Origin of the sequence: Planococcus faecalis (assembly GCF_002009235.1) — a bacterium.
Classification (GTDB): Bacteria; Bacillota; Bacilli; order Bacillales_A; family Planococcaceae; genus Planococcus; species Planococcus kocurii.
Genome location: NZ_CP019401.1, coordinates 1,921,101 through 1,978,771, shown reverse-complemented (window position 1 = coordinate 1,978,771; position 57,671 = coordinate 1,921,101). Strand labels below are relative to the sequence as shown.

General features: G+C 36.9%; 56 protein-coding genes, 3 pseudogenes, 1 riboswitch and 2 other annotated features (2 of these 62 cut by a window edge). Of the genes and pseudogenes, 40 read left to right on the top strand and 19 right to left on the bottom strand.

Annotated features, from left to right (window positions below):
• On the bottom strand, nucleotides 1-188 hold the 5' end (the start) of the coding sequence (locus tag AJGP001_RS09895) for a LytR/AlgR family response regulator transcription factor (RefSeq protein WP_078080484.1). Its footprint begins 532 nt before the window's first position; 188 of the gene's 720 nt are visible here — the first part of the coding sequence; it begins with the start codon at nucleotides 186-188; its stop codon lies off the left edge, out of view.
• 367 nt (nucleotides 189-555) lie between these two features.
• On the opposite strand from AJGP001_RS09895, the gene AJGP001_RS09890 reads away from it, so the two are divergent.
• The 6 genes from AJGP001_RS09890 to AJGP001_RS09865 all read left to right on the top strand — a co-directional run bounded on the left by AJGP001_RS09890 (nucleotide 556) and on the right by AJGP001_RS09865 (nucleotide 4,647).
• Nucleotides 556-1,449 (top strand): aminoglycoside phosphotransferase family protein, encoded by an 894-nt coding sequence (locus AJGP001_RS09890; RefSeq protein WP_071153751.1) that lies wholly within the window; start codon nucleotides 556-558, stop codon nucleotides 1,447-1,449.
• Between the two features lie 555 nt (nucleotides 1,450-2,004).
• A complete protein-coding gene (locus tag AJGP001_RS09885) occupies nucleotides 2,005-2,502 on the top strand; it encodes a type III toxin-antitoxin system ToxN/AbiQ family toxin (protein WP_078080483.1) in 498 nt (165 codons plus the stop codon).
• A gap of 386 nt (nucleotides 2,503-2,888) precedes the next feature.
• Nucleotides 2,889-3,104 carry a hypothetical protein gene (locus AJGP001_RS17390; protein ID WP_151897512.1) on the top strand — a complete coding sequence of 72 codons (216 nt, stop codon included), beginning with the start codon at nucleotides 2,889-2,891 and terminating at the stop codon, nucleotides 3,102-3,104.
• Between the two features lie 100 nt (nucleotides 3,105-3,204).
• Nucleotides 3,205-3,678, top strand: coding sequence for a hypothetical protein (locus tag AJGP001_RS09875; protein ID WP_071153748.1), 474 nt, complete (start codon nucleotides 3,205-3,207; stop codon nucleotides 3,676-3,678).
• Nucleotides 3,679-3,734: 56 nt separating this feature from the next.
• Complete coding sequence (locus AJGP001_RS09870) at nucleotides 3,735-4,097, top strand: hypothetical protein (protein WP_078080482.1); 363 nt, start codon at nucleotides 3,735-3,737, stop codon at nucleotides 4,095-4,097.
• Between the two features lie 85 nt (nucleotides 4,098-4,182).
• Nucleotides 4,183-4,647, top strand: coding sequence for a hypothetical protein (locus AJGP001_RS09865; RefSeq protein ID WP_078080481.1), 465 nt, complete (start codon nucleotides 4,183-4,185; stop codon nucleotides 4,645-4,647).
• Nucleotides 4,648-4,719: 72 nt separating this feature from the next.
• Here AJGP001_RS09865 and AJGP001_RS09860 read toward each other — a convergent pair whose 3' ends face one another.
• Nucleotides 4,720-5,151 carry a membrane lipoprotein lipid attachment site-containing protein gene (locus AJGP001_RS09860; protein ID WP_078080480.1) on the bottom strand — a complete coding sequence of 144 codons (432 nt, stop codon included), beginning with the start codon at nucleotides 5,149-5,151 and terminating at the stop codon, nucleotides 4,720-4,722.
• Between the two features lie 508 nt (nucleotides 5,152-5,659).
• Between AJGP001_RS09860 and AJGP001_RS09850 the strand changes: the two genes are divergently transcribed.
• The 3 genes from AJGP001_RS09850 (at nucleotide 5,660) to AJGP001_RS09840 (ending at nucleotide 7,809) form a co-directional block, all read left to right on the top strand.
• Nucleotides 5,660-6,223 (top strand): hypothetical protein, encoded by a 564-nt coding sequence (locus AJGP001_RS09850; protein ID WP_071153746.1) that lies wholly within the window; start codon nucleotides 5,660-5,662, stop codon nucleotides 6,221-6,223.
• Between the two features lie 295 nt (nucleotides 6,224-6,518).
• Nucleotides 6,519-7,127: a hypothetical protein gene (locus tag AJGP001_RS09845; RefSeq protein WP_071153745.1), complete on the top strand. Its 609-nt coding sequence runs from the start codon at nucleotides 6,519-6,521 to the stop codon at nucleotides 7,125-7,127.
• Between the two features lie 379 nt (nucleotides 7,128-7,506).
• Entirely contained in the window at nucleotides 7,507-7,809 is a 303-nt protein-coding gene (locus AJGP001_RS09840) for a DUF3784 domain-containing protein (RefSeq protein WP_071153744.1), read from the top strand.
• 179 nt (nucleotides 7,810-7,988) lie between these two features.
• Here the strand turns inward: AJGP001_RS09840 and AJGP001_RS09835 are convergent, their stop codons facing one another.
• Nucleotides 7,989-8,270 carry a GNAT family N-acetyltransferase gene (locus AJGP001_RS09835; RefSeq protein WP_071153743.1) on the bottom strand — a complete coding sequence of 94 codons (282 nt, stop codon included), beginning with the start codon at nucleotides 8,268-8,270 and terminating at the stop codon, nucleotides 7,989-7,991.
• Nucleotides 8,271-8,583: 313 nt separating this feature from the next.
• Between AJGP001_RS09835 and AJGP001_RS09830 the strand changes: the two genes are divergently transcribed.
• Nucleotides 8,584-9,876 carry an APC family permease gene (locus AJGP001_RS09830; protein ID WP_071153742.1) on the top strand — a complete coding sequence of 431 codons (1,293 nt, stop codon included), beginning with the start codon at nucleotides 8,584-8,586 and terminating at the stop codon, nucleotides 9,874-9,876.
• An 87-nt stretch (nucleotides 9,877-9,963) separates the two neighbouring features.
• On the opposite strand, the gene AJGP001_RS09825 is transcribed toward AJGP001_RS09830, so the two are convergent.
• Entirely contained in the window at nucleotides 9,964-11,472 is a 1,509-nt protein-coding gene (locus tag AJGP001_RS09825; protein WP_071153741.1) for a multicopper oxidase family protein, read from the bottom strand.
• Between the two features lie 201 nt (nucleotides 11,473-11,673).
• On the opposite strand from AJGP001_RS09825, the gene AJGP001_RS09820 reads away from it, so the two are divergent.
• From AJGP001_RS09820 to gap, 3 genes are all read left to right on the top strand, one after another.
• A complete protein-coding gene (locus AJGP001_RS09820) occupies nucleotides 11,674-12,582 on the top strand; it encodes a F510_1955 family glycosylhydrolase (protein ID WP_071153740.1) in 909 nt (302 codons plus the stop codon).
• Between the two features lie 66 nt (nucleotides 12,583-12,648).
• Entirely contained in the window at nucleotides 12,649-14,727 is a 2,079-nt protein-coding gene (locus AJGP001_RS09815) for a heavy metal translocating P-type ATPase (RefSeq protein WP_425439662.1), read from the top strand.
• A gap of 20 nt (nucleotides 14,728-14,747) precedes the next feature.
• Nucleotides 14,748-15,752 (top strand): type I glyceraldehyde-3-phosphate dehydrogenase, encoded by a 1,005-nt coding sequence (gap, locus tag AJGP001_RS09810; protein ID WP_078080478.1) that lies wholly within the window; start codon nucleotides 14,748-14,750, stop codon nucleotides 15,750-15,752.
• 364 nt (nucleotides 15,753-16,116) lie between these two features.
• Here the strand turns inward: gap and AJGP001_RS09805 are convergent, their stop codons facing one another.
• A complete protein-coding gene (locus tag AJGP001_RS09805) occupies nucleotides 16,117-17,061 on the bottom strand; it encodes a nucleotidyl transferase AbiEii/AbiGii toxin family protein (protein WP_071153739.1) in 945 nt (314 codons plus the stop codon).
• Complete coding sequence (locus AJGP001_RS09800) at nucleotides 17,027-17,677, bottom strand: DUF6088 family protein (protein WP_078080477.1); 651 nt, start codon at nucleotides 17,675-17,677, stop codon at nucleotides 17,027-17,029. Before AJGP001_RS09800 ends, AJGP001_RS09805 begins: the two co-directional genes overlap by 35 nt.
• A 253-nt stretch (nucleotides 17,678-17,930) precedes the next feature.
• Here AJGP001_RS09800 and AJGP001_RS09795 point away from each other — a divergent pair, with 253 nt between their 5' ends.
• A complete protein-coding gene (locus AJGP001_RS09795; RefSeq protein ID WP_071153737.1) occupies nucleotides 17,931-18,452 on the top strand; it encodes a DUF2199 domain-containing protein in 522 nt (173 codons plus the stop codon).
• A gap of 47 nt (nucleotides 18,453-18,499) precedes the next feature.
• Here the strand turns inward: AJGP001_RS09795 and AJGP001_RS09790 are convergent.
• Together AJGP001_RS09790 and AJGP001_RS09785 are read right to left on the bottom strand one after the other, a co-directional pair.
• Nucleotides 18,500-19,458, bottom strand: a pseudogene (locus AJGP001_RS09790) (IS30 family transposase).
• 529 nt (nucleotides 19,459-19,987) lie between these two features.
• A complete protein-coding gene (locus tag AJGP001_RS09785) occupies nucleotides 19,988-20,425 on the bottom strand; it encodes a hypothetical protein (protein ID WP_071153735.1) in 438 nt (145 codons plus the stop codon).
• A gap of 393 nt (nucleotides 20,426-20,818) precedes the next feature.
• A riboswitch (TPP riboswitch) is annotated at nucleotides 20,819-20,919 on the top strand.
• A gap of 148 nt (nucleotides 20,920-21,067) precedes the next feature.
• On the opposite strand from AJGP001_RS09785, the gene AJGP001_RS09780 reads away from it, so the two are divergent.
• The 4 genes from AJGP001_RS09780 to AJGP001_RS09765 all read left to right on the top strand — a co-directional run bounded on the left by AJGP001_RS09780 (nucleotide 21,068) and on the right by AJGP001_RS09765 (nucleotide 25,120).
• Nucleotides 21,068-21,820, top strand: a complete 753-nt coding sequence (locus AJGP001_RS09780) for a 3-oxoacyl-ACP reductase (protein ID WP_071153734.1) — start codon at nucleotides 21,068-21,070, stop codon at nucleotides 21,818-21,820.
• 78 nt (nucleotides 21,821-21,898) lie between these two features.
• Nucleotides 21,899-23,206, top strand: a complete 1,308-nt coding sequence (locus AJGP001_RS09775) for an LLM class flavin-dependent oxidoreductase (RefSeq protein ID WP_078080476.1) — start codon at nucleotides 21,899-21,901, stop codon at nucleotides 23,204-23,206.
• A gap of 429 nt (nucleotides 23,207-23,635) precedes the next feature.
• Nucleotides 23,636-24,079 (top strand): hypothetical protein, encoded by a 444-nt coding sequence (locus AJGP001_RS09770; protein ID WP_151897511.1) that lies wholly within the window; start codon nucleotides 23,636-23,638, stop codon nucleotides 24,077-24,079.
• Nucleotides 24,080-24,565: 486 nt separating this feature from the next.
• Nucleotides 24,566-25,120 (top strand): hypothetical protein, encoded by a 555-nt coding sequence (locus AJGP001_RS09765; protein WP_078080474.1) that lies wholly within the window; start codon nucleotides 24,566-24,568, stop codon nucleotides 25,118-25,120.
• A gap of 79 nt (nucleotides 25,121-25,199) precedes the next feature.
• Here AJGP001_RS09765 and AJGP001_RS09760 read toward each other — a convergent pair whose 3' ends face one another.
• Nucleotides 25,200-26,159, bottom strand: a complete 960-nt coding sequence (locus AJGP001_RS09760) for an IS30 family transposase (RefSeq protein ID WP_071152936.1) — start codon at nucleotides 26,157-26,159, stop codon at nucleotides 25,200-25,202.
• Between the two features lie 612 nt (nucleotides 26,160-26,771).
• Here AJGP001_RS09760 and AJGP001_RS09755 point away from each other — a divergent pair.
• The 5 genes from AJGP001_RS09755 to AJGP001_RS09735 all read left to right on the top strand — a co-directional run bounded on the left by AJGP001_RS09755 (nucleotide 26,772) and on the right by AJGP001_RS09735 (nucleotide 33,501).
• Nucleotides 26,772-27,689 (top strand): Nif3-like dinuclear metal center hexameric protein, encoded by a 918-nt coding sequence (locus tag AJGP001_RS09755; RefSeq protein WP_078080473.1) that lies wholly within the window; start codon nucleotides 26,772-26,774, stop codon nucleotides 27,687-27,689.
• Nucleotides 27,690-28,073: 384 nt separating this feature from the next.
• The gene (locus AJGP001_RS09750) at nucleotides 28,074-28,625 is read left to right on the top strand and encodes a GNAT family N-acetyltransferase (RefSeq protein WP_078080472.1); all 552 of its coding nucleotides are present in this window, start codon (nucleotides 28,074-28,076) and stop codon (nucleotides 28,623-28,625) included.
• Between the two features lie 386 nt (nucleotides 28,626-29,011).
• The gene (locus AJGP001_RS09745) at nucleotides 29,012-29,551 is read left to right on the top strand and encodes a sigma-70 family RNA polymerase sigma factor (protein ID WP_071154265.1); all 540 of its coding nucleotides are present in this window, start codon (nucleotides 29,012-29,014) and stop codon (nucleotides 29,549-29,551) included.
• Between the two features lie 4 nt (nucleotides 29,552-29,555).
• Nucleotides 29,556-30,530: a DUF4179 domain-containing protein gene (locus AJGP001_RS09740; protein ID WP_071154266.1), complete on the top strand. Its 975-nt coding sequence runs from the start codon at nucleotides 29,556-29,558 to the stop codon at nucleotides 30,528-30,530.
• 496 nt (nucleotides 30,531-31,026) lie between these two features.
• Nucleotides 31,027-33,501, top strand: a complete 2,475-nt coding sequence (locus AJGP001_RS09735; protein ID WP_071154267.1) for a heavy metal translocating P-type ATPase — start codon at nucleotides 31,027-31,029, stop codon at nucleotides 33,499-33,501.
• 251 nt (nucleotides 33,502-33,752) lie between these two features.
• Here AJGP001_RS09735 and AJGP001_RS09730 read toward each other — a convergent pair whose 3' ends face one another.
• Entirely contained in the window at nucleotides 33,753-34,124 is a 372-nt protein-coding gene (locus AJGP001_RS09730; RefSeq protein ID WP_071154268.1) for an ArsR/SmtB family transcription factor, read from the bottom strand.
• 159 nt (nucleotides 34,125-34,283) lie between these two features.
• On the opposite strand from AJGP001_RS09730, the gene AJGP001_RS09725 reads away from it, so the two are divergent.
• The 4 genes and pseudogenes from AJGP001_RS09725 (at nucleotide 34,284) to resA (ending at nucleotide 36,761) form a co-directional block, all read left to right on the top strand.
• Nucleotides 34,284-34,961, top strand: a complete 678-nt coding sequence (locus tag AJGP001_RS09725; protein ID WP_071154269.1) for a DsbA family protein — start codon at nucleotides 34,284-34,286, stop codon at nucleotides 34,959-34,961.
• Nucleotides 34,961-35,395, top strand: a complete 435-nt coding sequence (locus AJGP001_RS09720) for a disulfide oxidoreductase (protein ID WP_071154270.1) — start codon at nucleotides 34,961-34,963, stop codon at nucleotides 35,393-35,395. Before AJGP001_RS09725 ends, AJGP001_RS09720 begins: the two co-directional genes overlap by 1 nt.
• A gap of 95 nt (nucleotides 35,396-35,490) precedes the next feature.
• Nucleotides 35,491-36,169: pseudogene (locus tag AJGP001_RS09715) on the top strand (cytochrome c biogenesis CcdA family protein).
• 86 nt (nucleotides 36,170-36,255) lie between these two features.
• A pseudogene (resA, locus tag AJGP001_RS09710) lies at nucleotides 36,256-36,761 on the top strand (thiol-disulfide oxidoreductase ResA).
• A gap of 312 nt (nucleotides 36,762-37,073) precedes the next feature.
• On the opposite strand, the gene AJGP001_RS09705 reads toward resA, so the two are convergent.
• Complete coding sequence (locus AJGP001_RS09705; RefSeq protein WP_071154271.1) at nucleotides 37,074-37,868, bottom strand: hypothetical protein; 795 nt, start codon at nucleotides 37,866-37,868, stop codon at nucleotides 37,074-37,076.
• Entirely contained in the window at nucleotides 37,855-38,379 is a 525-nt protein-coding gene (locus AJGP001_RS09700) for an RNA polymerase sigma factor (RefSeq protein ID WP_143039547.1), read from the bottom strand. The genes AJGP001_RS09705 and AJGP001_RS09700 overlap by 14 nt, the downstream gene beginning before the upstream one ends.
• Before the next feature lie 126 nt (nucleotides 38,380-38,505).
• Here AJGP001_RS09700 and AJGP001_RS17525 point away from each other — a divergent pair, with 126 nt between their 5' ends.
• The 3 genes from AJGP001_RS17525 to AJGP001_RS09690 all read left to right on the top strand — a co-directional run bounded on the left by AJGP001_RS17525 (nucleotide 38,506) and on the right by AJGP001_RS09690 (nucleotide 40,348).
• Nucleotides 38,506-38,646 carry a hypothetical protein gene (locus AJGP001_RS17525; RefSeq protein ID WP_169835268.1) on the top strand — a complete coding sequence of 47 codons (141 nt, stop codon included), beginning with the start codon at nucleotides 38,506-38,508 and terminating at the stop codon, nucleotides 38,644-38,646.
• A 118-nt stretch (nucleotides 38,647-38,764) separates the two neighbouring features.
• Nucleotides 38,765-39,229 carry a sigma-70 family RNA polymerase sigma factor gene (locus AJGP001_RS09695; protein ID WP_245830161.1) on the top strand — a complete coding sequence of 155 codons (465 nt, stop codon included), beginning with the start codon at nucleotides 38,765-38,767 and terminating at the stop codon, nucleotides 39,227-39,229.
• Nucleotides 39,230-39,244: 15 nt separating this feature from the next.
• Nucleotides 39,245-40,348, top strand: a complete 1,104-nt coding sequence (locus AJGP001_RS09690; RefSeq protein ID WP_078080470.1) for a DUF4179 domain-containing protein — start codon at nucleotides 39,245-39,247, stop codon at nucleotides 40,346-40,348.
• Between the two features lie 248 nt (nucleotides 40,349-40,596).
• Here the strand turns inward: AJGP001_RS09690 and AJGP001_RS09685 are convergent, their stop codons facing one another.
• The 3 genes from AJGP001_RS09685 to AJGP001_RS09675 form a co-directional block, all read right to left on the bottom strand.
• Nucleotides 40,597-41,007: a GNAT family N-acetyltransferase gene (locus tag AJGP001_RS09685; protein WP_071154274.1), complete on the bottom strand. Its 411-nt coding sequence runs from the start codon at nucleotides 41,005-41,007 to the stop codon at nucleotides 40,597-40,599.
• A gap of 269 nt (nucleotides 41,008-41,276) precedes the next feature.
• Entirely contained in the window at nucleotides 41,277-42,104 is an 828-nt protein-coding gene (locus AJGP001_RS09680) for a DUF2268 domain-containing putative Zn-dependent protease (protein WP_078080469.1), read from the bottom strand.
• 427 nt (nucleotides 42,105-42,531) lie between these two features.
• Nucleotides 42,532-42,966, bottom strand: a complete 435-nt coding sequence (locus AJGP001_RS09675) for a hypothetical protein (protein ID WP_071154275.1) — start codon at nucleotides 42,964-42,966, stop codon at nucleotides 42,532-42,534.
• Between the two features lie 620 nt (nucleotides 42,967-43,586).
• Between AJGP001_RS09675 and AJGP001_RS09670 the strand changes: the two genes are divergently transcribed.
• Together AJGP001_RS09670 and AJGP001_RS09665 are read left to right on the top strand one after the other, a co-directional pair.
• Nucleotides 43,587-43,958 (top strand): GNAT family N-acetyltransferase, encoded by a 372-nt coding sequence (locus tag AJGP001_RS09670; RefSeq protein WP_078080468.1) that lies wholly within the window; start codon nucleotides 43,587-43,589, stop codon nucleotides 43,956-43,958.
• A gap of 47 nt (nucleotides 43,959-44,005) precedes the next feature.
• On the top strand, nucleotides 44,006-44,179 hold the full coding sequence (locus AJGP001_RS09665; protein ID WP_071154277.1) for an ABC transporter permease: 174 nt from the start codon (nucleotides 44,006-44,008) through the stop codon (nucleotides 44,177-44,179).
• A gap of 80 nt (nucleotides 44,180-44,259) precedes the next feature.
• Here AJGP001_RS09665 and AJGP001_RS09660 read toward each other — a convergent pair whose 3' ends face one another.
• Nucleotides 44,260-44,526 carry a SunI/YnzG family protein gene (locus tag AJGP001_RS09660; protein WP_071154278.1) on the bottom strand — a complete coding sequence of 89 codons (267 nt, stop codon included), beginning with the start codon at nucleotides 44,524-44,526 and terminating at the stop codon, nucleotides 44,260-44,262.
• Nucleotides 44,527-45,859: 1,333 nt separating this feature from the next.
• On the opposite strand from AJGP001_RS09660, the gene AJGP001_RS09655 reads away from it, so the two are divergent.
• Nucleotides 45,860-46,510, top strand: a complete 651-nt coding sequence (locus tag AJGP001_RS09655; protein ID WP_071154279.1) for a hypothetical protein — start codon at nucleotides 45,860-45,862, stop codon at nucleotides 46,508-46,510.
• 657 nt (nucleotides 46,511-47,167) lie between these two features.
• Here AJGP001_RS09655 and AJGP001_RS09650 read toward each other — a convergent pair.
• Nucleotides 47,168-48,538 carry an amino acid permease gene (locus AJGP001_RS09650; protein ID WP_071154280.1) on the bottom strand — a complete coding sequence of 457 codons (1,371 nt, stop codon included), beginning with the start codon at nucleotides 48,536-48,538 and terminating at the stop codon, nucleotides 47,168-47,170.
• 57 nt (nucleotides 48,539-48,595) lie between these two features.
• Nucleotides 48,596-48,821, bottom strand: a binding site (T-box leader).
• 124 nt (nucleotides 48,822-48,945) lie between these two features.
• Nucleotides 48,946-49,171: a binding site (T-box leader), on the bottom strand.
• Between the two features lie 447 nt (nucleotides 49,172-49,618).
• On the opposite strand from AJGP001_RS09650, the gene solA reads away from it, so the two are divergent.
• From solA to AJGP001_RS09630, 4 genes are all read left to right on the top strand, one after another.
• Nucleotides 49,619-50,746: an N-methyl-L-tryptophan oxidase gene (gene solA, locus AJGP001_RS09645; protein ID WP_071154281.1), complete on the top strand. Its 1,128-nt coding sequence runs from the start codon at nucleotides 49,619-49,621 to the stop codon at nucleotides 50,744-50,746.
• Nucleotides 50,747-51,270: 524 nt separating this feature from the next.
• On the top strand, nucleotides 51,271-51,750 hold the full coding sequence (locus AJGP001_RS09640; RefSeq protein ID WP_071154282.1) for a hypothetical protein: 480 nt from the start codon (nucleotides 51,271-51,273) through the stop codon (nucleotides 51,748-51,750).
• A 532-nt stretch (nucleotides 51,751-52,282) separates the two neighbouring features.
• Nucleotides 52,283-53,221 carry a magnesium transporter CorA family protein gene (locus AJGP001_RS09635; RefSeq protein WP_058385157.1) on the top strand — a complete coding sequence of 313 codons (939 nt, stop codon included), beginning with the start codon at nucleotides 52,283-52,285 and terminating at the stop codon, nucleotides 53,219-53,221.
• Nucleotides 53,222-53,475: 254 nt separating this feature from the next.
• Entirely contained in the window at nucleotides 53,476-53,781 is a 306-nt protein-coding gene (locus tag AJGP001_RS09630) for a hypothetical protein (protein ID WP_058385158.1), read from the top strand.
• A 307-nt stretch (nucleotides 53,782-54,088) separates the two neighbouring features.
• Here the strand turns inward: AJGP001_RS09630 and AJGP001_RS09625 are convergent, their stop codons facing one another.
• Nucleotides 54,089-54,412: a hypothetical protein gene (locus tag AJGP001_RS09625; RefSeq protein WP_058385159.1), complete on the bottom strand. Its 324-nt coding sequence runs from the start codon at nucleotides 54,410-54,412 to the stop codon at nucleotides 54,089-54,091.
• Between the two features lie 153 nt (nucleotides 54,413-54,565).
• On the opposite strand from AJGP001_RS09625, the gene AJGP001_RS09620 reads away from it, so the two are divergent.
• The 3 genes from AJGP001_RS09620 (at nucleotide 54,566) to AJGP001_RS09610 (ending at nucleotide 57,000) form a co-directional block, all read left to right on the top strand.
• The gene (locus AJGP001_RS09620) at nucleotides 54,566-55,654 is read left to right on the top strand and encodes a hypothetical protein (RefSeq protein ID WP_071154283.1); all 1,089 of its coding nucleotides are present in this window, start codon (nucleotides 54,566-54,568) and stop codon (nucleotides 55,652-55,654) included.
• Nucleotides 55,655-55,738: 84 nt separating this feature from the next.
• Nucleotides 55,739-56,458, top strand: coding sequence for a nucleotidyltransferase domain-containing protein (locus tag AJGP001_RS09615; protein WP_071154284.1), 720 nt, complete (start codon nucleotides 55,739-55,741; stop codon nucleotides 56,456-56,458).
• A gap of 23 nt (nucleotides 56,459-56,481) precedes the next feature.
• A complete protein-coding gene (locus tag AJGP001_RS09610) occupies nucleotides 56,482-57,000 on the top strand; it encodes a GNAT family N-acetyltransferase (RefSeq protein ID WP_071154288.1) in 519 nt (172 codons plus the stop codon).
• Between the two features lie 486 nt (nucleotides 57,001-57,486).
• Here the strand turns inward: AJGP001_RS09610 and AJGP001_RS09605 are convergent, their stop codons facing one another.
• A protein-coding gene (locus AJGP001_RS09605; protein ID WP_058385162.1) for a peroxiredoxin family protein crosses the window boundary here: on the bottom strand, nucleotides 57,487-57,671 show its final stretch. 364 nt of this gene lie beyond the right edge of the window; the window shows 185 of its 549 coding nt (coding positions 365-549); the start codon falls outside the window, past its right edge; its stop codon occupies nucleotides 57,487-57,489.

The window sequence follows — 57,671 nt, the reverse complement described above, 5'->3', positions numbered from 1 at the left end:
GTTCCTTTATAGTCCGTTAATTGGATATCAATGAAAAAGAGGGAAATCTCATGGGTATTCGCAATTTCAAGCGCTTGTGCAGCGCTTGGCGATACATGCAAATAAAAACTGTTATCGATTTCCGTTAAAATAGAGTGCAGAAACTGCTGGATTTTTTCATCGTCTTCTATGATTAAAATATGCTTCATATTTTTGCTCCTCAATTTCCTGATTCTCCAAGTGCATTCTTGATGCGCTGAATTATAAGAATGGTTAATATTGTAATCATTTTACTACAGTTTTAAATCATATGTATTTAAAATGTTGCTAATGGAGATGCAGGAGTAGGGGATTTTAGTTTACATATGACACATTATCGGAAGAAGGAACTTTATTGAAGTTCCTTCTCCTTTTCGTTTGTGAACATGTACTTTTACGAACGCTTTACTAAACGGTTTTCTATGTTCTATCGGCTATACTCGTAAAGGAAATCCTAATGGATATAAATGTTGAAATATGAATAGATGCAGTTTAATTTTATATTAGGTTTTGTGTTCTAAACAGGAGGAGATACTTATGACCGAGGAAGAAATGTTAGTTTTCGCAAAAAACAATTCCCCTGACTTATTTATAAATAGTGTACAAACAAACAGCGATGGTTGGGATAATGATATTTTAATTTTGAATGAAAAACTCGTTTTTCGATTTCCCAAATCGAATGCTGTATTATCTAAAATTGAGGACGAAGGAAAAATATTAGAAAACTTGAAAGGAAAAAAACCCTTGTTACTTATTCCAAATTATGAGTACTTGTATGAAGGTAGGGAGTTGAGAGGAGTAAAATATGGTTTCTTGGAAGGCATTTCTCTAAGTGAACTTCCGGTTAATAATCTCAGAGGTAATCCATACAATGCTCGGGGAATTGGTGATTTTTTATCTAAATTGCATCGTATAGACATAACGGATCTCAATCATTCTAATATAGGAACTATACACTCATTAAAGTACTGGGAAAGCCTACACAAGAAAGTGGAAATTAAACTATTCCCGTTTCTAACCAGTAAGCAGCAAAAAGAAATCAATGAAGTGTTTAATCGTTTTCTTAATGAATTTTCTAATTTCACAAATGAAAAAACAATTATACATGGAGATTTAACAGCCTCAAATATTATTTATAGTCAAGAAAAGGAAAGTATTAATGGAATTATTGATTTCACAGATGCGCAAATAGGAGATCCAGCTTTTGATTTTGCAGGATTATATTGGGCTTTTGGAATGGATTTTACAAAGGATGTTTTGGGATGGTACACCAACATTGAAAATAAGGAGTTCTTATTAGATAGGGTAAAAAAATTCTATGGATTACAGCCAGTTTTTCATGAACTGCTTTACGCCATTGAAAACGATCAAAAAATCAACTGGAAAACCGCTTTGAACAAATTCTCTGCTTTAAATCAACTTGCTAAATAAATAGTCACTTTAAGCAATGTTGAGAACTTTAATGAATTGATTTATATTGATCCTCTTGAGCTAAAAGAGAAAACTTAAGGACAATAGGTTTACATAGTCAGGATTATCGGAAGTTTAAAAAATCTTACAACCTCTGCAATATTTAAAAATTTACAGGTGGTTTAAATCTTTATAAAAAATAACACTTAGAACTGGTGAAAGTAACATCTGAATTAATGACATTACTAGGCTGTTCTTTTTATCAAAATTGCGACCCAAAAACGAAAGTAAATTTGCTCGCGAAAAAAGACCAAAAACGGGTAACAGAAAATGCCCAATTCCTAACTGGGCGTTTGCCTTTGACAATAGTCAATCCTAATACTATAATTAAGGTAATAAGTAATATTGGTGTCTCACTACCATAAAACGTGACCGATAAAATTGGCGTTTCACCGCCATTAAGTGTGACCGATAAAATTGGCGTTTCGCTGCCAGATAATGCGACCTATAAAATTTTGAAGGAGACAGTGATTTGATCACTGTCTCCTTCTCTTTATAGAAAGAGAAGGGGACATAATGACAGCTGATAAATTAAGGTTCTTTAGAGTAAGTGATGATTACATTAATTTTTTAAAAACTATTGATCCAAGGATTCTTAACAACAGTAATGAAAATAGAGCCAGACCCTATGTTGGTGTTATTCTTATTATTGGTATTTTTCAATATTACGCACCTATTTCATCCTACAAACCTGAAAAGCACGATAAAATCAGAAACAATTCAGTTATTAAGATCAATGGTAAAGATCAGACAGAAAAATTAGCAGTTCTCCATATAAATAATATGTTTCCTATCATTCCTACTGAAATCGAGGAAATGGATTTTAGTAAAGAGGAAAGACATTATGAAAGGCTGTTACAAAAAGAATACAGTTACATAATTAGAAATCAAGAAGACGTCCAACAAAAAGCTAGAAAATGGTATGAAGATGTAATCAAGGGTGGTAATTTCCCTGCTAAAATTTCTTGCGACTATAAACAGTTAGAAAAAGAATACATAAATTTTAAGAAGTAACTTTCATGGATACCTTTAGGGTTCAGTTCAGATTAGCAAAAACTCTCCCCTATAGACTGAAGTCTATTGACTCCTTATCGGAAGAAACTTATAAATGAGTTTCTTCTTTTTTTGTTCGTAAAAGTGTACTTTTACGAACGCTTATTTTCTGATGAAATTTCTTTGAATATAATTCCAATATGATATTATTGGTGAAACATAAAAATCATAAACATAAAAATCATAAAAAGACATCTCTGTTGAACGATAATTAAGAGGAGGATTACATTGTGGAATGGAATTGGAATAAAACGAGCATCACGCTTCCCTATTCCTATGAAAATCTTAAGAGTCTTTTAGACACCGTATGCAAGCAAGAAAACCAATTCCCTCAGGTGGATTTTTGTATGTGGTGTGATAATTTAACAACGGCTTGGTTGGATGAAGATTTAAGCGGTCAGGACGAAGAGGCCTATTATGTGGCCCAAAGCATTGAATGTCAATGGGATTTGCATTGGTACGAATTTTATTCCCATGAACAATTGATGAAGATGGATCTTTCGAAATTGGAATTACCATCCGATTGGTTTAAGCGATGGGCAGCTGAATTGGCCGAGAAATAACCAATAAAATCAGGGTTTTGAATGTAACTTATGTGCAGATAAGTTACATTCAACATTAGTAACAAGAGGAATGAATAACTGAGAAAGGAATTATTGGAGGATGAAATATTTAGTAGACGAAGATCATTGGGATTTAGAAGGTTATACCGAAGAAAAAGAAAAACTTTTAAATAGATTCAATAAAGGCACAGCTATCTTTCTAAAAAGTAATTCATTTCATGATGGCAAAGTAGTTTCGATTAATATTTTGAACCAAGAAAATGGTCAAACCAAAGACCCTACAGTGGTTAAAATGTTGATTGAGCAGTATAATGGCGAACTCTATGAAATCCAATGGATTAACGTCCGTAAATTTTTCATGGATTATGATATTACTCGTAATGTTTATTCGAACACACCTTATAAAATTGTAGATGGAGGCAAAAGAGGGCTTGATGAATGGGGATATGATGAAATTCTTCCACTGAGTAAAAAGAAGCTCCAACATGAAATTCTTCTTTTTTCACAAACAACCGTTATAATTCATTGTTCAACTATTAAAATCAGAAAAGTAAAAGGTTTGAATGTAACTTAATGTGAATTAAGTTACATTCAAATATGAGGAAAACAGGGGAAATAGGAAGTGAAGATATGGGGCATTTAAAAAAGTTTGTGCATAAATTGTTCTTTGAAAAATACGATCAATTTGCGAAGGAATTAGGCTATCTGGATTGGAATATTGCTTCGGAAAATACTTTTGGTATCTATGAAATGGAAGGCGATACTTGGTACCATGCTACTCAGCTTCCTAATAAAAAATGGGCTGTATGGAATGATAATGAGACAGAACCACCATACGCTTTTGAAGTATTTTCGTCTTGGGATGAAGCCATTAAAAAGCTTCGAAAATTGTTTAAAGAGAGTGGATTGCTGGAAGATCATTGGAGACCTGAAGGTTTTGATGAAGGTGAAGATGCTTTTTTAAAAGAACCTGACAGAGAGAAAATGTTGTAATCAACCGAGATTTTGAATGTAACTTAATAGCAATTAAGTTACATTCGAAACCTTGGAAACTAAAAGCTTAAGGGAGGGACGAAGTATGAGCTTAGAACACGAATTTTCCTTAGTAACCAAGACAGTTGCTTATAAAGATTTGATGAGGCGAAATGAGAAAAATCTAGACATTATTGACTCCATAGATATCCCCGACGATTTGATTCAATACATAGCAGATTCTTTAAACTGGATTCCGTGCAAAAATCCAGCAATATCGATGACAAGAGAAGAAACAGGAATAAATTATTATGGGGTTACCCTTTTTGATCAAACGTCGGCAGCCACTATGAAAAGTATTTTTAGTGCCTGGCACTCTTTGTTTACAAACTCCCCTGAAAAACTGGAGCTGACTGGAGAATTTGTGCTTTCTTCCAAAAAAAATATACTAGGGACGCATGAACGTTTAATTTTTAGTAGAGACGATGTTCTTGAGTTACTGGAAAGATTGCTCTCTATGATTGAAAGGCTGGATGAAGGAAATCTCTATCTCTACCATCTCGGAATATAAAAAACTGAATGTAACTTATGTGCAGTTAAGTTACATTCAAGTTCAATAAAAAATATCTACCTGCTGAGCAAATCATTCATTAGAATTTAATATTATTTTTTCTGTATTTCCATCCCATATAATCTCTAACTCAAGTTCCTCATCAGCTTCCATAGGAACGCAATTTCCACAACTGCCTTGCGCAAAACTTCCGACCTCATCGTATATTGGTACGCCAGTTCCTTCATTACTGTTTACACCACTGCCGGTTTTCAGTTTATAATCTACCATTTTGGGAGCTTCGTCTTCACCAATAAATGTAAGTGTACCGTTTTCATCAACTTGATTCTCCCCCTGATCTTTGTTAACAACATCTACTTCGAATAATACTTCCCAATTTTCATTGCTGCCTGTAAAGCTATAAGTTTCTTCAGGAGTAATATTATCTGAAGAAACAGTTCCATCTCCAGTATTACAACCACTTAATATAAGTGCTGTAACGAATAATAGAATTATCTTTTTCATTTCCAACCTCCTAATATCCTAATAAGTATTTTGTTTTTTCTGTTATTTTATCATAACAGTTAAGTGTTGAATGGAAAATTTTCAATAGAAAATATTTTTATTAGTAGAAATGAATGTAACTTATTACCAATTAAGTTACATTCAGTTTCAATGTTTATAAGCCAAGTATTGCTATGAAAATTAACGTGAATACGAGACTTGCAACGATAGACATAACCCAATGAGTCTTGTTCGTTATTCTTAAAAGTTTATTCACGATATAATTAATGATTAAAATGGCTAAAAAGACGACAACGAACGTTACTAGAAAATAAACGAACAATTGATTTCTCCACCTTTCATACATACGCTAAATAAATAATAATGCACTTTGTTATACCTATTTACTTCCAGTAAGGTTTCATTTTTTCTAAAAAAGAACTTTAAATTGATTTTTTTACTCAATCTGAATGTAACTTAAGTGTAATTAAGTTACATTCGCTTATAAGTCTAAGTAGGAGGGAAGCAATTGAAAAAGCAATATTTTGTTCAATATTCAGATGCCAGTTTGATCAATGATTTTGTTCTTCCGAAAGGTAAGTTTGAATCAATTGCAGTCGGAATTAGGGACATGGAAACTGATTTTCTTTTTACGCTGATCCAAAATATCAGTAGCTTCCCTGTTTTTTTCGTACTGGAATCTGTGATTTTTGAACATATAGAAACGAGTATTTCAGAGAAGAATATCTCTCACTATAAATTTTCTTCGGACGGTTATATCATCAAAATTGATTCGACTGACATATTAGAATGGGTTTGCACTAATGCGGTTGAATTAGTTTTAAATGGATTGGAAGTTTTTATTTTCTTTGGGGAAGATATTTCTGAAGTGGATCTAGTCCCAACAAGAAATTGGGATAGCCCGACTGAATTTAAAAACCTTGATTTTGATAAAGTCGAGACATTCATTGATGTATATGAGGTCGGCCTTACGATATTTACGAAGAATGAAAAATTCAACTCACCTAAAAAAGTCACACCATACATATCGGCAGATTACTTGTTTGATTTAGAGAATAGTGACACTGAATAGTAAAAGATTTCTAGCATTAGCAGCACTTGTTTTATTCAAAAACTTGATTCTACTGGCTTCCCCAGAAAATCATTCGGAACTAATTTCATTAGAAAAAATGATACATTCAGAATGCAGTTCTGTAAGCTTTTAAAGCATGAATCTCAAAAGAAATGGGATTATATATCCGAACGCATTTGGTATCTTTTAATATACATGGCATAAAATTAAATGATAACTTACCGAACCTATTGAAAAGTAGAACAGAGCTTTGTATGGTTCAAGGGCATTAGAAAATCTAAAGGGGTGATAGACTTTGGCCAAGATTTATATAAGTCGGGAAGATTGGGAATCGGAAGAAGAGTTCATTATATTTAATGATTCCCAGAAGGTTTCGAAATGGTATATCGGAACTTCAGATTATGAAGACTATCCTGATAGAACCCGTGAATTCTTGTCTGAATTTATTTGCACGCAGGATTCGTTCCCTGTTTTTCTTACCTTTGAACCTTACAGTGATCAAGCAATAAAACTTGAAAAGTTGCTTAACGACAATGCGATTTCTTATACTTCTCGTGTAGAAGGTATTGAAAGCAGAATGTTTCCCGTTTTCACGATCACGCTGAAGGGTGCACAAGATTTGCAGCTTGTCTTAGAAGAGACGTTTTGGATGGCAGCTGCCAATCAATTTTTCGCCTTTTCCTTTACCGATAACTGCACGTACAAATTGGCTATGAAAAAAACAATAATGAGAAAAGAGAAGCCTTATATGTTGCCTTACTTTCAAATGGAGGAAAATTCTACAGTTATAATAATTTGGCATGATGGGCAAGGGTTTAATCTTTATACGAGTAATGAACGATACAAAACATTGGAAAGACTCATTAGCCATTTGCCTACAAGTACAATAGTAGAAAATGAATAGTCGGAGGGAAGGGGTTCTTCTCGCATAGGGTAAGTTTAAGAAGATATTTTTGACTGAGCTATTAGTTTACATATCGCAGCTTATCGGAAGTTTATAAAAGCAAACTGGAGAAGATGCCGGTCCTAAGCATCTTCTCCAGTTTGTTCATGTAGGTGTACTTTTACGAACGGTTATTTCTTAGAACATTGAAATGTAAAATATAAATAACATGCCAATGCATAATTTCATTTATGAGTTTCTATTAACAGAGATATAAATAGCGATGGAAAATCTCAAGTTCTTCATCAACTATCAACATAGCGATGTAGCGAAAATATTGAGTTAGTTGAAACTTTATCTTTTAAAAACCGTAATCCTTAACTAGAGGAGGAGTTAAAGTATGCCCTTAGGTGGTTTTATTGTTTGTCTATTTGTCAGTATTATTTGTTTTTTGTTTGGTTTTATGATCTGGAAGAAAAAAGAATTATCTTTAATAGCTGGATATGATGAAAAAACGTTCAAGGGAGATAAAAAAAAATTAGCCTTTGCAGTTGGACTATTATTATACGGAATTGGTCTCTTAACACTTTTACTTCCGTTAGGATTAGAGTTTATAGGTTCTATTATAGGTACACTCTATGGAATCATTGTAGTCTTTAGCATTGTAGTGTGTGTTGGTTATATCAAATATATTAGTAAATAAAGTTGTAAGACTTTTTTTGCGTTAGAGTTATTCTAGTTTACATATCATGAGTTATCGGAAGAAAGAGCTTCATTTGAAGCTCTTTCTTTATGGATGAGAGTTTGGATTAATTATTTCTCTGCCCAACATTTAGTAAGGAAATCTTAGGTTTCTTCGGTGGAGGTCATGACTTTTTATTCTTAAAGGTGTTGTGCTTTTGCAATCATTGCATGACTAATACCTTCATTTCGAAAAGAGGGATTAATCGCAATATGATGCACAATCAAAACAGGATCACGTATTTTAATTCCCGTGAGTCCAATAATTTTTTCTTTTTCCTTCCAAAAATACAGATGATAATTGTCGCGTTCCTCATATTTGCGTATAGTTTCTTTCGAAACTTGTAAATCATTCTCAATGGACATACTATTTAATAAACCCATTGCGATTTTTTGAAAGGTTTTACTATATTTAATCAACATGTGTCCTAACCCTTTCTATAATTAATTGCGAAACGATGTGTGGGTTCATAAACTCTTCTTCTAAATAAGACTATCCATATTCGGTGTAATAATCGATAATATTTTTCAGTTTTTAGCGAATAAATTAGATAAAAAATTTCAGTCAGCTACTTTTTATAAGTAGCTAAATATGCACTTTATGTGGAGTTCTCTGGTTTGAGTTTACTTATAGATTGTCTAGGGAAAACTCAAGTACTCGCAACACGGATAACTGGTAGCAACAGTTCAGCCATATTTATGTTGGGGTACTATTATCCAAACGGGAGGCGTAAGAATGGCAGATTATAAAAAGAACAGTCTTTCCTTAACTGGCGCTGTCGGTTTGGGGACTGGAGTAATGATTAGCGCGGGTATCTTTGCTTTGCTTGGACAAGTCGCACAACTTGCAGGAATTTGGTTTCCATTAATATTTATTGCAGGGGGAATAGTTACAGCATTTAGTGCCTACTCTTATATTAAACTGAGTAATGAATATCCATCTGCTGGTGGCATTGGGATGTTTTTAGTGAAAGCTTATGGGAAAGGAACAATTACTGCTTCTGCGGCTTTATTAATGGCGATTTCAATGGTTATCAACCAGAGTTTAGTAGCAAGAACTTTTGGAACGTACACGTTGCAACTTTTTGATGTTGACCAAACTAGCTATCTTGTCCCATTACTAGGAGTGGTGTTGCTAACTTTTGCGTTTCTAGTAAATATTTCTGGAAATCGCTTTATTCAATCGTTTACATCGATTGCTTCTTTACTAAAAATTGCAGGCTTAGCTGTCTTTGGCATCGGCGGATTAAAGGTTGCTGGATTTTCTTTTACTCCTGCAGAAAATGCCGGAAATTCGGTAGATCCAACAATTGCTAGTTATATTGCTGCTGTAGCGTTAACCATTTTAGCGTTTAAAGGATTTACGACAATTACGAATAGTGGATCTGAAATCACTAAGCCAAATAAAAATGTGGGTAGAGCCATTATGATTTCCATCTCTATCAGTTTGCTTGTGTATTTATTAATTGCATGGGCAGTGTCAAGTAATTTACCTTTAGAACAAATTATTAAATCAAAAGACTATGCGCTTGCAGAAGCTGCAAGACCTGCCTTTGGGGATTACGGGCTTTGGTTTACTGTAGGCATTGCAATCATTGCTACAATTTCAGGAATTATTGCCAGTGTATTTGCTGTCTCAAGAATGTTAGCCATGTTAACCGAAATGAAACTCATTCCTCATAAACATTTCGGCATGCCTGGAGGGATTCAAAAACATACACTAGTATATACGATTATATTGGCTATGATTCTGACTATCTTTTTTGATTTGAGTCGAATTGCTTCAATGGGTGCCATCCTATACTTAGTGATGGATATGATTATTCATTGGGGAGTGTTCAAACACTTACGTAAAAAAATCGGAGCTAATTCGGTTATCGTACTAACTGCTCTACTATTAGATGCTGTTATACTAACTGCGTTCGTTTGGGTGAAGATAAACTCTGACTTATTTGTTGTCGGTGTATCTTTTGTTTTTATTCTGTTAATTTTTGCAGGCGAGCGTTTCTTTTTAAAGCGCACGGCTTAAAATAGAAATAGTCAGTTTTAAAAAAGTGCAAAAATGCCCCGGAAAGTAAAGAAGCCATTTTACTTTTCGGAGCATTTTTTTGATTGGTTAATAAATTTCGATTTGTCCCATCATGCCACTATCTTCATGTTCTAAAATGTGGCAATGAAAAACGTAGACACCTTTTTCAGGAAAAGTGACGAGCAATTTCACTTTTTCTCCGGGATTAACTAATACACTGTCTTTCAACCCTTGTTCACGTGGAGTCACTTCTTTGCCATCACGAGAGATCACTTTAAATTGCGTCCCATGAACGTGGAACGGATGAATCATCCCACCCATCATATCCTTTTTATTGTACACTTCCCACACTTCAGTAACACCTTGTTCTTGGCGTAAGTCAATGCGATTTGGATCGAATTTCTTACCGTTAATCGTTACCATGTCCATCATGCCAAATAATTCAATATTTTTTTCAACAGGCATTTCTTTTTCTTCTTGCGATAGAAATGGCTCTTCCGTTGTCCACATTTCAGTTGAATCTACGGTAGAAGTGTCAAGCTCAACATCAAATGGCAACAATTCAACACCTTCATCATTAATGATAGCAAGAGATTCCTCAGACGTTAGTTTTGAAAAATCAATCAGAATTTCTGCACGCTCTGAAGCCGCGAGTGTTAATTCTTCAACTTCTACGGGTTCATCGAGCAAACTTCCATCAGAAGCAATTTGGGTAAAGCTAGCACCATTACTCAAACTGAATGTGTAGTTTCGTGCGTTCGATCCATTTAATAATCGAAAACGCATAATCGGTTCTGTAATGGTCAGTTTTGAGTTTAGCGTTCCGTTAATCATCGAGATATCACCGAGAGTTCCATCTTCATCCATCAGGTTGTCATAATCTAGTTGCTTATCTTCGTCAAACAGGCGATCTTGAAAGATAAGTGGGATATCGTTAACGCCATATTCGTTCGGAATAGTTGAATCTTCACTGTTTGAGCTATCAATGAGCAACATTCCAGAAAGCCCTCTATATACTTGTTCGGCAGTCATTTCATGAACGTGCGGATGATACCACAGTGTTGCAGCTGGTTGATCGGCTTGTAACGTAACAATTCGGCTTTCTCCTGGCGGAATTTCATCACTGGGTCCGCCATCTATTTCACTAGCAACTTCAAGGCCATGCCAGTGAAAGGTGGTGGGTTCATTCAATTCATTTGTAATTTTAACATCAACACTTTTTCCTTCTTCGATCTTAAGTGTAGGACCAAGTAAGTCCCCGTTATATCCATACGTTTCAGTTGAGATACCCTCAAAAAAATCAGTAGTTCCTTCCTGAGCTATTACTTCATAATCATATTCTTGTCCTTGTTGCTTTTCCAGTAAGGGAGGAATTGCGAGTTCATTTATTCCTTCAGAGGATACAAGGGAAGGGACATTTCCATGATTCATCATACTCCCCATTCCGCCTTGATTGGTGTCTTCCATACCGGGTTCCATATTGTCCTCGTTCTGCATCATGTTTGAGTTCATTCCTTCACCCATATTCGTACATGCAGCTAAGATTAATACCGCTAAAAGTGAAAAGAGTCCGAGTAAAAATCTCTTTTGTATCATATTTGTGCCTTCTTTCTGTTGTGATTTATTTTACTTTATCAAAGAGTTATGCATATCGAGTGCAGAGATGATGGCGTTTATTTGTACATAAGTTTAACCAGTTAAAGAAATAAAGAAATCTGCACAAAAAGTCGCAATGATTCAGCTAAACTTATGATTAACTATACAAATAAACAGAGCGAAATGATGGAGGCATAGAAAATGAATAGAAAAAAACGATTTCTGAGCGCAATTTTAAGTGGAATGATTCTAACAGGGTGCAGCAATACTGGAGATGAAAATAGGGAAATCCCTTTTGAAGGTGAATTAAATCACGTTCACGGGATGGGGTATGCGGGAAATGATGGAGGCGTATATTTTGCTTCGCATACAGGTCCCAAGATTTATAGAGAAGGGGAGTGGCTTGCCATCTCCGATAACTTTTTTGATTATATGGGATTTAATGCTGTAGAAGAAGGTTTTTATACATCAGGACATCCGAGTGCGGATTCTGATATGCTGAATCCACTTGGGATTCAAAAAAGTACGGACGGAGGAAAGTCGTTAAAACACATCGCTTTTGAGGGTGAAACGGACTTTCACGCAATGGCTGTAGGCTATACGAGCCAAGATATCTTTCTCTTAAATCCAGAAGAGAATTCATTATTAAAACCAGGTTTTTACAAGAGTAATGACAAAGGAGAGACATGGGAGGCCGTAAATGTGAATGGGTTAGAAGGTGAAGTTTCTGGACTTGCCCTTCATCCAAATGATTCTAGCTTGGTTGCGGCAGCTACTTCTACAGGGATATATGTGTCAGAAGACGGCGGGGAAAATTTTGGTCGTGTAACAGATGAAACCGATCAAGGAACAGCTGTTTTTTATAGTGAAGATTCCTTGTTTTATGCAAGTTACGGTACCAGCGCTTCATTGATTAAATATACAATTGAAACCAAAAAAGAAGAGATTGTCACTTTACCAGAACTTCCGCAAGATGGTGTTGCTTTTATCTTTCAAAATCCAAATGATAGTGAAGAAATTGCGCTGTACACCTTACAAGGGGAAGCTTTTCTAACAAAAGATAATGCAAAAACGTGGTTACCCTTGCTCAATAAAGGAAATGTTCAATAACAACGGAGCCAGTTTTTAAGATTTAACAGATTTAAATTCAAGTCACTAAAATAAGGAGAGTGCTACATGAAGACCGATAACAATAATCATGAAAAACATTCAACTGAACACCATCCGCACAAACAAGAAATGAACACGGAGAAAAAACATTCGACTGATAATCACCAAGGTCATCAAGGTCATCAAGGTCATCAAGGTCATCAAGGTCATCACGATATGGTAGAAGATTTTAAAAAACGTTTTTTTGTATCATTGATTTTAACGATCCCTATCTTGGCATTATCCCCCATGATTCAACAATTTTTAGGAGTCGATTGGCGTTTTGATAATGATATGTATCTCTTATTTGCGTTATCGACCCTAGTGTTCTTTTATGGAGGATGGCCGTTTTTAACAGGTGGCATTCACGAGCTCAAAGAAAAGAACCCGGGCATGATGACGTTAATCGCTTTAGCTATTACAATTGCCTATGGATACAGCACAATGGTGGTATTTGGATGGAACGGCAATCAATTATACTGGGAGCTAGCCACTTTAGTTGTTATTATGCTACTTGGTCATTGGATCGAGATGCGTTCTATCATGGGCGCATCTAACGCACTCGAGCAACTCATCCAATTGATGCCAAACGAAGCTCATAGGATAGACAGAAATAACGAAGTTCAGGATGTACCGTTATCTGAAATCAAAAACAAAGACTGGGTACTCGTAAAGCCAGGCGAAAAAATTCCAGTAGATGGTCAGATTGTAGAAGGTAATTCGACCATTGATGAATCCATGTTGACAGGAGAATCGTTGCCCATTGATAAAGTGGAAGGCGATCAAGTTATTGGCGGTTCAGTGAATAAAGAAGGGTCATTAACTATAGAGGTAGAAAAGACCGGGGAAGCGTCTTATTTATCACAAGTAGTTAAAATGGTTAAGGAAGCTCAAGAATCGAAATCTAGAACACAAGATTTAACCAATCGGGCAGCTAAATGGCTATTTTATTTAGCAATAGTCGCAGGTCTAGCAACATTTACTATTTGGCTGATGCTGGGCTACTCTGTAGATGTTGCAGTAGAACGCATGGTAACGGTCATGGTTATTACATGTCCTCATGCATTAGGGTTAGCAGCACCACTTGTTGTGGCGGTTTCGACTTCTCTATCGGCAAAAAAAGGCTTATTGATTCGAAATCGTACCGGTTTTGAAGATGCACGTAATTTAAATGCGATTGTTTTTGATAAAACAGGAACTTTAACAAAAGGAGAATTCGGAGTTACAAATATTGTGCCGAGTAACGACTTCAAGAAAGAAGACGTGCTAGGTCTTGCGGCTGCAATTGAACAAAATTCGGAACATCCAATCGCAGCAGGAATTGTGAATTCTGCAAAAGAACAAAAACTGACACTAAAACGAGTGAGTGATTTTGAATCGATCACAGGGAAAGGAATACAGGGTCAAGTAGATGGCCAGAAAGTCAATGTAGTCAGTCCAAGGTATGTGAATGACAACAAACTTGTCTACGATCAACACCAGTTCAATGAGTTATCTGCAGAAGGTAAGACCGTTGTATTTGTCTTAGTGAATGACCGACTTGCTGGAATGGTAGCACTAGCCGATATAGTTCGTGAAACTGCAAAAGAAGCCGTATCTGTCTTGAAAGAGCAAGGAATCCACACCATTATGCTGACAGGCGATAATCAGAAAGTGGCAGATTGGGTTGCGAAACAAGTCGGTATCGATGAAGTTTATGCAGAAGTATTGCCAGATGACAAAGCTAATCAAATCAAAAAAATTAAAGAAAAAGGTTGGAAAGTGGCAATGACTGGAGATGGCGTGAATGATGCACCTGCACTTGCAACCGCTAATTTAGGAATTGCGATAGGGGCTGGAACTGACATTGCAATGGAGACCGCAGATGTCATACTTGTCCGAAGCAACCCAAATGATGTCGTTGCATTAATCGATCTATCTAAAAAAACGTATCGGAAAATGATACAGAATTTATGGTGGGCGACCGGGTACAACATTTTTGCCATTCCACTGGCTGCAGGTGTTCTGGCACCATGGGGAATTGTGGTCAGTCCGGCGATTGGTGCCGTATTTATGAGCTTAAGCACGATCATTGTCGCGATTAATGCGAAACTTTTAAAAGCATAAAACTAATGAGGAGGAAAAAAATGACTACAAGAATAGCAATCAATGGATTTGGGCGTGTAGGAAGAACGACATTCAGAAGGTTATTAGATACCCATTCAGAACTAGAACTAGTTGCTGTTAACGATTTGGCCACTGTTGAAAACTTAGCTTATTTATTGGAATTTGACACAACTTATGGTCGATTAAAACACGATGTTAAGGTACATGAGAATGCCTTGATTATTGATAATAAGAAAATTAACTTTTACCAAGAAGCTGATGCTGCAAATCTTCCGTGGGATGAATTGCAAATTGATATCGTGTTAGAAGCAACAGGGATTTATAAAACTGCTGATAAGGCTCAGGTACATCTTGATGCAGGTGCTAAAAGAGTAATTATAACTGCCCCAGCAGATGAAGAAACAAAAATGGTCGTTTATGGTGTGAATCAGGACATTGTTACAAAGGAGGACTTGATACTTTCTTCAGCTTCTTGTACAACCAATGACCTAGCTCCAGTTGCGAAAGTGTTGCATGATAATTTTGGGATTGTGACGGGTTATATGACGACAATTAAAGCTTATACACCTTCACAAAAATTACATGATAGCCCGCATTCGGATATGAGACGCGGACGTGCTGGAGCAATGAATGCAATTCCAACTTCTACAGGTGCAGCGAAAGCTGTCGGAAGAGTCATTCCTGAATTAAATGGAATTATTGATGGAACAGCGGTGAGAGTACCACTTTTAGGTGGGGCAATCGTAGAGTTTTATACAAACTTAGAAAGAAAAGTAACAATTGAAGAAGTAAATAAAGCTATGAAAGAAGCTTCAAATCCATCTTTTGAATACTCCGAAAAACTAATTGTGTCCTCCGATGTCATTGGAACTTCAGCGGGTGCAGTTTTTGATGCAACATTAACGGATATCGTTGAAAATGGAGATAAGCAGCTTGTCAAAACCGTTTCTTGGTACGACAGCGAATATGGATTTGTATCCAACCTAGTTCGTTTAACTGAACATTTAGCTAAAATTATTAAATAAGTATCAAACGCATGATGCACCAGAAGGTTAGTTTAGAGGCATTAAAAAAACGTGTTCTTTATTAATGAAAGTTGCACGAATAGTTAAAGAATATAGGCGTATCTTTCTAGTAAGAAAGATACGCCTATATTTGTAGAAAAGTAGCGTTCATTTCTCTATTTAGCCTAGAGATAATAAGGTATTGAAATTTCAGTTTACATATTCCGGATTATCGGAAGCAGAACCACTTATTAATTAAGCTGAACAATTCACTGAAGCTTGATAGGAAGGAGTAACTCCGGTCTTTTCGATTACAAATTAAAAACCATAGCTTTCATATTTTCGATGAAAAACGCCCAACCAGCTAACTGGTTGGACGTTATATTTAGATGATAGTTGGCAGAAAGTCACTGTCGATTATTTTTTTCAAGCTATCGATGGTTTCTATATAAGACACGTCTTCTGACAAGAATGTTTTCGTATTGCGATTAAAGTCTTGCTTATAAAAATCCGTCCGAATGATTTCGTTCAGTGTTTTTTTTAGTTCGTAGCCAGACCGACAGGAAGCCGTATCCCGACCGTCTCTTCGAATCTCGATCACTTCAGGAACCAACCTTTTTAATCCTTCTGTATCAACGAATCCACTTCTCACAATCATATGAAGATCATACAGGTGTCTCGAATAACGAGTACTTTCTTTTTTCTCGTAATAATCACAGATGGCAAAGATTTTATCCAGAAACGTTCGATCAATAGTCTGCACATTAGCCGCGAAAGGTTTCATCCCGTATTCATCCAGAAACCGTTCTTTTTCTGCTTCGTCTCCCTCTGCCGATAGGACAAACTTTGTGATGTAATTACTGACCTCAAGCTGTTCGAATGGAAAAGGTTGATAAGCAACATTCGTTTCCACAAGAATATGAGGTGACATCTCGCTGTCACCTTCAAATGCTTTTCGATAGCCAATTTCATACTCATTGAATTCTCGACCAGATCGAATATTTTCCGGGTTAAGCAATGCAAAGCCGAGGTCCTGAATGACAGATTCAATCGCCGTCTTCAGCTTCTTTTTTTCGCTTCTCGGCAGCTTATTGCTTTCTCCCAGCGGAACGCTAAGATCTAAATCCTCTGAGAAACGCTTGATAACATCGTAACATTTAGAAAGCGAGGTGCCGCCCTTAAATACAATGCCAGGAAAGGTGGAGACCAGCTGCTTCAGAAATAGCGATACATAATAATCCTTTTCAATCTGGAAATTCTGTAATCCAGAAGCGGCAGCTGCCGACCGGATCAACTCAATGAATAACTCGTTCTCTTCGTGCAATCGCATCAAATAACCCCAATTCGTAGACTCTCAGTTTTGTTTTGGTCGGGTAAGCACTCAGATATTCTTTTACTTCCCTCACACTCATTGAAACATCTCCTAGATATGCCAGGATATTCTCTTCTACTGCTTCAAGCGGTTTTTCGCTGTACTGCTCGTAATTAGTCAATAGGTCAAGCACTTGAAGAAGCTTATAGTTGGATTTATTCACACTTACTCTCGATTTTCGAATGATAAACCGTTTTTTGTAGATGTTCACTTCCCGCTTTGCAGCGGAAGCATTATTTGTCACGATGGTTGCCACCGCTGCTGTTTGGGAAGTCAGGCCCAAAGCATTGGCGAAATTAGTGCCTGACTTGTAACCGATAATACGATCCCGGTCCTCCAAAAATTTCTTTCGAATAACTAGGTCTGTATCTAACACAGCCGAGCCAAACATCGGCTTCTTTTTTGGAATGAAATAGATGCCGTTCTGGACTTTCGTAAGCAGACCTTTGTCAGAAAGTCGCTTAATATATTGTCTAAGTGTATTTGGATTCAGATTGAGCTCCTCTTTTAGTTGCTCCGTTAGAATGGGTTCATCGTATCCATATTTATTTACTAGATATTGATAGAGCTCCATTGGTTTTCACCTCTTTTTTATATTGTAACATATTTATTATTAAAATATAAAAAAACGTTACAAAGTGTGTTCTTGAAACTTAAAGATGAATGACTATTTCCCCTAAGTGTTCGGAAAAGTGTACTTTTACGAACACTTTCTATTTCCAAAATTAACTAGCTATCTCTAGTCTGATTCAGTATATTTGAAATAAAGAAAAAATCTTACCAAATGAATTTTTTTAAAAGAACCAGTTGAAAAGGAGTAGTAAACGATGAGTGAAATTGAACAAGGATATTTCTGCAAGATTTGTGGAGAACACCACGAGGAGCTTCCTATGAGTTATGGAAGCCCAGTGCCCGATTACTGCGAGGACATTCCAGAAGAGGAATGGGAAAGCCGGATTGAGATGAATGAAGATTTGTGCATTGTGGATGATGAACATTTCTTCATCCGAGGAGCAATTGAAATTCCCGTAACTGATGACGAAGGGCCATTTATCTGGGATATATGGGTTTCCTTGAGTGAATCCAATTTTGAGTTAACAACGGAGTACTGGGCAACGGAAGGACGAGAACGAAAATTGGATCCCATGTTCGGCTGGTTATCAACCTCCATTCCGTGTTATCCCGAAACGCTGGAATTGAAAACGATGGTCCACACACGTTCGGTCGGAATGCGTCCCTTCATTGAATTGGAACCGACGAGCCATCCAATGGCCATTGAGCAAAGAAACGGCATCACCATGGATCGGATCAAGAAAATTGCAGAAGAATTATGCCAACCGGATGAGTAATTCATAGGTTCAGCATCGAAGGAAAAGTTTTTAGAAAATTCCGTTTGTCAATTTAAGCTAGACAGGCCCATTCCATTCAGGTGACTCAAAAATGCCTCCAAGGGTGTGCGATAATCCAGCGACTTCCGTGGGATGTTATTCCGTTTGTCAGCCACTGAGGAAATGAACGTTTGGTCCACCTGGTTGAAGTCCATTTCCTTTGGCAGGCCGTCTTTTCGCAAGAGGCCGTTGGAGTTTTCATTCAAGGCACGCTGGGAAGGCGTGCCGGGATCCGCAAAGTAAATCGAGACGTCGTGCTGGTTGCACAGCGGTTTCCAATTGGAGAATTCCTTCCCACAATCAAACGTGATGGATTTGAACAGATTTTTTGGGATTCCTTGAAACCACTGGTTCAAAGCGGTTTCGATATCGCACGCCTTGCGTCCTGCAGGCTTGATGGCGATGATGACTTTCGTCAGCCGTTCTACCAGTGTGATCACTGCACTTTTGTGGCGGACGCCCACAATGGTGTCGCCCTCGATGTGCCCGAACTCTTCTTTGAACGAAGGATAATCGGTTTCCCGGTCGGAAATATGCCGTTTGAACGCCTGTTTTCCGCGGCGTTCCTCGTGACCATTGGGTTTCCGTTTGCCTTTCATGGGCAGTGTGGCAACATCAAAGACCCGATTTTTGAACATGCGGTAGATGGTGCGCACGGAACAGTCGATCGCTGTCTCGGCGCGTCCCACAATGACATCAGGCGTCCAGCCCTGCGCCACCTTGTCTTGAATATAGGTCATTTGTTTCTTCGGCAAAACGATTTTTTGGCGTCCGCAGCGTTTCTTGTTTTTCTTGTATTGTGTGTAAAAGTCGAGGCTGTATGTCCCAATTTCAGGAAATTGATGACCTTGTAAATTGGCTGCCTGGAACGTTTCATTTGATTTGCGATAATCGCCACGGGTATGTTTTGGCGGTGATAGGATTCTATCATCACCAGTTCATCCGTGGTAAGATGGGTGTAGGTCATTCGTGGTCACTCCTCTGTTTTTCTTTGGTCGGAAAATACATGTAGAGTGTACCATGAATGACTTTTTTAGTTGTCTAGCTTAATTTTACAATCGGCGCAACTAAAAAAGAATTGCCTTGTTTGGAGACAATCACTAGAATAAACGGAAAATCGGACTGGTTGGACATTTCCATTCCACAAGCTGCACTTGAGAAGGCATTTCCATATCGTTATCCTCTGACAACTGATAAAAATAAACAATCAATGAAGCATATGAACGGTTAGCAGAGACCGTCTACAGCAGGTCTCCCTTCAACATGGCGATAATTGGCGAAGAAATTTCGGGGGAAACAAATCAAAAAGAACTGACTCTGGGCCTTATGCAAAATAAAGACTACATGACCTTTATACTTCCGAATTCATTGCTAGATAGGCTCGGACTGAATGCGAGGGAAACAGTGCTGTCTAATCAACTAAGGATATTTTAATAACTTCAGAACGAATGTAACTTAATGTGAATTAAGTTACATTCGTTTCTTTAACGTCATTGCTATTCAATGTGTTGGGGATCTATCCCATTTTCCAATAGAACTTCAGCATTATCTCCATTTTCCTTACCCCAGAAACTTAATTGTTTGATAGCTGATTCAGTTACTTTATACTCGTAGACTATCATCGGCTCGTTATTAAAAATTACATGCAAAAATTTAATTTTCTTTATTTCGTAATCATCTGTATCGAAAATCTCCCAAGACTCGCCATTAAATGTATTAGTTAAGTGAGTATCTAATTGCTGAATAGCCTCGTTTGTTTGATTCTCCACTATAATCAGGCGGGTGGAGTAAAAAATGATTGAGCCTATTAAAATAAAACCTGCTGCTATTAAAATAAGGATTTTTAACGGTTTTCTCAAAAAAAGGGCTACTACACTTAGTAACGCCGTCACAACTAGAATAAAGCTTATTTCGATTATTGTGGTTGGCTGCATCTATTTCTCCTCATTCCAATTCTATTATTTAATTAAATATAACAGCTAAATTGTTTATTAGTTATAATAATTCGAAAACATAAACTCAAAAAAATTTTAGCGATCGAATGTAACTTAATCCTAATTAAGTTATATTCATTTCCTTGATTCTACTGGCTTTACGAGGAAATCATTCCGAACTAATTTCATAAGAAAAAATGATACATTCAGAATACTGTTCTGTAAGGTTTAAAACTTGAATCTCAAAAGATGTAGGTTTACATATCGCAGCTTATCGGAAAAAGAGAAGCTGCATCAAAAGCTTATCGTCGGAAATATGATGAGTTATTCTACTTGACGGTTGCAGCTTGACATAAAATTCTAAAGACTATACATTGTTGAAGACAACTTAAATATATTCACTAGGGGTGTTATTTAACTGAGATGAGTGTTTACTCAAACCCTTTGAACCTGAACTAGTTAACACTAGCGTAGGAAAGTGTAGGCTCTAATACATACTAGAAGACTGATGATGTCTTATTTTTACTATGTAGTTATCTGTATTTACGCAACTTTCCTATTAGGAAGGTTGCGTATTTTTTTGTTTTTCTATCATTTTATTATTTGAGTTTCAGCAAGATTAAAAATATAGGAGTGGATATGATGAGTAGAACAGTATTGGTAACAGGCAGTAGTAGAGGTTTAGGAGCTTCTATTGTAAAGGTATTGGCACAACAAGGATTTAAAGTAGTTATCAACTACTATAAAAGCGAAAGCGCTGCTGCTGAGCTCGTTTCTGAGATCGGTAAAGAGAATGCTATTGCAATTCGTGCAGATGTCACGAATCGTAAAGAAGTAGACGTATTGGTAAAGAAAGCGACGGAGTATTTTGGTCGAATAGATGTCGTAGTTAACAACGCATTAGTAGACTTTAAATTTGATCCAACCAAACAGAAGTCCTTTACAGAACTAACTTGGGATGATTATCAAAAACAGCTAAATGGTACGTTAAAGGCTGCATTCAATGTAGTTCAAAGTGTTATACCTCAATTTATTGAACGACAAAATGGAGGCATCATAAGTATTGGTACGAATTTATACCAGAATCCTGTCGTGCCTTACCACGAATATACAACAGCTAAGGCAGGGTTAATTGGTTTTACCCGTAATATCGCTTCCGAATTAGGACAATATGGTATAAGGGCGAATGTGGTTTCGGGTGGATTATTAAAAACGACGGATGCCAGTGCTGTTACAACGCCAGAAGTATTCGATTTCATCGCTCAATCGACGCCATTGAAAAAGGTGACGACACCTGAAGATGTAGCCAATATGGTCGCATATTTATGTTCAAAAAATGCGGATGGTATTACGGGTCAGAATTTCATAGTAGATGGCGGTTTGACAATGAATTAACAATTCAAATTGCCAAAGAAAATTTAAAAAAACGGAGATGCAAAACCGTTCATTATGATGTATTTTGAGGTGAAATAAATGGCGAAAACTAAAGGTAAACAACTTCACTTAGGTGTTTTGCTGTATGGATGTGGACATCATCAAGCTGCTTGGTTAATGCCTGACTCAAGCGTCGAGCGCATTGGTGATATTTCCTATTATCAATCCTTAGCACAGGTAGCTGAAAAAGGTTACTTTGATGCTGTGTTTTTTGCTGACAATCAATCATTTCCAGCTAACGATTCTAATGAAATGCCGGCATTTTGGTTTGATCCCATAGTCAATTTGACAGCAATTTCTCAAGTGACAAATCATGTGGGATTAGTCACAACCATTTCAAGTACTTTTTCTAATCCTTTCACAGCTTCACGACAGCTATTAAGTTTAGACCACATTACCAAAGGTCGTGTTGGTTGGAATCTTGTTACGTCAATGAGGGATTGGGAAGCACTAAATCATAGTATGGAAGAGTTACCTGCTCGTGATAAACGTTATGAGAAGGCTGATGAATTCGCTACTTTAATGAATAAGCTATTTCTATCATGGGATAGTAATGAGTTTCTTCATGATCGAGCAGAAAAACAGTTAATCAACCCTTTAAACATACAACCTGTCAATCATAAAGGTACCTATTTTAAAGTGGCAGGTCCTTCCACTACGCCAAAAAGTCCGCAAGGCAAACCAGTAGCCATGCAAGCTGGGGCCTCTAAACAAGGCATTGAGTTAGCTGCGAAATATGCGGATGCAGTCTACTCAGTGTCTTGGAATTTAAACCAAGCGAAAAAGTTCCGTGACAAATTGGCTGAACAAGCTAAAAGAAATGAAGACGGCAATCGACACATTAAAATATTCCCAGGCTTAGTAACGTATGTTGGCCGTACTCATGAAGAAGCGCTAGCCAAAAAAGCAGCATTGGATGAAAAATTACCTATTGAAACTGCTTTAAAACAATTGAGTCTCTTTATTCAACAAGATTGTTCTAGTTGGGAAATCGATAAAAAAGTACCTCAATTACCCCCGGTAGAAGAATTTACGGGTCCAGTTGGACGTTACGAAACAATACTGGAAATTATTAATGATACTCAACCTACAGTGAAAGAACTATTAGGATATCTCAATGCAGGCGGTGGTCATTTCACGCTGATTGGCACCCCAAAAGAAATCGTAGACCAGATGGCGGTCTGGCTTGAAGCGGGTATGGCAGATGGATTTAATCTCATGCCACCTACATTACCCGGTAGTTTAGAAGACTTCGTTGAACTAATTGTCCCTGAAATGCAAAAAAGAGAAATCTTCAGAAAGCAATATGATGGGCATACTTTCCGTGAACATCTAGGATTAGAATAATGAATTATTATAAAATGAAGGGACTAGTGAAGGAGGTAAGATATCGGAGAGCGTAAAGTATCTTGTGTAAATAAATTAAGAAGAGAGTTTTCATCAAATACTCAATTTACATATCATGAATTATCGGAAGTAGCAACAGATCTTAGGTAAACGAAGCTGGGCATTAGCAGGCTCCGTCGCTTAGACATCGAGCAGCAGTTTTGCAAAAGTAGGACCGAGATGGAAATTTTCTGAAGTGGGGAATTACTAAACATGCAGATCCAAACAAAAGGTACTCGAAAAAGCAGAGAAATGGTGGTAACGTTTTAACAGTAAAACGAGGTCCAAGGAATAAAATGATTAGACTTGAAAGAAGATTAGTTGAAAGGTATCCCGGACCTGAGAACAAAGAAAGAAGGGCAGGTAAAAGGAAAAGGAAGATGTAAAAAAATGAATAATAAACCAGATTATTATTTGACAATGGGTTCAGAATTGGGCGATCCTACTTTAGGCAAAGTTTTACTACCTCATGTTATTGAATTAAATCGATTGTTAGGTATGTACTGCAACAAAATTTATTGCTCAGAACTTGAGGAGATAGCTCTTACTCTAAGAGTAGGAGGAGAAATATGGATTATTGATTTTGAAGGTTGCAAAAATATGTGGTTAAGTAAGAAAAAGAAATATATCGCTTTGGAAATCGGCATGCCACCTGAAAAATGGAGGAACAAATCCAGTGAAGAATTGCGAGAATTTATCATGTTTTACTTCTCAGAGGCACTAGAGATGATCGTTAAAAGAATCCGCAAGGAAAAATGGGATATCAAAGAGATAGAATTAAAGCATGACTTCAGTATAGTAAGAAAGATGTTTCTTAATAAAAGCATAGAATAATTGGTAGATAAACCATGGTTGAGGGGAATTATAAAGGAACTCATCCATGGTTTTTCTTTTCTTCTAAACTTCAAACTCTACCGGAAAATATTACGTTAAAAATAAAGTTCTCAATTAAAAGGATTTTTAGGCATAAAAAGTTGGCAAATCCAAAAGATATAAGACTCTGCCAAAGCAATTTCAGATGTCATTAAACAATTTTATATGTTTGCAAAATATCAATTTAACGAATAAAGATGAATTTAATTTAGTTTACATATCGCAGCTTATCGGAAGTTTATAAAAGCAAACTGGAGAAGATACTGGTTCTAAGCATCTTCTTTTTTCATTCATGTAGGTGTACTTTTAAGGACGGTTAATAAAATATATGGCAAAGAAGAAAGACTAAACTGGATTGTAAGAATTTCCTGTTTTTTGAATGGGTTTATATGGTATGTTGAGGAGAAAAAGAGTTGCTGAAATACGAAGCTCTAAAGGAGAGATGCTATGAAAAAGAGATTATTTATTTTCTTTTCGTCACTTATTGCTTTAATTACTACAGGTTACCTCATATTCCTGTTCATGTTTTATTATGAACCCACTCCTAGTAAAGACAATGTTGAAGAAATGGTAAGCGCAAAAGATCTTGCGGAATTCGGGGAGGTTGAGGGATCATATCTACTAACTCCAAGAAACTATGGTTTTTACAATAAAGATAGCATTTATATCGTAGAACAGTACTTAGAAAAAAGTGAGGAGTATGATCAGCAATATGTATTAATAGAAGAGGGTTTGGAATTAACGGAGGATGATAAGCAGACTATCAACCAACTCCATGCCAAAGATGAATTGCAAGCTGGTTACGTAGATGATCTAAAAGTAATATCAAAGCATCGAATGTCTGTCTATAAAAATAATGAAAAAGTTGAAGAAAATTGGCTTTTTAAAATTACCTATAAAAATGATGAAGATTACTTTTTGACTTTTATTCATTCCGAAAATATAAAAGAAGGAAAATTTAATTTTTTTACCGAAGGATATGAACAGTTTCTACAGTTTTAGTGTATTGACATTTTACTGATTTGAAAATTAGCTCTGCGTAAAGAATATTGGAAATTTCCTTTTCATATAATTCCGTTTGTCAATTTAAGCTAGACAGACCCATTCCATTCAGGTGACTCAAAAATGCCTCCAAGGGTGTGCGATAATCCAGCGACTTCCGTGGGATGTTATTCCGTTTGTCAGCCACTGAGGAAATGAACGTTTGGTCTACCTGGTTGAAGTCCATTTCCTTTGGCAGGCCGTCTTTTCGCAAGAGGCCGTTGGAGTTTTCATTCAAGGCGCGCTGGGATGGCGTGCCGGGATCCGCAAAGTAAATCGAGACGTCGTGCTGGTTGCACAGCGATTTCCAATTGGAGAATTCCTTCCCACAATCAAACGTGATGGATTTGAACAGATTTTTTGGGATTCCTTGAAACCACTGGTTCAAAGCGGTTTCGATATCGCACGCCTTGCGTCCTGCAGGCTTGATGGCGATGATGACTTTCGTCAGCCGTTCTACCAGTGTGATCACTGCACTTTTGTGGCGGACGCCCACAATGGTGTCGCCCTCGATGTGCCCGAACTCTTCTTTGAACGAAGGATAATCGTTTTCCCGGTCGGAAATATGCCGTTTGAACGCCTGTTTTCCGCGGCGTTCCTCGTGACCATTGGGTTTCCGTTTGCCTTTCATCGGCAGTGTGGCAACATCAAAGACCCGATTTTTGAACATGCGGTAGATGGTGCGCACGGAACAGTCGATCGCTGTCTCGGCGCGTCCCACAATGACATCAGGCGTCCAGCCCTGCGCCACCTTGTCTTGAATATAGGTCATTTGTTTCTTCGGCAAAACGATTTTTTGGCGTCCGCAGCGTTTCTTGTTTTTCTTGTATTGTGTGTAAAAGTCGAGGGCTGTATGTCCCAATTTCAGGAAATTGATGACCTTGTAAATTGGCTGCCTGGAACGTTTCATTTGATTTGCGATAATCGCCACGGGTATGTTTTGGCGGTGATAGGATTCTATCATCACCAGTTCATCCGTGGTAAGATGGGTGTAGGTCATTCGTGGTCACTCCTCTGTTTTTCTTTGGTCGGAAAATACATGTAGAGTGTACCATGAATGACTTTTTTAGTTGTCTAGCTTAATTTTACAATCGGCGTAACGATAAAATTTTTAATTAGTGCCGGCAGTCAGTATACCTAATAACATAGGTTTACATATCAGAATTTATCAGAAGTTTTAAAATGATTTTAAATAGCGATCCCATAAATCTCGAAATTAAACAGTCAAAAGAATTTACAGAAACTCTTTTTAAAATATTCTCTGGGATGAATTGACAAAAAAAGAAACGAACTATATGCTAATTGAAAGATAATTTCCGAATGCAATGATGAGGACACAAATTTTTCTGACCGGTTTACAGAAAGGGAAGTAACGCTGAGAACTTCCTAACGCTGCAGAAAGATTTACCACCTTTGAGTAGTACCTGTGAAAAAAGAGTAATAGGTACCGCAGAAGCTGCGATAAAGCTGAAACAGAGCCGCCAACTTGTTTGTTTGAGTTGATGGGAAGCTGGGTGGAACCACGAGACCAAAACACACTCGTCCCTTTTAGAGGGATGCGTGTGTTTTTTTATTTCATTTTATAGATCATGCAAAAAGGAGGAGAAACTTAGTGAAATTACAACAAATCGTACAGAAATTAAATGCTGAACTTCAAATAGCAGCATTTGGACCAGATCCGGCTTTTAGCCGTCTTATTCCCGCTGTGTATGACCAAGTAAATTTTGAATGGAAGTCGGCTTTTGAGGAAGAGTTCAGTAAACTATTTAATGGCTTAATGATTAAAGGCGCTCCTGAGACAAAACGAGTTTTCCTAGCCGTTTTTCCGACAGATTATGTATTAGAACAATTTATCGCTCAGAGCAGCGAAGGAGACTTGCTGTTTATGCACCATCCTTTATTGATGGAATGTGGAGATCCACAGGGCAGGTGGGGAGAAGGCTTCGTCCCAATTAAAGAGATGTATATTAAACTAATGAAAGAGAAACAATTATCTTGCTATACATGCCATATTCCGCTGGATTATCATCCCAATTTGGGGATAAGCATGGCAATTGCCAATCAACTAAACGCAAAAGTGGTGGACGGTATTCTACCAGGGAGCGTCAATAACCAGGATCTTGTCCTCATTTGTACCATTGAGAACTTAAATTCAAATGAATTGATAGAAAGATTGAAAAAGATTTTTGATCTTCCATATATTGATTTTGAAGGGCAAGCCCTAGAAGAAATATCAAAAATAGCGATTGTAGCAGGCTGTGGAGATAAAGTGCATTGGATGCAAGAAGCGGAAAAGAAGGGCGTACAGGCATACATCTCGGGCGAAATCCATTGTCATATCAATAATGAATATGGGAGAGAACGGTATGACCAAATTAAAGAATATGCTTCAGAATCCTCTATGTCGCTTATTGGAGTTTCTCATTCAGCATCCGAGTATTTGGTCAAAAAGACCTTAATAAAAGATTGGTTCGAAGAAAACCTAGGTGTGGAGACTGTCTTGATTCCTCAAGAAAAGTGGTGGTTGTAGAATTGTAGGCACTTCTTGAAAAGGAACTTCGATTTTACATATGACCCCTTATCGGAAGGAAGGAGCTCAAGAATGAGCTTCTTTTCTTTTGTATTAACAAAAGTGTGCTTTTGCGAACGCTAATCTGTTCTGCGAAATTAAATAATTAACAATGAACATTATAATCTTTATGGGTGATGATAATTTTTAAACCATTAAGGATTTCATTTGTAGAGTATTTTGAAAAAACCAATAATTACAAACGGTCTCAATGATATAATTAAACCACTTCATAGAAAGGTGTGATAGGTATGAAAAACGCAAAAATATATAAGGTGATTGAAAAGTAGATTGATTTAATCTTCTTTTCAATCGTATGAATAAAAAATTGAAAAGAGGACTCGTATGTATAAAGATGAAGAATTAGCAATTCGTCCTGTGGAGGAAAGAGACCTTCCAGTACTTTGGGAATTAATCTACAAAGAAGATGCGCCAGAATGGAAAAAGTGGGATGCTCCATATTTCCCCCATAAATCCAAGCCTTACGAAAAATTTCTCGAAACCGCACCAATGCTGGTGGATCAGGAGAATTTTTGGGTCATTACAAGCAACGATATAGTTTGTGGGATTGTCTCTTACTATTTTGAAGACGAACATTCTAAATGGTTAGAGGTAGGAATTGTCATTCACGAAGGGCGAAATTGGAATAAAGGGATCGGAACTCGCTCTCTGAGACTTTGGCTTGATCATATCTTTAACTCATTGCCACTCGTAAGGGTGGGGTTGACCACTTGGTCCGGCAATGAAAGAATGATTCGGGTTGGAGAAAAATTAGGGATGCAGCTAGAAGCTCGGATTAGAAAAGTGCGTTTTTATGAAGATAATTATTATGACTCCATTCGTATGGGAATTTTAAGAGAAGAATGGGAAGCTTTGGACCTTACTGCAAATATTTAAATGTACAATAAGTGATGCTGAATTATCCCCTCAATGGCTGCTACTTTAATAAAGTGCCTCTATTAAAGGGTTTTCAACTTTTAAACCGCGAATCCTAATGATACATAACTCTCCAAAAACTATAATAGTACCGTTCATTAATTAGTTTACAGATCAAAACTTATCAGAAGAGAAGAAGTTCAAGCGAGAACTTCTTCTTTTTTGTTCGAGTAAGTGTACTTTTACGAACGGTTTGAGCACAGGGAGATTCTGAGATTGTCACTGAATTTGCAGTGCGATGCTATTGTTATAAAAAGATCTTCTGCTAATTGAAAAAAGTGATAGAATCCTTCTTTTTCATTCGTATTAGAGAGTAAGAAAGAAAAACTGCGAAAGGGGGATGCCAGTTGAAGATTACTGAAGACAACGTGGTGCAGCAAGTGAGAGAAGGAAACGAGAATGCGTTGTCCTTCATCATACAAACATATGGCGGATTGCTGAACACCATTATCCGAAGATACATGTACGGAAACCATCAGGATTTCGAAGAATGCATGGATGATGTGCTCTTGGCAATTTGGCAGCATATCCATTCTTATAATCCTCAGAAGAATGAATTCAAGCAGTGGGTGGCGGCCATAGCCAAATTCAAAGCGATTGATTATCAGCGGAAGGCCGATCGAATCCGTAACCGGACGGTTGCCACCGAGATAGATGATGACCTCTACCCTTCCTCAACTCAACCGAGCTATGAGGAGGAAGTGGAAGAACTCTTGAGTGGATTAAGTCAAAAAGAGCGTGACATCTTTTCAAAGTACTATCTGGAGGAAGTACCTCTAAGGGAAATCGCTTCACAGTTCCAGGAAAAAGAATCCTGGGTACACAACAAATTATCGTGCGGAAGAAAGAAATTAAAAAAAATGGTGATTTTGAAGAATGGAGGGTGATGGCATGTCAATTTATGACGAATTGAACGATCTTCAATTAGACGTATCAAAATTTGAGGAAACTCCTATGACAAAACTGGAGGAAAAGCAGTGGGAAAAGCGAGTAAAGAGCAAACTTCCACATAAAAAACAATCAAAAAAATGGCGGGGGAAAGTGATGGGAGCATTAGTAGTATTTGGAATCGCAGGATTTGTGGTCCAACCTTCGCTGGCGGATATGCCCTTTATCGGAAAACCGATTGAGGAGTACATTACAGGTAATGAATCCTTGAATTATGACACTTACAAGACCGCAATCGGAGAGACAGCAGAAAATGCATACGGGAAAATGACCGTTAATGAAATCATGGTGGATGGCGATCGACTTTTAATCAGTTCCACTTTTGAACCTGCAGAGGGAACCGAATTTACCTCAGAGAACTTCCTTCTTCCAAAGACCAAAATAAACGGTGAGGAAGTGGGAATAACGAATGGCGGGCAGACTATCGAGATGAGTGATTCAATGTATGCCATCTACGGAACCATTGGACTGGAAAATATTCCGCAGAGCGAAACGGTTCAGTTGGAAGTAACCTATGACACACTAAACTGGGATACCACTTTGGAACAACCATTTGTGTTCGATATTGAAGTGTCCCAAGCGCAATTGATGGAGGAAACGCAAATCATTGAGTTGAACAAGTCTATCGTGATGGACGATGGAAGCGAAATGATGATTGAGAAAGTCGTTATTACACCGGTCTCTGTAAATGTTTATGGACAAAGCCCACAGGCAACCTCTGCACCTCAGCAGACATTCAAGATCATCTCCGAAAGTGGGGAGTGGCTGCCGAATGAGAAAACACCTGTATCGGAAAAAAATGAAGAAGAATTTGTGGTACGATTCATGCCATTGAATCTCAAAGCAGATAGCTTCTCGATTGTTCCCTATGACGAGATTGAGTCGAAGGTAATTGGCACTGCACTAAAAGTTCAGTAAGAAAATGACTGCTTCTCAACCCGTCCAGCTAAGTAGTTAAAGTTGGACGGGTTATTTTAGTTCACTTCTCGTTATAAAAATGGGCTGCATATCAAAAGAAAAATATAAACTTGTATTAATTAGTAGTTTACATATCATAACTTATCGGAAGAGAAGAAGCTCAAGTATGAGTTTCTTTTTTTGTATTTGCGAGAGTGTATTTTTACAAAAGGTTATTTAATTGAGAAATGTTCTATCTGATATCGTTTTTATCTAAGTAGCAGTTGTTGACAAATATTCTATAATAATTTAATCTTTATTTACATATTCAAACGAATATTAGAGTGTTATTTGAAGAATTAAAAAAGAAAAGCGCTGTTCTAATTATGAAGTAGAATAAAATCGATTTTTTATCAGTAATTTTTATGCCTTCTAACAGCTGAAAATAGAGGTCTTATCATTTCGTATGAGTACTAAATTTCTCTTTCAACGAGAAGTAGCAGATAGGAGAGATCGAATGAAAGTTTCAGAAAAACAAGCAGAGACAAGCTGTTGTACAGACACTTCTTGTACAAGCTCAAAACAGCCTATGACAATTCAGGAAAAAAATATTCCATGTTGTGAAACTGATAATGACAGTATTAATAACATAGGAACCGAACCGAAAGAACAAAAGCCAACTGAACAATCAATTGAAACATTTACGTATATGGTCCAGGGAATGGATTGTCCCTCTTGTGCGGCAACCATTGAAAAGAGCCTCAATACTGTAAAAGGGATTGAGACGGTAAATATTAATTACAGTGCTGGAAAAATGAGGGTTGGTGTAAGCAATTCTTCAATTGCCGATCAAATTCCAATGCAAGTGAAAAAATTAGGTTTTGAAACAAATATAGTTGAAACAAAAAAAATTGGGCAGGTCTATCGAGTAGATGGGATGGACTGCGGAGCTTGTGCTGTGACGATTGAAAAGCATCTTGCAAGGAACCCGGCAGTCCAGAATGTGAAGGTAAATTTCTCTACCGGAAAAATGCAAATTCTTCACACCGCCCAGGACAAAGAAATTATCAAAGAAGTTGAAAGAGCCGGTTTCCATGCCTCTCTAGTTTCAAAAGAAAGAAAAATCGAAGAAAAGAACAAAAACAGAATAACCACTGCAACCCTATCAGGCTTGCTTTTAGCTATTGGTTTCTTTGGTTCTCTTGCTGGCGTTTCTGAAACACTGGTTACCATGTTATATGCTGTAACTATTATCCTTGGAGGCTATAAGCCGGCCAGAAGTGCTTTTTATGCTGTGAAAAGTAAATCTCTGGATATGAATGTTTTAATGGTTTCTGCAGCTATCGGGGCAGCTTTAATTGGAGAATGGTTCGAAGGTGCAACGGTTGTTTGGCTGTTTGCCTTAGGGAACGCATTGCAAAATCGTTCGATTGAACGGACAAGAGAATCGATCCGGAGTTTAATCAATCTGGCTCCTTCTGAAGCACTGGTAAAAGTAGGAAGTCAGCTGATTTCCAAACCGGTAGAAGAAGTGGCTATTGGGGATGCCATCGTTGTCAAGCCGGGTGAAAAAATTCCACTTGATGGAGAGATTATCTCAGGCGCTTCAAGTGTCAATCAAGCGCCAATCACAGGGGAATCAATGCCGGTTGATAAAGAAAAAGACGATCCTGTATATGCCGGAACGATCAATGAAAGTGGTTCCTTGGAAGTTCGGGTTACAAAACTTGTCGAAGATACGACCATCGCAAAAATAATTCATCTAGTCGAGGAGGCGCAAGAACAAAAAGCGCCCACGCAAGACTTCGTAGATCGGTTTGCACGTATTTACACACCGATTGTTTTTGTCCTTGCGCTAATAATTATGGTAGTGCCTCCTCTAGCTAGTTTTGGGACATGGGAAGAATGGCTTTATAAAGGACTGACTTTATTGGTAGTTGCTTGTCCTTGCGCGCTTGTCATCTCGACACCCGTTGCTATTGTTTCGGCTATCGGAAATGCAGCTAAAAATGGAGTGTTGATCAAGGGAGGAACGTTCCTTGAAAAAGCTGGGGCGATAAATGCCATTGCCTTTGATAAGACCGGTACGTTAACAGAGGGAAAACCGAAAGTTTCAGAAATAGTCGCGGTAAACGGAACTGAGACTGAATTGATTAGCATTGCACGGACTATTGAAGAACACTCAATCCATCCAATTGCCAAAGCCATTATCTCGTATGCCGATGAACAACAGATTTCCGTGAAAACCGGAGAGTCGTTCAAAGCAATCCCTGGCAAAGGCGCACAGGCGACCATCAATGGAGTAGAATATTTCGCGGGCAATCCCAAGTTGTATCAGGAAATGGGCGTCTCATTGTCATCTGTGACAGATCGTATTCAGACCTTGCAAAACGAAGGACATACGCTAATTGTCATTGGAACCTGTTCAGAAATTATAGGGGTGATTGGGGTAGCTGATACAATTCGGTCTATTACTGTTACAGCTATTCAGAAGCTTAAAAGTGTTGGCATGGAAGAGATGGTCATGTTGACGGGCGATAATAATGGAACAGCAAAAAAAATTGCAGCCCAAACCGGTGTGGATCGGTACTTTGCTGAATTGATGCCTGAAGATAAAGTTAAGGCAGTTAAAAAACTGCAGCAAGAAGGAAGAAAAGTAGCAATGGTCGGGGACGGGATTAATGATGCTCCGGCACTGGCAACGGCAGATCTTGGAATAGCCATGGGCGGTGCAGGAACAGATACGGCAATGGAGACAGCCGATATTGTCTTAATGGCCGACAACTTAGAGAAGCTTCCACACACGATTAACTTAAGTAGAAAAGCGCTAACTATCATCAAACAGAACGTCTGGTTTTCGCTCCTTACGAAAGTGGTTGCTTTGCTCTTAATTTTCCCAGGACTTTTAACCTTATGGATGGCCGTCTTGGCTGACACAGGTGCTGCTTTATTGGTCATACTCAATAGCATGAGATTACTAAGACAAAAGTAGCCGAAGGTTCTTCTTTAGTAAGTGCATCACTTAACTGGTGGTTAAATGAAATCAGGATAGATAAAAAATAAGAGAGTACTTGATTGAGCACTGGAAATAAAGCTGTTAATAGTAATAGTAAACAAGCCTTTTCTTAAATCGAAAAGGCTTGTTTACTGATTAAAGGCACTTAAATTGTGAGAGATAGATCTGCTTTGAAGACAAAGTAAATCCATGCAAATTGTCGACTTGTAGCTTCATTGCTTTTATTTTTACCGGCCTGCCATGTTATATTCTGCTGCTAGTTGCACCAGTTTACGGATATGATCATGTGGCAAAGAGTAAAATACCAGCTTCCCTCGTTTTTCGTATTTTGCTAGTCCCATATTCCGTAAATAACGCAGATGGTGTGAAGCGGTAGCAGTGGTAGTGTTTAAAATGTTGGCAACATCGCATACACAGAGCTCTTCTTCCAAAGTCAAAGCGTAGGCAACCTTCAAACGGGTAGCATCAGACAGCGCTTTAAAGATCAATTCGGCTCCGCCAATATTTTCAAGTATAGGCTGTACTCTCTCTACAACTTCTTCGTCGTAACAAAACGTCTGGCACGTATCCATCTTTTTGGTGGATTCAACTTCGATCATGTTCTCACCTCTTTTATGAATTTGTTGATTAAGCTTAGTGTAGTGAGAATTCAAAAAGTTGTCAATTCTAATACTCAAATGACTATGTTAATGTTGAAACTAGCTGTTAAGATAAAGTGGTCATGTATTTACTTTACCAATAAAAGAAAGAGGGTTCTTATGAAGAATAAAAACAACAAATCAGGGATGAAACTTTTGGTTCTCTTAACAACTTTAGCAGTTATAATTTTGGTCGCAATTGTGATTTTCACCAATCAACAGGAAACACCAGCAGTGGAAACAGCAGAAATTAATACCAGTGGGCAGCCGACGCTAGGCGAAGAAGAAGCTCCTGTAACTGTCGTGGAATTTGGGGACTTTAAATGTCCGTCTTGCAAAGTATGGGGAGAAACGGTTTATTCACAATTGGTTGAAGATTACATCGATAAAGGAGATGTGAAGTTTTCTTATATCAATGTTCTTTTTCATGGAGAGGAATCCACGTTAGCTTCCTTAGCGGCAGAATCCGTCTATCAGCAAAGCCCGGAAGCGTATTGGGATTTTCATAAAGCTTTATTTGCCGCACAGCCAGAAGTAAACCATGATGCAGCTTGGGTCACACCAAAAAAAGTTTTAGAAGTGGCAGTAGCTTATCCATCAATCGATCAAACGAAATTGAAAGAAGATATGGAACAGCAAGCCACAATGGACGCTGTGGAAATTGATACGGTTTTAGTGGAAGAAGCTGGAGTTGCGCAAACACCGACCATTGTTATCAATGGGCAGACAGTAGAAGATCCGTTTGACTATGAAGCGATTAAAGAGTTGATTGAGCAAGAATTGACGGGTAAACAGTAATGGAAAATGGAAGAAAGCAATCCAGTCAAAATGCGATTTTGTTGTACGGTGCTTGGTTTTTAGCATTAATTGCGACGCTTGGCAGCCTATACTTCAGTGAAATCCGAGGATTCGTCCCTTGTGAACTTTGTTGGTATCAACGAATTGCCGTGTATCCGCTGATTCTGATTTTAGGAATTGCAACATTCCGTAACGATATAAAGGTATTTATCTACGTCCTGCCTTTATCGCTCTTAGGAGGAATTATCTCAATTCTCCACTATCTAGAGCAGAAAGTGCCAGGATTTGCAGGAATAAAACCCTGTGTCAGTGGTATTCCATGCAGTTCAGAGTACATCAACTGGATAGGATTTGTGACGATTCCTTTCTTAGCGTTCATTGCTTTTGCGTTGATTTCAATTTTAATGATCGTATTAATGGTCAAAAATAAGTGATAGGTTTTCTTGCTTCGGTTTATCTAGTAAATTCTCTAGAAACTAGTATTGAGTATGAAATTTTAAACTGGAGTGTATCCTAAGAAGTTATCCACGTGGCAGAAGTCAGTTTATTTCTTGCGTTTGGCGCAGGACTGTTATCATTTATTTCCCCTGTTCCTTACCGCTGTATCCAGCGTTTCTGTCGTATATTACCGGTGTGTCGGTAAATGACTTGAAAACCCGGAAAGGCGTGATGAGGCGCAATGCGTTGATTCACACCATTCTCTTCTCAATTGGCTTTTCTATTATCTTTTTAGCATTAGGATTATCCACTTCGTTCATGGGGTCATTTTTCTTGGGAAATCAGGCTCTTTTATGACAATTGGGAGCAATTCTGATGGTGTTTTTTGGTTTGGTACTAACCAGAATTTTAAAGTTTGATTTTTTACTATCAGATAAAAAAGTCTATTTTCAAAAAAGACCTTCTGGATATGCCGGTTCGGTGCTCATTGGCATTGGAATTGCGGGAGGCTGGACGCCTTGTACCGGATCGATTTTGGCACGGGTCATTGTACTTGGCGTAGCCGATTCAGATAGAGGGCTCCTCTATATGTTGTTTTATGTGCTAGGTTTTGCGATTCTCTTTCTTGTGATATCCCTGTTTATAGAGAAAATGAGCTTTCTAAAGAAAAAAGTGCGCTTTTCATGTCAATTGGTGGCTCCTTGATGATTCTGATGGGTGTTTTATTGTATTTTGATATAATGACAGAAATTATCGCGTTCCTTTCCTAATTCACTGGCGGATTTACAGGCTTCTAACGAGATAGATAGAAATGGAAGTATTTTATGTGGCAGTAAAACAGAAAAATCGAACGTCTATGCGGGTAGCTATCTTACTAGTGATGATAGAAGCCATCATCTTTACGATTTATAACAGCTTTGTAGGTGAAAAAATGAACTACTGCAAGTCGGAGATGAAGCTCAAGACTCTACCTTAGTGGACCTTAAAGGTAACAAACATCCATTATCGGAATACCGAGGCCAATGCGTGTTTGTGAACATCTGGGGAACCTGGTGCAAACCGTGTGAAAAAGAATTTCCGTTGATGGAAGACCATTATTAGGTGTACAAGGAACAAGGCGTTCAAATTTTGGCCGCTAACATTGCCTAGTCTGATTACGAAGTAAGACAGTTTGCGGAACAACGGAATTTAACGTTTCCGATTGTGATTGATAAAACCAAGAGTGTGATGGAAGCTTATAATATTCGTCCTCTATCTACTACGTTACTGGTTAATTCTGAAGAAAAGATTATAAAAATTATTACTAGTGAGATGTCTGAAGAGGACATTGCTAGTTATATGCAGCAAATTAAGCCAAGTTAAGAATGGGATGAATCGAGCTAAAATCCAATGGATTCCTCTCACAGTTGCCATTACATGAAACAAATGTGTGTAGAGAGGCTATAGAATAACGTTGAATAGAAAAGTTGACTCGAAAAGAAAAAAGTAGTAGTGGGTTTCATTGGAAAAGTAAAAAGATTTCAGGTTTACATGTCATAAGTTATCGGAAGTGAAGAAGCTAAGATAGCGGATCTCTTTTGGAGGTTTGCGTAAGCATGCTTTTGTGAACGGAAGGTAAAGGGCGAAGAACAGTTAACTAAAACATAAAAAAAGCGCTACCTAAAGGCAGCGTCACTAAATATCTTCATTTATTTCTGCAAGTAAGTCATCCTTATCTAGAAATTGCAGCTTCTCAATTTTTCCTTCTTCAGAAGCAATGGCTTCACCTTCGAAAGAGTAGGACTGGACTTCTCCGTTTGCGTTTTCATAGTCCACTTGAAAAGTGAATTGAAACATGTTCAAATTGTTTTTATTCTGGCTGATGTTAATATCCGAAGCTGTCAGGTTGTAGTCGCCATCAAAATCACTGTACATAAAAGCAGGTGTTGCGGTTAAAAAAAGGTCATAGCCATTCTCGGTGAAATAAGAAGCGTACGTATCGACCATATAGTCCGTATAGTCTTGCCATATGGGTGTTTCCTGCAAAGCATCAAACTCTTCTTGAGTTTCTATATTGTTTTGGGCTTCCATGGCAGCTTCCGATAATTCTTTATACTTCTTGTCTGGTCCGTTGAACTCTTCTTCTATAACTGCTTGAATGGTTTCTTTGGTTTTTTCGACATCTATCTCTTCACTTGCTACCAAAGTAGTTTCTTCACCCGTGTTAGTTCCTGTCGTCAAACCACTATCATTTTGAAGAATGTTTTGTGAAAGAAACAGAACTCCGGCAACTAAAAGGATCGAGCAAAGGACTAAACTAGAGGTGAATTTAAAGCCAGTGAAAAATCGGTTTCGAGATTCTTGCTTGTCCAAATTCAATAATAGTTGAGTATGCAATTTTGCTTTGTGCTTTTGGTTCCAACTAGTATCCTGTTCCAATTGTTTCAACTGATTGTCTAATGAAGTATGCGTACCCTCAGTGTTTTTCATGGATAATTCCCTCCTTGTTTAATTGCTTTTCCAGTGCAGAAAGTGCACGAGAAAGCGTATTTTTCACTTTACTTTCTGACCAATTCAAAATTTCTCCGGTTTCTTCTATAGTGAACTCCTTAATTTTTCTCAGGATAATGACTTCGCGGTAAGCAGGTTTTAACAGACCTAACGCATGGTAAATTTCTGTTGAGCTTTCTTTTATCTCCACCAGTTCTTCAGGCAAAGTACTCGTGTTTTTTCCAAGAAATACAAGGTCTTTTAACAATTCTAAGGGCTTTTGTTTTCGTAAAAAATCGATGGTGAGATTATGGGCAATGCGAAAAAGCCAAGTTTTCTCATTTGCCTTGCGTTCAAAGGTATCATAATATCGAAATCCTTTAATAAACGTTTCTTGTGTTAAATCCTCCGCCTGTTGATAATCACGGACCATGAACAATATGTACCTGAATATCGAATCACTGTGCTGCTGGTACCAATCAGTGACTTCGTTTTTCCTCTCTCTAGTCAAAGAATCTCTCCCCCTCATTTATGATTTCTACTTGTTAGACGTAATGAAAAAACAAAAGTCGTGTTTTTTGAAATTTATTTTCATTTTTCTCCCGTACTAGAAAAGTATACAAGAAGAGGTTTGTATATGACCCCTTATCAGCAGGGAAGAAGCTTAACTTTGAGCTTGTTCTTTTTTGTTGAGAGCGTAAAATCTTGTGTGAATGAAAAAGAAGTTAATTTAAAGGGAATTAGATTTTCCTATGAAAGAGTATTAGAAAATCCTTAAAATGAAGGCATAACTATTGTATGTCAATAAGAAATGACAAAGTTTTAATAGGAAATTAAAATAAACGAAACGTTTCAACGTATAGATGTATCTAATAAGTAAAGAGAGGATGAGGTGGATGCAGCATGATGAAGAGATGGTTTCAGCAGCGATTCAAGGAGACCGCTTGGCGCTTCAGCACTTATTAAAAAATGAAAAAGAAAAACTGTACCGGACGGCTTATACATACGTGAAGAACGAAGAAGATTCGCTCGAGGTTTTTCAGCAGACGGTTCTTCAGGCTATTGAATCAGTGCATCAAGTAAAAGAACCATCCTACTTTTCGACTTGGTTGACGCGGATATGTATCAATAAAGCATTAGCAGTTATCAAGAAAAAGAAAAAGTTGATTGTGATAAGTGAAGCAGAAGAACAAAGAACAGAAAATATTATTTCTATTGATGTTGCCCAGCAACTCGATGTGGCAAATGCTTTGAATTTGTTGCCAGAGAAATATAAAACCGCTTTGATGCTACGTTTTTTTCAGGATTTTACGGTGAAGACAAATATTCATCGGGGAATGGCATTATTGAAAAAAACTTGAAGGGAGTGTATGTAGATGAAAGACAAAGAGATTCTAATTAAAAAAGCGATTGAGCAAATAGAAGTGCCAGAAGATCAATTGGATTTGATTATTAGCAACGCATTCTTTGATCTAGCTCGGACAAAAGCAAGAAAGCGACGGAAGTGGCTAATTCCTGCTATAGCAGCATCTATCCTTTTTACTGGCATTTCAGTAGCAACTCTTACTGCATCTCCGACCCTCGCAAATTATATGACAGAGTTGCCAATCATCGGCAGTGTATTTTCAATTTTTTCGGAGAAAGAAGAAGGATTATTACAATATGAACGATTCAGCGAAAAAGTGGGATTGTCGAAAACGAGTAACGGAGTGACGATTTCTATTGACCAGGCAGTTTATGATGGAACCAATGTAACCTTTACGTATACGGTCATGGGTGATGTGGAATTGGATGACTCGACTCATATTACTGGATTTCCAACATTATTGGAAGCAGAAGACGTAAGCACTTCAATGGAGTGGGAGATGAAACAAGATATACTGGTTGGCATAAACAGTATTCCACATCTTAACGAAGAGGCTGCCCAAGTCAATGTACTTTGGGAGCCAGCAAGCCTTTATACTAAAAAAGGAGAGATTGAAGGAGATTGGAAGTTTGAGTTTGCGGTGGACCAACTGAAGAAGGATCCTATCGTTCTGGATGAAAAAGTTTTGGGAAGTGGCGTGACGGTTCATTTTACTGAAGTTACTTTTACGGATATTGCGGTGAATATTGCTTATCAGCAATTAGTTGATCCATCGTTATTAAAAGAGTCGGGAGCTGTAGAAGCCGAATTAATTGCTCAAGATAATTTAGGGAATGTCTATAAAGTTCCGCACAACGGGGGGACTGCTTACGGAGGAGCAAATACACAGGAGGACCTTTTCTGGACAGCAACAATGAGAGGCTTAAATCCCGAAGCGACGGTACTGACGTTTTATCCGTTTGCACATGTTAGCCATATGAACGGAGAAACCCCAGAATCATACCGGATCGAGTTTGATGCTTTAGAAATTAATATGCTTGAAGGTACCCATAAAATTAATAATAATCCTATTTTTCCTGTTTTAAAAGAAAACGAAGAGAATGAAAGCAATTAGAATGCACAAGTGAATTTTTTACTTGCCTTTGATGAACAAGGATGAGCATCACACCAAAAATTCTCGGAAAATAAATTACCACTTTTGATTCTTTTAGCTAAACCCCAAACAGATCACTTACTTTGAAGTGATCTGTTTGGGGTTTAGTGTATTTTGATGAAGGTTTTTCTTTTTTATATACAAAGTTTCTCATTTCAATATTTTTTTTGATGCAAAAACTAACCAATAGAAAAGGATTTAGTGGTCAATCAAGTCAGTTTTACAAAAGCCACAAGTGTTCCTTTGTCACAAGAATCAAAGCCGTTTTTTTCATAAAAGTGACGAATATTTGGAGCTTCTTCAGTTAACAGCACTTTTTGACGCACAGCCTTAAATTTGTCAAGAATACGATCCATCAATTTAGTTGCAATACCGTGGTTTTGGTAGCTATTCAATACTAGGATATCTTGTATATAGATAATTGTAAGGCCATCGCCAATAATTCTTATTAAGCCAATTAAACATTCTTCATCCCAGGCAGATAATACGTATAATGAGTTTGATATTGCTTGTTCTAACTGATTAATATCTTTAGTGTAGGCGTACCATTCCACATCTTCGTAAAGTACTAGTAAATTTTTCTGATCAATTTGCTTGGTTTCTTTGAATACTATAGTCATTATTTGTCCTCCTCAAAATTGTTATTTTGAAGAGTACTTACGTAATTTATCCACTGTCTTATACCTCCTTTAACAATACGATATAAGGATTAAGTTAATTTCTAAAATAATAAAATAAAATTAAAAGTGGAGTAACTGTTTCATCGAGATATAGAAGCGTTGTTTCCATTATTTTATAAATATAATATATTATTCAAACTATTTAAACTTTTTTGGTCGGTACAACTGTTTTTATGAAACGGATCATAGCTGTGATTATGTGACATGAATTAAAATATAAAATTTTCACTAGACAAGGATGTCATGTATTCAATAGAACTTCCTTCGTTTTTCTCCAGATACCACTTCACGAGATAGTATCCAATGGAATAACCGCCCCAGAAAGGCAATTTTTCTTCCTTGCTTCCGAACATGTAGACATCGGTTCTTCCACCTAGTTCGGTGCGACATAATTTATATGTACTTTCCCATAAATCTTTGGCTTGTTGTTCGGTTAGTGCATCTTTATAGGGACCAAGATAGGCATCGCCTAATCTGATTTCCACAAAATGTTCTGCTAAACCTTCTAAAATCAACCGGTCCATTAACGTTTGATTCTGTTTGGTAATAGTCAATGCGTGCATTCGCCAATGATGATGGTATTCATGGTTAATGACTGACCTTAGGGTTGAACGAACTTGAGCGTCAGGAAAAACTGCGAAAAATAGCTTGCCATTCCAGTCAGTGAATGCTGAAACTCCTCCAAGTTTTTCTCTGACAAATTGATCCTGTTCATCAAGAATGAACAACTCAAACTCTATCGCTTTTGAAACCGGGAATTCTTTACAGAGAAGCGTTAATTCATTCTTTATAAAATTCTCATAAGTAAGGCTGTGTATCTTATTTAATTGCGATTCAAGTATCCTGATCTCACTTTCTAAATGAAATATGCCAAAAAACGATCTTGTTTCGAATTCCTCTTCTGAAAGATTGAATATTTCAAGGAATAGATCTTTCCTGCTGGTTCCTGGATATGAGGCTATTGCTTTAAGAAAAGTTTCCATATGAGTAAGGCGAGGAACCACTTTAACCACTCTATTTTCCGCACTAATTTTCAATCACTCTTATCCAGAATGTAATTTAAATTCCTATTAGATTACCATAAATGTAAATCAATAAATATTTGAATTGTTGTTTCGAAAGATGGACTAAAGCTTAGATTCTTGCTACATATGCGAGCATAAGGCGAAGAAAGAAACTAGGAATACCTTCGTTCTTAGATTATATTCTGTTCATTACTTAAACTTAACTATTTTACATATTCCGAATTATAGACAGTAATTTACCACCTATAAAAAACTGAAAATGATGTTAAAAACAAAGAGGGAAAACAGAAGCTAGTTATAAGTGCTTTTGCCTTCCTCTTATTCGTAAAGAGTGTCCATTTTAGAATTCTTAAAACCACAATGTGTTTGTCTTTTTTTGTTATACGTAAATTTCTGATAAGTAAACAGCTTTCTATAACGCCATTCTAAAAAACAACTTTTAATCTTTTATAAATTCGATGGGCCTATCTTTATCTAATTTAAAGGCTAGATTCTGGAAATGACTTATTTTATCAGAATCAGTAATCTGATAATCAAGGTCATTGATTAATGCGTAATACTCACTAAAATCTTTATCACTTTCTGCAACACCAATTGTTATTTCTAAAGACTCATTTTCATTTTCATAAAAAAGGACAAGGTTATCGTCGGTTAACTCATAGGTTCCTTCTCCGTAGACAGGACTCGTTATCGTATTTTCGTTTAAAAATTCTAGTGTCAAAATAGAGCTATACCTATCTGGACTGTCAATATCCTCTTCGAGTACTGGCACATAAGCAACATCGAAAGTTTTCCCAACTAAATCATTAGTATCGCTACAAGCTGAGAGTAGTAGTACAGAAGAGAGTAATAAAAAAGCAAACCACTTATTCATGATGCGTAGCCCCTTTCTTGAAATAAATTATATTTAATCTATATGTTACTTACGTAAGTGAAGTACAAAAGTTTCGGGATATTCGATAAACTAAAATTAAAACAGGCTCTTATGATAGCTTGTTTAGAACAGACGCTATCGGACAAATGAATAGCTCTTTAGAAAACATCCCGAAAGTCATGAACAAAACTTTTAATGAAACGTTAAAAAGATTTGAGTAAATAAGTATAAATTTAAAAGTAAAAATATCGAATTATTTTAGTTAACATATTCCTGTTTATCAAAAGCAGATTTAGAGGAGAAAAGAAAAGAAGCCGGACGCAGCGTATCTTTTCTCCTTTTCTGTTCGTGATACCGTACTTTTAAGAACGCTTTTATTTCCAAAATTATCTAGCTAATGTGTGGAGGTCAAAGTATATTTAATGTATGAGTTTCGATTTTAATTAGATTAGATAAAATCTGAACATATCCTCAATAATATCCAAAAGAAGTCAGTGGGTTGACACTAGGATTTGAATGTAACAAAAGTGAAATTAAGTTGCATTCAAAATATGTTAAGGCATAGTATGTTTATTCATACAAAATTTAATGATTGAAAAAGGTTGAGACGGAGTGAAAATATGGAGTTAGTAATGGCAACACCTAAAGAACAACAGAATGGCCTTCCTAATTTTTATCTGCTCAAAAATAATTCTGGAGAAATTGTAGGTAGGGTTAACTTAGTCGATATTGATAAACGAAATAATATAGCGGATATTGGATTTAGAATAGGCGCAGAATACGTGGGAAAAGGAATTGGGAATCAGGCATTGAAGCTGCTTTTAAAAACCGATTTAAGTGTAAAACAAATACGCGGAAAAACGACGACTGTTAACCAAGCGTCTCAAAAGGTATTGGAGAAAAACGATTTCAAACAAGTGGGGGGGATTGATAATGAAGAATTTGAAATGAATGGCCAGAAGCTGAGGTTTGTACATTACTTATGGGGGTAAGTTGGATTCGGTTTTAAGAAATGAAAACAATAATAGGAGGATAATTTATGAAAAAATGGACTGTAGTTTGGATAGTGATCTTCGCCGCAATTTTAGAAAGAGCTGCCCATCATTTGTTTTTAACAGACAGTTTTGCAGTTCGTTTAGTTACAGCATCCATATTCATAGCAATTGGTGTTGGGGGTGGATTGATTGTGCAGAAAAAGAGCTATTACCTTTAGCCAAAATTAAGCTAGGCGATAGATTGAGAACGCAAAAAACCGAATGCGCAAAGGCGCCGACGGTTTTAACAGTCCAGTTATTAAAATGAATTGATGTATGCGTTGAGTTTTTTTTGTATCGAAACATAATTGGTTGTAAACAAAATATACATATTCTCCTTTGTGATGATAACCACTCTATCTGTCGTGCCATAGGGCATTCCAAGTCTTATTGCCTGCTTTTCTTTTCCGCCATAAGTATCATCTGTACTAATGGCTACAATATCAGAGATTGGAATTGTTACTTTTGAGAAAAGCCATTTAATGACGATGTCAGAATTAACTTTTTTTACAAATATCTCAAACAAAATATTCGACCTCCTTATTAATCAGTTTTATATATAGTAAGGTAAATTCCATTGTTAAATTCACGTATTCAGCTTGCAAATATAACTTTTCAAAAGTAGTTCACTGTTTAAAGAATGAAGTAAAAAGAAGGAGAGCAGCTAATACGAACTTTTCCTTTCTTTTTTGAAGTTCTCAAATGGGAATGAGGTGTAAAGTGATTTGGGGCTAGTTCATTCACTTTATCGTTCACTCTTGCATTCTTCATTTGTGTAAAAGAAGATGCTTGCATCTATTTTTTTTGAGCAAATTGTTTTGCAATTGTCGTAAAGCAATAGATCAGGACCATTAAATCAATAATGGAGGCACAATCATCCAGTACAGGATACGGCGAATGCATTTAATAGCGTACTCCTTCAAAAAGATCGATAAAATTCCTAAGTGAACAAACATTGGCAGAAAATGCATACCGTCTGCAATGAAATTAATTGTTTTCAAGACTTTTGTATTAAGCAATAAGAATAAATAGAAAAGTTAGCAAAGTACTCGTTAGTGTTTTCATTTCACTCCTTTTTGTATTTTTTGAAATAAATGTTAGGTTACTTCTATTATTGTATACGCTAAAATAAGAGTGAAGTTTCATAAAGGTGGAATATTCACTCTTTTTAAAAGGGACTTCTAAAGTCATTTGTTGGGAAATGTACTTGTCATGAAGTTATTTTATGAGTTAAGCTGACTAAAAATAGTTACATAATGCAACTTGGCGGAAGGAATGATGCTAAAAAGAAGCTCTTTTAAACCTTATGTACAGATTAAGTAAATTCCGAAAAAATGATTCGAAGTAGTTAAAGCTATGGCTTTTTGCTTTATGGAATATTAGCTAAGAGTGGCATACAAAGAGTTTTCTTTTAATGGCCGTTTAACATGGTAAAATTAAAGGGAAACAGTAGGAAGAAAATCGAGAGTTTAGCTAGATTTGCGCTGATTTATAATTATCTGGGTCAATTAGATAGTCAGTTAACAGTTGACCAATTATTGGAAGAGCCACAGCGGAAGACAGCTTTTTCTCTTTATTGTTTATAGCCAAGTGAACTTTTAAGCGATTCTGAAGATGGCATAGATTTGATTTTCTTTATTTAATGGAAGGAGATACAATACCTGAGTAAATTAACGAATAGCACAAAAAGAATAAGCTATAGGTTTTGAGGTTGTATCATTAGAAGATGTTAAATCAATAAGTAATTACAGCAGTATATAAAATGATAGGAAAAAAGTGTACATACTTGAATTGGCCATAGAGAAAATTAGACATTTTTACACTATAGAGGAGAGTCCAAAAATGGAGAATAAGGATAGATGATAAAAAATAAATTAGCACTCTTTAGTTCGTTTATTATTCTAGCTATATGCATGTATTTATTTTTTCCTTTTCCAAATAATGTAATGATAGACGCACGTATTACGTTCATGTCGTTTCCAATCCTCAATCAAGATGGTTATATTTTACTTGGAATAATAGGATCGATTTTGTTTATCGCCGCTTTAACTTTACTTTTCAAAGGCTTAAAAAAATATCAATTTCGAATACTATTTCTAGTTGTCGTTGCATATGCAATTTCACCCAGTTTTCTTATCGCGGCGTATCAAGAAACGTTAGCAAGTGGGGTTGCAGCAATATCTTATGACAATAATGGCCAATGTAATTTGGAGTTGGTAGATAAAAAAATGAGTGGTAAGTGCAATTTTATCTTGCATAATCGGAGTGACGAGGCAGTATCATTTGAATTAGAGTTTATAGATACTATTTTTATGGAAGAGACTGTAGAATTGGAGTCGCTTATGAATTTAGCCGGTCCGTATCGTATCACTATAGAAGCTAATCAAGAAAAAACTGTGCATTTAAATGAATTACTCGACGTAACAGATGTCCAAGAACATATTGGTGGAGGAACATCGACTGATATCCATTTCAAATTGATAGATAATGAAGGGGAACGTGTATTGTAGAAGGTCATGGTGAAGACGCATATTGAATTCCAATAAATTGGGATTTACATATCGCAGTCGATTGGAAGCTATTCGAATAGAAAGAAAAAAATAGACTTTGATCAGCATCTTCTTTCTCTTTTGTCTGCAAAGTATATTTTACGAAAAATCTTTTAGTATTACAGTGAAGACCAATACAAAAGCGTATTCGATTTTCTTCGAATACGCTTTTGTTGCTCCAGTAATGAGCCTATTATGAAGAAAATAGAACTTACTCTCCACCGCTAGTATAATTATTATCGCCCATTTTAAAATTTGTACTTTCTCCAGGTCGCGTGTGGGGATTGCTCACTTTATGAGTGAAATCATTTCTTCTCTTACGTTTCCATTCTATAAATCCTCCGAAAGCCAATAGAGAAGTTATCGGAATGACAAAAATCCACATCCGTTAAGCACGTCCTTTCAGTGAATTGGTTGAATAATTGTATTTTAATTTACAAAAAGCAGTACTCTCAAGCTCAATTAGTTGATTAATTTGAATTTTAACACAAATATTCAAATCTTTCATTAATGTCAAAATTAACGAATAATAATTTTATAGAGAATCGGATTTTAAACGGTGAAAATCGCAAGTTTTTTAACAAAGTCATTGACGAAAAGAACGCTCCATCAGTTCCTTTACAAAATTTGGTTTTCACTTTTATCTTCATGAAAACGACCTTTGAAGATATATGTTAGCGTAATAAAGATATAAATGCTTAATGTAACACCTGTAATGACTATAGGAGTTGTGGCAACAATTCCAATAAGAATAGCGCTCAAAGCGATGATGGCTGCCCAGGTTGTGTAGGGGAACCATTTTACTGCGTAGGCACTCGTTTTTTCTGGATGTATTTTTCGGGATTTTAGGTGTGCAACCGCAATGATTAGCCAAATAAATAATACGGTATAGCCAAGTGAACCCATTAAGAACTCAAAGGTTTTACTGCCTGCAAATAAAGAAATAATGACACCCGCATATAAAGCAACTGTACACATGAATATGGCGTAGACAGGTACTTTCCTTTTTGATAAATGTGCAAAGATTTTAGGAATACGACCATCTGCAGCTTGCGTATACAGGACGCGCGATGAGCCATACAAGCCCGAATTCATAGATGAAATAATAGCGAGTATGACAACGGCATTCATAATATGATCAGCGCCTGGTACACCAATCATCTTAAATACCATAACAAACGGACTTTCCGCTACTCCGTTTACTTCATTCCAAGGAATTAAGCTGACAATAATAAAAAATGGAAGTAAATAAAAGGAAATGATGCGTACAAGTGTGCCACCTACAGCTTTTGGTACAGCTTTTTCTGGATTTTTGGTTTCGGCTAATGTAATACCAATAATTTCAGTTCCTCCATAAGAATAAATCACAACAAGCATAGCGGCGACTAAACCGGAGGGTCCATTCGGCAAAAAACCACCATGGTCTGTTAAGTTAGAAAAACCAATAGCTGTGTGGTTACCAAATGTGACGAGTAACAGGATTAACCCGGCTACAATGAACACTACGATAACAGCAATTTTGATTAATGCCAGCCAGTATTCTGTTTCCGCGAAAACTTTTACGGATAACAAGTTTATGACTGTAACCAATATGGAAACAGATAATGCGAGTATCCAAATCGGATAATTAGGTAACCAATATTGAATGAAAATAGCTGCAACTACTGATTCAGCTGCGATATTTAATACCCACATCTTCCAATAGATCCAGTCCAGAAAATAAGCAGGATATTTTCCTAAAATTGATTGCACCAAATCTCTAAAAGTTCTTGCTTCGCTGTTGCGGACGGCCATTTCTGCTAAGCCCTGCATAACAAATAATAGAATAATACCACCTATTAAATACGCAATAAGTACGGCTGGGCCTGCCATATCAATGGCTGCACTGCTCCCTTTAAATAATCCGGCGCCAATAGCACCACCCAATGCCATCATCATGATATGACGTGATGTCATCGTTCTCTGCAATTTCTCGTTATTGTTTTCCATTTTCTTACCTCCTAAAATATAAAAGGCATGCCGTCAGTTCCTTCATGAGTACATGAAAGAAGAGACGACATGCCTTGTGCAAACCGCGGTACCACTCTAATTGGTTCTTTATGAACCCTACTTGACCACCTTGTAACGGAGGTGAATCGTTAAAGCGTATAGATAGCTCTATGTGCTTTACCACTCCTAGGCAAGTTCAAAGGATTAGTGGACTGCGTTGCACCAACCCGCAGCTCTCTTGACCAACTAATACACTTTTACTACTCCTACTCATCGCGTTTCTTTAAAATTATCTTTTAGTTTAAGTACTCGTGCTCGTTTAAATGCCCTTGACCCTTCATTTCAAAATATCTCCAAAATACAAAATCAAAAAAGGCATGTCGTCTGTTCCTTCATGAGTACATGAAAGAAGAGACGACATGCCTTGTGCAAACCGCGGTACCACTCTAATTGGTTCTTTATGAACCCTACTTGACCACCTTGTAACGGAGGTGAATCGTTAAAGCGTATAGATAGCTCTATGTGCTTTACCACTCCTAGGCAAGTTCAAAGGATTAGTGGACTGCGTTGCACCAACCCGCAGCTCTCTTGACCAACTAATACACTTTTACTACTCCTACTCATCGCGTTTCTTTAAACTATATAAGAAAAGTTTTAACTGTTATTCAACACTATACTTACAGCTTCTAATCTTGTCAATCATTTATTTTGAAATAATTTTAAACAAAGACATCATGTGAATTTCAGAGATGTTTTTTAAGCGTTGAATATAAAAAAGGTAACCTACTTTCTAGTTTTTGTGACAAATTACGCAATTTAAAAACTACCTTATTTATAAAGAAAGAATAGTGAGGACTGTTAGAGAAATACACAACAGATGGGTATATGTGTATCTAGCGCTATTTACTGAATTGCTGTATGCGACAGCGGTTTGATTTAATATGGCCGTACTCGTATTCTGATAATAGGGAAGTTTTTTCAATTTGTCGATTGCTGATTCAGTTTTCTAGCTGATCGAAAAGCTATAAAGACAATCCAGTACCTGATCTTTACTACTTTTTTGATGGGAGTGGACGTGCGATGCATTATGACGTAATTGTAATTGGAGCAGGATCGATGGGAATGGCAGCAGGTTATTTTTTAGCAAAGAGTGGAAAGAAAACGTTATTACTAGATTCTTTTAGCCCTCCGCACAATAAAGGAAGTCATCACGGGGAAACAAGAATCATTCGGCATGCATATGGAGAAGGTGGAGAATACGTCCCTTTGGCACTTCAGGCTCAAAAATTATGGAACGACTTAGAGGAAATGACGGGAATATCATTATTTTCTGCCACTGGTGTGTTAAACGTTGGCCATGAAAAAACTGATTTTATCCAGAACATCATCTCGAGTTCAAAAACCTATTCGTTACCACTTGAGACTCTAGCCTCACCTGAAGTGAACAAACGTTGGCCCGGCATAACGATATCTGCCAAGTACATCGGATGTTTTGAACCTGCATCCGGCATACTAAAATGCGAGTCGTGTATTAGAGCATATAGAACACTTGCAGAGCAGCACGGTGCTACACTTTTGATGGATAGTAAAGTGAACGAATTATCGGTTCATGATCAAAGAGTTACCGTCAAAACTGAGGCTCAGACTTTTAGCTCGGATGCTTTGGTGATTTCAGCAGGCGCATGGTCTCGAGACCTTCTTTCCATGTTGGGGTTAAATCTGCCGTTAAATCCAGTAAGAAAAACATTTGCTTGGTTTGATGCTGGCGAAAATCTATACAATCATACGAATTTTCCAGCTTTTACGTTTGCGACATCTCAAGGATTCTATTATGGTTTTCCGAGCATTGATGGTTCCGGATTAAAAGTTGGCCGCCACGATGGAGGACAATCAATTGATCCAGACAAATCCATCCCAGAATTTGGACAGCTAGATGAAGACAGAACAGATCTAAGAAACTTTTTAAATCATTATATGCCTTCAGTAAAACAACTAAAGTATGGAAAAACATGTATGTATACATTGACTCCTGATGAAGATTTTATTATCGATTTACATCCAGACTACTCAAACGTCGCTATTGCTGCAGGCTTCTCTGGACACGGCTTTAAATTCAGCAGTGCCGTTGGTCAAATTTTGAGTGAATTGATCAGTTCTGGGAAGACTGAACAAAACATTGCACCATTTTCACTGGATCGATTCAACTAAATTTTTGAACTATGCAACCGTAGTTCGTGTTTAGGCGCAAAGAGAGGAGCTAAGCGCATTCTTAATTACTTATAAGTTTGGGAAAATCTATTCAAATAAATCATGCCAATTGACGAATAGAGTCTGTGCTTCAATCCATTCAAAAGAGTGAGTTATTTTTTAAAAAAAGGAGAATTTGTGGCGAGTTGTATAAATGGTCATGTTAAATGGAGTTTGACAGAAATAGGATAACTTGATTTCGTAAATGGAAAAGACTATCCAAATTAGGATGACAAAGAATGTATATCGTTTTGATCATAAGCTTTGTTCGGCTTGAGTTACTTGTGTTTAATAGTTATTCTAATTCTTATTTTCAAGGTTCAATTGAGTGATAAAGATGAGCCTTTTTTCTGTTTAACTTGAGACGTAAAGTGAGACAATAGTTATCTCCTTTTAGACGGTATTTCTCAAAGTGACAATTAGCATTGTAAATTTTACCATTAGTGATATGCTAAAATCATCTATTCGATAAGTGGAGGATTTGTATGAAAGCGATGAATAAGTTATTTTTGGTTTTTTCCCCCTTTGTACTCTTTCTATTGGTAAGTGGATGTTCAAATACGAATGTCTCAAAAACGCTCGTTATTGAAAATCCAAAAGGTTACGAGGGAATTTTGGTTTCCGATGCTTCTTCACTGGTCAAAACGGATGGCTATGAAGAGGTTTTCGTCAAAAGTGAAGATAAGGCTAATGAGTTGATTGACCTGTTAAATGGGAAAGAATTGTTTGAACCAAACGAAAAAGAGATTCAAAAAAGAACCGCTACACTAGAACAGTCAGGCAGTTACCGTGTGTTGCTTTACAACAAACCAAGTGTCAACAGTAAAAGTGAGGATATTCTGCCTTTTCTCTTTTATCAAGATGGAACGATTCAAGTAGACAAAGAAGGAACTTCGTATTTTATCAAAAATCCGCCAAAGGATTTGCTAACTCAATTAAAAACCGATTGGAATATTAAGTTTTGATAGTGAACGTACTCCGAAATATGCCAAGGAATGTCGTAGGAGTAGGAAGCAAACTTTTAAATACAGAACCGATTCCATACGGAAGAGCACCTAAAGCAAGTAGAGACATTCTGATGACTTAAAAAAATTCAACGGTGGAGGAAGCTTCATAGGAAAGTTGCTGCTTTTTTTAAAATTCATTGACTTTTATTTTACTGCTATTAATCTGCTACGTAATAGGTGCTGGATAGAGTATTTATAGCGAACGGAGAAAGAATACAGTTCGCTTATAGAAGTTGAGCGCAACTGAAAGAAGTAGCTCAGTCTCTGTCGGCATTTCAGTAGGTTATGCTCATTTAAACAAACATACAATAAGGGAAAGCTGTCGAAAGCTCGACATCTTTTCCTTTTTTCTTTTGAACACCTGCTTTTTTTATTTTTTATTGCTAAAATTAAAAAGAAAGTGAGACCGTTTTCTATGGTACGCGGTTAGTATTAAAATAAGAGTCGAATCGACAATAACTGTGCGATTAAAATAGAGAGGAAGTAAAGCGTGTTAACCATTTATAAATCCTCACCGGATGGAATATTAAAAACAATAAAAAAATTCGAAAGCAATTGCTGGATCAATATTACCGCACCGTCAAAAGAAGAACTTGAGGAAGTATCTCGTTCTTGTAAGATCCCAATGGATTTTTTAGAAGATCCATTAGATTTGGAAGAAAGTGCTCGTATTGAATATGACGAAGAAACGAATAGCACGTTGCTGATTAATGACTTTCCAATCGTCGATGTGACCAACGACCAGTTTAATTCGTATATCACTATTCCCATCGGCATTATCTTAGGGAGCGACTACATCGTCACGGTTTGTCAGCAGCCAAGTAACTTTTTAAACGGACTCATTAAGAAAAACGTCAGCACCTTAATGAAAAGTCGATTTGCCTTAGAAGTATTATTGTCCATATCAACCCAGTATTTGGACAACTTAAAACACCTTAATAAGCATCGCCTTAAAATAGAAAGTAACTTGCGTGACTCATTAACAAACAAGCAACTTTATGACCTAATGGAAATTGAGAAAAGTTTGGTGTATTTTCTCACCTCGTTAAAGTCAAATGCAACCGTCATAACCAAACTGTTTCGTATCCATTCGATCAAGTTGTACGAAGACGATAAAGATCTTTTAGAAGATGTGAAAATAGAAAACAATCAAGGGATTGAAACGACCGAATTGTATACGAGAATTTTGGACAGCATCACAAGTTCATATTCTTCGCTCATATCAAACGAATTGAACAATACGATGAAAACGCTAACGCTATTTACTGTGTTTTTAACTCTTCCAACATTAGTATTTAGTTTTTACGGGATGAATGTAGATTTGCCTGCAATGGGTACTGACTCGACTTCATGGGTTAGTACACTTTTAATAGCGTTGATCTTGGTTGTCTTAATTGGGGGGGCATTGTGGAAAAGAAGAATCTTCTAATAACGACACATAGCGAACAAAACAGCCGATTTTTAAAAATCAGGCTGTTTTTTAGATGAAGAGACCTTTTAACGGAAAATTTGTGATTTTGCATTAAGTAATAATTAGGTGCTGAATAAAGAAAAATATCTGTTTACTCTTAAACCTTTATCAAATAGAAAACGTTTTTGAATAGAAGAAACTTTCTAACTTTTCATTACGTAAATAGAAGTATATTGAAGTATTTATTTAGTAATAAAGGGCAGGAGAGTTTTATGAAACCATTTTCCTGCTATTTTATGTGGACATTCGTTATTGGAATTGTAGTTATTTTGGGACTATACTTTCAAGAACAGCTTGTTGCAAAATCGCGAACAACATTTACTCTTTATCCACTTCGAGCTTACACTTTTTTGTTTCCGGTGATAATAGGGTTGCTGATGCACACACCGAAATTTATTCTCGAGACAAAAGAATGGCAGGATCACTCATTCGATTGGATTGAATTTGTTGCTATGAGCTTACTGGCGTTTGTTATTTTAGTCTTTTTTATACCTTATTTGCCGAATAGTGAAAGCTAGATTTCTGTAGTTAATATGCACATCAATTTCATGCTTTACAGTAGCACGACACTACCTACTATTGCCAGACTGGCTTTTGGTTGTGTATTGTTAGGTGGTTTCAAAAATAAAGATTCAGCGAGATTTTATAAGGAGTTTTGCACTACACAAAAGCGGATCGTAAACGAAAAAAAGAAGGATAGCAGCTCACTTATGAGCCATTCTATCCTTTTTTCTATGAGCCTTTTAAAGTCGTAAATATAGTAAGAAGGAGTAGAGATGTCTACAACGGGTGTCCTTTTTTTAATTTATGAACGGATACATTTAGTCAAGTCAAGAAATACTCTCGGTACGTATAGAAAGTAAATCCGAGTGCCAATACGAAGTATAAGACGGAACCAATAAAAATATAAGACCTTTCTGATACGTGAACTTTCTGTTCCATTCGAATTCCTGTTTGTCCTTGAATTGACATATCTAATCGACGACTCGTCATCCCACCCTTAGATTTAAAAAAGTAAACGAGGGCTAAGGCCAACCCTGCGAATGGGATTGCAATATCTAAGAAAGCTAGTTGTAGAGCAAAGGCACTTGCCCAATTGCCAAATGCGATAGTCGAAAGGGTTAAAAGAATTATGAATATTTTTTTCATAGCTACCTCCATTTTATATTTTTTGTAATAAATGTTAATCTATTTAGTTATTCTTTACGTTACAATAGAAAAAAGGTTTCAAGAAAACAGAATATTAAGCAGATTAACTAGAACCTCTAGTAATGCCGTGAAAAAAAGAAAGGAAGAGAAGAAATGATTGAAGTTAAATTACAAGCAGCATTGGTGCATGCTGGAGTCAACCGAGCGAGTTTTCTCGGTGAAGGAGCCTGGCATTATGCCTGGAAAGTATGTAGAGAAGAAAAAAAATTAGTGCTTCGAATTCCAAAAGCGATTGCTTATGGAAAATCTGTCTCGTTTGATGAAGAGGCATTTAAAGCAGAGTATGCAGGCACTGAACTCTACTACTGGGCTGTAAATAAAGCTCAAAAAGGGGCGGCACCGGATTTTTTTAAATTCCATGTGTCGACTGAGCTGACTTACACGTTAGAAACATATAGAGGAAAACAAATTGATTTACACAGTATGACAGAAAAAGCGGCTTTTCAGATAGGCAGTAAAGTCGGATCAATCCATCGTAAAACAGAAGATGTTCCACATGGATTGAGTGGTTTTGGTTATCTAACTTGGTCAGAAGAAAATGGACTAAAAGACACATTAAATGGAGATGTACACGAATTTTTGAAAGAAGAAAGCAAGGAGCATTTAACAGATTATCAAACGCTTTGCCTTGCACATCCGAAGTTTGAAGACAGTGTGGTTAGTAAAGCACTTCAATTAGCTGTGACTAGTAGAAAAAAAGCATTTACGAAACCGCAACTTGTTAATCAAGATGCTTCGCCAGAAAATATTTTGATTGATGAAAATGGGTTATGTCTAATTGACCCTTATCCTAGTATCTATTATTCAAGAGGAATGGCCGGCAACTTTATGAATCTCTACGAGACATTTTTTATCGCTCTTTCGGATACACCTCGTTACAGCAGACATCAATTTTCAACATGTGCGGCTAAATTAAAGTTGGTTGCGCAAGGATATATAACCGGTTATAGTGCCGGCAATCGACAAATTGCTAGTGAAGTGAGAGGAGAGCAGTTGCTTCAATTACTGGAAACCGCTTATAGCCATTTTTGTTTGCTTTCAGAGGATCTTGCTGAGGAAACAAAAATTCGATATGGCAGTAAGGAAGAAATCGAAGCGAGGTTACCGGTATTTTGTGAAGAGCTAAAGGATTTAGCCTCTTCTCAAATTGATGAACTTTTGTATTTTCAACCAAAGAAATAATTTATTTTAGTAGGAAATTATGTTCACGTTGCATGTCTAATTTGTTAATAGATTTAGATTGCGTAGAAAGAAGGTGTTCAGACAATGAAGAAGGATCATAAAGAGAATCCAATTAACGCAGCTAAGCAATTTGTGAAAAAGAATCATCCCTCCTGTGATGCAGCATTGCTCGCAGGAAGTGTAATTCGTGGTGAGGCCACAGCAACATCTGATCTTGATATTGTGGTATTCGATCATCAGTTACGTTCTTCTTACCGAGAATCATTTATCGATTTTGGTTGGAATATTGAAGTATTTGTTCACAATTTGACTTCGTATAAGGAGTACTTTTCAAGTGATTGCGAAAGAGCTAGACCTTCAATGCCTAGGATGGTAGCCGAAGGGGTGGTTTTAAAAGACAATGGAATTATTGAGCGAGTAAAAGCAGAAGCGGAGGTATTACTAGATAGGGGTCCGAAAGAGTGGCCAACCCAAATCATCGATACTAAACGATACGTTATTACCGATTTACTCGATGACTTTATCGGATGTCATGACCGAGCCGAAGCGATCTTTACTGCTGGCGCTATAGCTGAACTCATAAGTGAATTTGTACTACGAACGAACAAGCAATGGAGTGGTTCGTCAAAATGGATAATTCGATCGTTGAGACACTATGATTGTGAATTTGCTAATTATTTTATTGAGGCTTTTGAGGAATTTTATAAAAATGACAACAAACAAAAAATTATCCAACTGGTTGACGAAGTCTTACTGCCTTATGGAGGACGGTTATTTGAAGGTTTTTCTTCGGGTAAAAGTTAATGAGAATGACAGAGGTGCTGAAGGTGAAATTAGACCATGTAGCCATGAATAGGAAAATAGCGGTTGAAATATTGAAATGGGAGTATGATTCTCCTTATGATTTTTACAACAATAAGTTAACGCAAGAGACACTGGCTGAAATGATGGATGGTTCATACTTTGTTATCACCAATGATTTAAGCGAGTTAATCGGTTTCTTCTGTACCGGTAAAAGCGCCCAAGTTCCAAGTGGGAAAAAGTTCAAAGTATACGAAGAACCCCTTTTTGATATGGGATTAGGGATGAATCCTCAACTAGTAGGAAGAGGTAACGGATATGAGTTCTGCTCATATATTGTTAAAGTCATCGAAGAATATTATCATAGTCACTCTATTCGATTGACTGTAGCGAAATTTAACCAGAGAGCCATTTACTTATACAAAAAGCTTGGGTTTATTCAAGTTAATGAATTTAGTGCAAATTTTACAGATTTTATTACGATGGTGAAAAAACCTAGCTTTTACAAAGGCTTGTCTGATACTCGAGATAATGATAAAGCTTAACGAGTAAAGGGATGGATACAGAAGCTATTGAGATTAATATGTCTAACATCCAAAAGGAGTATAGAGAATAAAAATCACAAGAGTTATTGTTAATTTATCCAAAGAGAGAAACGATTAAACGTTGGAATTTAGATTCTTTATACGAGGACGGGAGCCAATCAATTGAACTAAGAAAATCATTAAATCATTTGGCGTAGAACAGTAAGACGCTGGCAATGATATCGGAATTTATAGAGTTGTACCAAAGAAAAAAGATTTCCAAGCACTTCTTAATAAGATTGAGCGATTCCAAAAAATCCTTAGTGAATGGACGCAAATGAATGAATTTTTGACTTGCATATGTGCTAAAAACGTGGAGCTAGAAAATACTCATCTACAGAAGAAAAATGTACTATAGAAACGGAGAAGAGGCGTCATTCGACACCTCCTCTCCGTTCGTTATTTCTGAATCATCTACGATAGGTAACTTAAAGCTTACTTAACAAACTAATCGATGCTGTCTGTTTGATTTTTCATAATTTGCTCATCCATCGGGCCAATAATTTTTTGAGCAATTTCGCCTTTTGTATTCAAGATATATGTTGTTGGTACAGTGCGAATTTGATAAGTTTGAGCGACGCTACCTGTCTCATCCATAGGCATTGTGAAGGTTAAGCCAAATTCATCAATAA

Coding starts and splice junctions, on each gene's coding strand:
- AJGP001_RS09665 (WP_071154277.1), top strand. CDS start 44,006: ATGAAAAAATGGACTGTAGTTTGGATAGTGATCTTCGCCGCAATTTTA.
- AJGP001_RS09770 (WP_151897511.1), top strand. CDS start 23,636: ATGAATAATAAACCAGATTATTATTTGACAATGGGTTCAGAATTGGGC.
- AJGP001_RS09740 (WP_071154266.1), top strand. CDS start 29,556: ATGTCAATTTATGACGAATTGAACGATCTTCAATTAGACGTATCAAAA.
- AJGP001_RS09675 (WP_071154275.1), bottom strand. CDS start 42,966: ATGAATAAGTGGTTTGCTTTTTTATTACTCTCTTCTGTACTACTACTC.
- AJGP001_RS09695 (WP_245830161.1), top strand. CDS start 38,765: ATGCAGCATGATGAAGAGATGGTTTCAGCAGCGATTCAAGGAGACCGC.
- AJGP001_RS09765 (WP_078080474.1), top strand. CDS start 24,566: ATGAAAAAGAGATTATTTATTTTCTTTTCGTCACTTATTGCTTTAATT.
- AJGP001_RS09690 (WP_078080470.1), top strand. CDS start 39,245: ATGAAAGACAAAGAGATTCTAATTAAAAAAGCGATTGAGCAAATAGAA.
- AJGP001_RS09720 (WP_071154270.1), top strand. CDS start 34,961: ATGGAAAATGGAAGAAAGCAATCCAGTCAAAATGCGATTTTGTTGTAC.
- AJGP001_RS09735 (WP_071154267.1), top strand. CDS start 31,027: ATGAAAGTTTCAGAAAAACAAGCAGAGACAAGCTGTTGTACAGACACT.
- AJGP001_RS09835 (WP_071153743.1), bottom strand. CDS start 8,270: ATGTTGATTAAATATAGTAAAACCTTTCAAAAAATCGCAATGGGTTTA.
- AJGP001_RS09630 (WP_058385158.1), top strand. CDS start 53,476: ATGAAACCATTTTCCTGCTATTTTATGTGGACATTCGTTATTGGAATT.
- AJGP001_RS09640 (WP_071154282.1), top strand. CDS start 51,271: ATGAAAGCGATGAATAAGTTATTTTTGGTTTTTTCCCCCTTTGTACTC.
- solA (WP_071154281.1), top strand. CDS start 49,619: ATGCATTATGACGTAATTGTAATTGGAGCAGGATCGATGGGAATGGCA.
- AJGP001_RS09890 (WP_071153751.1), top strand. CDS start 556: ATGACCGAGGAAGAAATGTTAGTTTTCGCAAAAAACAATTCCCCTGAC.
- AJGP001_RS09655 (WP_071154279.1), top strand. CDS start 45,860: ATGATAAAAAATAAATTAGCACTCTTTAGTTCGTTTATTATTCTAGCT.
- AJGP001_RS09725 (WP_071154269.1), top strand. CDS start 34,284: ATGAAGAATAAAAACAACAAATCAGGGATGAAACTTTTGGTTCTCTTA.
- AJGP001_RS09705 (WP_071154271.1), bottom strand. CDS start 37,868: ATGAAAAACACTGAGGGTACGCATACTTCATTAGACAATCAGTTGAAA.
- AJGP001_RS09815 (WP_425439662.1), top strand. CDS start 12,649: ATGAAGACCGATAACAATAATCATGAAAAACATTCAACTGAACACCAT.
- AJGP001_RS09650 (WP_071154280.1), bottom strand. CDS start 48,538: ATGGAAAACAATAACGAGAAATTGCAGAGAACGATGACATCACGTCAT.
- AJGP001_RS09885 (WP_078080483.1), top strand. CDS start 2,005: ATGACAGCTGATAAATTAAGGTTCTTTAGAGTAAGTGATGATTACATT.
- AJGP001_RS17390 (WP_151897512.1), top strand. CDS start 2,889: ATGTGGTGTGATAATTTAACAACGGCTTGGTTGGATGAAGATTTAAGC.
- AJGP001_RS17525 (WP_169835268.1), top strand. CDS start 38,506: ATGACCCCTTATCAGCAGGGAAGAAGCTTAACTTTGAGCTTGTTCTTT.
- AJGP001_RS09775 (WP_078080476.1), top strand. CDS start 21,899: ATGGCGAAAACTAAAGGTAAACAACTTCACTTAGGTGTTTTGCTGTAT.
- AJGP001_RS09820 (WP_071153740.1), top strand. CDS start 11,674: ATGAATAGAAAAAAACGATTTCTGAGCGCAATTTTAAGTGGAATGATT.
- AJGP001_RS09685 (WP_071154274.1), bottom strand. CDS start 41,007: ATGACTATAGTATTCAAAGAAACCAAGCAAATTGATCAGAAAAATTTA.
- AJGP001_RS09875 (WP_071153748.1), top strand. CDS start 3,205: ATGAAATATTTAGTAGACGAAGATCATTGGGATTTAGAAGGTTATACC.
- AJGP001_RS09805 (WP_071153739.1), bottom strand. CDS start 17,061: ATGCGATTGCACGAAGAGAACGAGTTATTCATTGAGTTGATCCGGTCG.
- AJGP001_RS09840 (WP_071153744.1), top strand. CDS start 7,507: ATGCCCTTAGGTGGTTTTATTGTTTGTCTATTTGTCAGTATTATTTGT.
- AJGP001_RS09870 (WP_078080482.1), top strand. CDS start 3,735: ATGGGGCATTTAAAAAAGTTTGTGCATAAATTGTTCTTTGAAAAATAC.
- AJGP001_RS09830 (WP_071153742.1), top strand. CDS start 8,584: ATGGCAGATTATAAAAAGAACAGTCTTTCCTTAACTGGCGCTGTCGGT.
- AJGP001_RS09730 (WP_071154268.1), bottom strand. CDS start 34,124: ATGATCGAAGTTGAATCCACCAAAAAGATGGATACGTGCCAGACGTTT.
- AJGP001_RS09620 (WP_071154283.1), top strand. CDS start 54,566: ATGATTGAAGTTAAATTACAAGCAGCATTGGTGCATGCTGGAGTCAAC.
- AJGP001_RS09785 (WP_071153735.1), bottom strand. CDS start 20,425: ATGCAGCCAACCACAATAATCGAAATAAGCTTTATTCTAGTTGTGACG.
- AJGP001_RS09670 (WP_078080468.1), top strand. CDS start 43,587: ATGGAGTTAGTAATGGCAACACCTAAAGAACAACAGAATGGCCTTCCT.
- AJGP001_RS09800 (WP_078080477.1), bottom strand. CDS start 17,677: ATGGAGCTCTATCAATATCTAGTAAATAAATATGGATACGATGAACCC.
- AJGP001_RS09825 (WP_071153741.1), bottom strand. CDS start 11,472: ATGATACAAAAGAGATTTTTACTCGGACTCTTTTCACTTTTAGCGGTA.
- AJGP001_RS09795 (WP_071153737.1), top strand. CDS start 17,931: ATGAGTGAAATTGAACAAGGATATTTCTGCAAGATTTGTGGAGAACAC.
- gap (WP_078080478.1), top strand. CDS start 14,748: ATGACTACAAGAATAGCAATCAATGGATTTGGGCGTGTAGGAAGAACG.
- AJGP001_RS09865 (WP_078080481.1), top strand. CDS start 4,183: ATGAGCTTAGAACACGAATTTTCCTTAGTAACCAAGACAGTTGCTTAT.
- AJGP001_RS09760 (WP_071152936.1), bottom strand. CDS start 26,159: ATGACCTACACCCATCTTACCACGGATGAACTGGTGATGATAGAATCC.
- AJGP001_RS09615 (WP_071154284.1), top strand. CDS start 55,739: ATGAAGAAGGATCATAAAGAGAATCCAATTAACGCAGCTAAGCAATTT.
- AJGP001_RS09860 (WP_078080480.1), bottom strand. CDS start 5,151: ATGAAAAAGATAATTCTATTATTCGTTACAGCACTTATATTAAGTGGT.
- AJGP001_RS09780 (WP_071153734.1), top strand. CDS start 21,068: ATGAGTAGAACAGTATTGGTAACAGGCAGTAGTAGAGGTTTAGGAGCT.
- AJGP001_RS09750 (WP_078080472.1), top strand. CDS start 28,074: ATGTATAAAGATGAAGAATTAGCAATTCGTCCTGTGGAGGAAAGAGAC.
- AJGP001_RS09625 (WP_058385159.1), bottom strand. CDS start 54,412: ATGAAAAAAATATTCATAATTCTTTTAACCCTTTCGACTATCGCATTT.